Source organism: Streptomyces sp. NPDC057682, assembly GCF_042799575.1.
In the GTDB taxonomy this organism is placed as follows: domain Bacteria; phylum Actinomycetota; class Actinomycetes; order Streptomycetales; family Streptomycetaceae; genus Streptomyces.
The window spans coordinates 510,184-566,854 of sequence record NZ_JBHVIN010000001.1 but is presented as its reverse complement, the minus strand read 5'-3'; the positions used below and the strand labels follow the sequence as shown (position 1 = coordinate 566,854).

The window sequence follows — 56,671 nt, the reverse complement described above, 5'->3', positions numbered from 1 at the left end:
GAGATGCGGATCAGCAGGCTGGCCGAACTGCTCGACGTCGACATGTCGGTGACCAGCCGGCACGTCGCCCATGTCGCGGAACGCGGCTGGATCGAGCGGTCCCCGGACCCCGCGGACAAGCGCTCCCGGATACTGCGGCTGACCCCCGCGGGCCTGGGCGTGCTCGCCGACCTGAACGCGCGGACCACCGAGATGTTCGCCCACCACCTCCAGGACTGGTCCGACGAAGAGGTCGGACAGCTCAACACGCTGCTGGCCCGGCTGCGCGACAGCTTCTCCTGTCGCGGCTCCGGCGGGTGCGCCCCCGGACGGCACAGCGGCGACTGCCGCCACCGGCAGACGGACAGCGACGGCTCGTACACCCGTACACCCGTGTAACAGAAGCAAAGACAAGGAACTCAATGGCTACGACCACACCAAGCGGTGTGCGGGGCGGCCACGCCAAGCACGGAGGACACGCGTCCTCCGACGGCGCGCCGATGACACACCGGCAGATCATGGAAGCGCTCGCCGGGCTCATGCTCGGCATGTTCGTCGCGATCCTGTCGTCGACCGTCGTCTCCAACGCCCTTCCGGAGATCATCTCCGACCTGGGCGGCGGACAGAGCGCGTACACCTGGGTCGTCACGGCCTCGCTGCTGGCCATGACGGCGACCACCCCGCTGTGGGGCAAGCTCGCCGACCTGTTCAGCAAGAAGCTGCTGGTCCAGATATCCCTGGTCATCTACGTCGCCGGCTCGGTCGTCGCCGGTATGTCGACCAGCAGCGGCATGCTGATCACCTGCCGGGTGATCCAGGGCATCGGCGTCGGCGGTCTCTCCGCCCTCGCCCAGATCGTGATGGCCGCGATGATCGCCCCGCGCGAGCGCGGCCGCTACAGCGGCTACATCGGCGCGGTCTTCGCCGTCGCCACCGTCGGCGGCCCGCTGCTCGGCGGTGTCATCACCGACACCAGCTGGCTCGGCTGGCGCTGGTGCTTCTACGTCGGCGTGCCCTTCGCGGTCATCGCCCTGATCGTGCTGCAGAAGACCCTGAAGCTCCCCGTCGTCAAGCGGGACGTCAAGGTCGACTGGACCGGTGCCTTCTTCATCAGCGCCGCCGTCTCCCTGCTGCTCCTCTGGGTCACCTTCGCCGGTGACAAGTACGACTGGCTGTCCTGGCAGACCGGCGCGATGCTGGTCGGTTCGCTGGTCCTCGCGCTGCTGTTCGTCTTCACCGAGTCCCGCGCCAGCGAGCCGATCATCCCGCTGCGGCTCTTCCGCAACCGGACGATCACCCTCGCCTCGCTCGCCTCGCTGTTCGTCGGCATCGCGATGTTCGCCGGCACCGTCTTCTTCAGCCAGTACTTCCAGCTGGCGCGCGGCAAGTCGCCGACGATGTCCGGTGTGATGACGATCCCGATGATCGCCGGTCTGTTCCTCTCCTCGACCATCTCGGGCCAGATCATCACCAAGACCGGCCGCTGGAAGGCCTGGCTGGTCAGCGGCGGCTTCCTCGTCACGGCCGGACTCGGGCTGCTCGGCACGATCCGCTACGACACGACGTACTGGCACATCGCCGTCTTCATGTTCGTGATGGGTCTCGGCATCGGCATGATGATGCAGAACCTGGTGCTCGCCACGCAGAACCAGGTGGACCCCTCGGACCTCGGCTCCGCCAGCTCCGTCGTCACCTTCTTCCGTTCGCTCGGTGGTGCCATCGGGGTCTCGGCCCTGGGCGCCGTCATGGCGAACCGCGTCACCCACTACGTCAAGGAAGGGCTCGCCGACCTCGGCCCGCAGGGCGCGGCCCTCGGCCACGGCGGCACCGGCGGCGGGGGCATCCCCGACCTGGACAAGCTGCCCGCCCCCTTCCGTACGGTCATGGAGGCCGCGTACGGCCACGGCGTCGGCGACGTCTTCCTGTACGCCGCCCCGGCCGCCCTGGTCGCCTTCCTGATCACGCTCTTCATCAAGGAGGTCGCGCTCAAGACGAACGCGGTCAGCGAGGTCCCGGCCGAGACCAAGGCCGAGGTCACCGCCCCCGTCGAGGCCGCGGTCCTGGCCGAGGTCCCGTCCGGTGCGGCCGCCACGGTCGCCGAGGGCGCCGCGGGCGTCACCGCCGTCGACACCCTGGAGGAGACCGCCGCGGCGGCCACCACCACGGGCACCGCGGTCCGCGGTGTGGTGCGCGGAGCCGAGGGGGCGCCCGTCGCCCAGGCCGCCGTCACCCTGATCTCGCTGGGCGGCCGACAGCTGGGCATCTCGGTCGCGCAGGCCGACGGCTCGTACGCGGTCGACGCCCCCGGCGCCGGCAGCTACGTCCTGATCGCCTCCGCCGACGGCTTCCAGCCGCAGGCCTCCACCGTGGTCGTCGCGGACGAGCCGCTCGCGTTCGACATCCTGCTGGCCGGCACCAGTGGCCTGGCCGGGACCGTGCGGTCCGCCGACGGCGACACCCCGGTCGAGGACGCCATGGTCGTCGTGACCGATGTGCGCGGCGACGTCCTGGCCACCGGCAAGTCCGGCGAGAGCGGCGAGTTCGCCTTCGGCGAGCTGGTCCCGGGCACGGTGACCGTCGCGGTCAACGCGCCCGGATTCCGCCCGCTGGCCCTGCCGGTCGAGGTCGGCGGCCAGGGGATCACCCGGGTCGACGCCTCGCTCCAGGCCGGTGCGCTGGTCCAGGGCGTGGTGCGGGCCGGTACGGACCACCGCCCGCTCCCCGACGCCCGGGTCACGCTGGTCGACGCGGCCGGCAACGTGATCGCCACCTCGACGACCGGGGAGGACGGGGCATACGCCTTCACCGACCTGGACGCGGGCGAGTACTCGGTCGTCGCGACCGGCTACCCGCCGGTGGCCGGCTCCCTGACCGTGGCCGGCGAGGGAGTCGACGACCACGACATCGAGCTCGCCCACCCGGGCGAGTGACCCGTCCGGGCAGCGGCCCGGACACGCAGGACCTCTGGCGGGACGGCGCTTCGAGCGGAGAGGCCGTCCCGGCCGGCGGAGAAAAGGGCCCCGGCGGTGGGGACGGCAGGCAGGGGACGGCCTGCCGTCCCCGCCCCGGGGCCCGACTCATGGAGTGCCCCTGCGGTGAACCGGCGGGCGACTCATGGAGTGCTCCCTCCGGGGAACCGATGAGGGGGTGACTCGTGGAGTGCTCCTCCGGGGATCCGGTGGGGGCGACTCGTGGAGTGCTCCCTCTGGAGAACCGGTGGGCGACTCGTGGAGTGCTTCCCCCGGGATCCGGTGGGGCGTTACTCGTGGAGTGCTTCTTCCGGGGATCCGGTGGGGCGACTCGTGGAGTGCCTCCCCCGGTCGACGGGTGGGGCACGAGCAAGGAGAGAGAGAACGGCATGGGACTTCGCGCACAGGTACGCACCCGGGACGGCTGGGCGGTCCAGCACGCCGTCGTGACGGTCACCGACATGACCGGGACGCAGGTGCTGCGGGCCGCGGCGGACGAGGACGGGGCGGTGCGCGCCGACACCCCGCTGCCGGCCGGCGCGTACACGGTGATCGTCACCGCGGTCGGGTACGCGCCCGCCGCCTCCACGGCCCTCGTCACGGCGAGCGGCACCGTGGAGACCGGCACGGTCGTGCTGGCCCGGCAGGGCGGCGTGGAGCTGCCGCCGCCGGGCGCCTGGTCGCTGGATCCCGCGCACTGCACGGTGGGCGCGGTCGCGCAGCACCTGGGGATCTCCAGCGTGCGCGGCCGGTTCACCGACTTCGGCGGCCGGATCGAGATCACCGAGGACATCCAGCACTCCCGGGTGGAGGCCGTCATCGACGCGGCCAGCATCGACACCGGCAACGGCATGCGCGACAAGCACCTGCGCTCGCCGGACTTCCTCGACACCGAGCGGTTCCCGCAGATCACCTACCGTTCGTCCGGGCTCACCCCGGCGGGCCCGGACCGCTGGACCGTGCACGGAACGCTGTCGCTGCACGGCGTGGAGCGCCCCGTCGACCTGGACCTCAGCTACCTCGGCACCGGCCCCGACCCGTGGGGCGGGGTCCGCGCGGCGTTCGGCGCGACGGCGGAACTGCGCCGCGAGGACTTCGCGATGAACTACAACCAGGTGGTCCAGGCGGGCATTTCGGCGATCGGCACCACGCTGCGGGTCGAGCTGGACATCCAGGCCGTGCAGGGGGAGTCCCTGCCGGCCGCCTGAGCGGACGGCGCGGGGCCGGGTGCCGGGACCGGGTGCCGGAGGGCGCCGGGGCGGGTGCCGGAGGGCGCCGGGGCGGGTGCCGGGCGCCGGGGCGGGGTGGCACCGCTGCGCGGCCCGAGGGAGCGGTGCGGGGCCGGGCGCCGGGGGCGCGGGGCCGCCACCGCCGTTCCGGCCCGCCCCGGACGTAGGGTCGGTTCCATGGCATCCAACATCGCGACCAACACCGCCGTGGGACTCGACGAGTTGCTGGCCTTCGTACGGCCCCGGCACCGGGCGATCCTGCTGACCACCCGGTCCGACGGCCGCCCCCAGGGCTCCCCGCTCACCTGCGGCGTCGACGACTCCGGCCGCATCGTCGTCTCCACGTACCCGGAGCGGGCCAAGACCCGCAACGCCAAGCGGGACGAACGGGTCAGCGTGATCGTCCTGTCGGACGAGTGGAACGGGCCCTGGGTCCAGATCGACGGCACGGCCGAGGTGATCGACTCCCCCGATTCCGTCGAACCCCTCGTGGAGTACTTCCGGAACATCTCGGGCGAGCACCCGGACTGGGACGAGTACCGGGCGGCGATGCTCAAGCAGGGCAAGTCGATCATCCGGATCACCCCGGAGCGCTGGGGCCCCGTCGCCACCGGCGGCTTCCCCGCCCATCTGGCCCCGGGCAGCTGACGCCGTGCCCGACCCGCTCCCCCGGCCCGCCCTGTCCGTACCCCTCCCCGGCCCCGATGCGCTGGACCGCGCCCGGCTGCTGGCCGGTCCCGAGGTCGGCCCCGGGGCCGCCGCCGCCCTGGAGCACGCCGCCGGACGCCCGGTGGAACGCGGCGGCGCGCCGGACGGCGGTCCGTACGTGTACGTGGGGGCGACGCTCCCCGAGGCGCTGCGCGGGGACGGGCTGGTCTGGTTCCACAGCGTCAACGCCGGTACGGACGCGCTGCTGGGCGCCGGTCCGTGGCCGCCGGGCGCGCTGCTGACCCGGACGGTGGGGCTGATGGGCGAGCGGATCGCCCAGTACGTGCTGGCCTGGGTGCTGGCCGAGTGCCAGTCCGTCCCGGAGTTCGCCGCGCAGCACGCGCGGGCCGAATGGCGCCGCATCCCCTCCGAACTCGCCCTCGGGCGGACCGCCGTCGTCCACGGCACCGGCCGCATCGGCTCGGCCGTCGCCGCGCTGCTGCGCGCCTGCGGCATCCGCACGGTGGGCGTGGTCCGCACCCCCCGCCCGGTGCCGCCCGGCTTCGACGCCACCGCCGCACCGGACGAACCGGTCGACGCCCGCTGGGTGGTGGCCGCGCTGCCGCTGACGGCGGGGACTGACGGGTACTTCGGGGCGGACCGGTTCGCGGCGATGGGCGGGGCGACCTTCGTCAACGTGGGGCGCGGCGCCACCGTGGACCTGAAGGCGCTGGCGGCTGCGCTGGACGCGGGCACGGTGGGGCGCGCGGTGCTCGACGTCCTGCCGGACGAGCCCGCGCCGCCGGACCACCTCTGCTGGCGGCTGCCCCGTACGGTCGTCACCTCGCACTCGGCGGGCATCACGGCCGACGAGGACGTGATCACGGACTTCACGGCCTGCCTGCGGGAGCTGCGCGCGGGACGGGTCCCTGCACTGGCGGTGGAGCCGGGGCGGGGGTACTGACCCGGGCGGGGACGCCGATCTCGGGCAAGAGCGCCGATGCGGGACGAGTGCGCCGAACCGGTACGAGAGCCCTGATACTGAATGCGATCACCGATCTGAGATGAGAGCACTGATCTGTTTGGTGAGCGCTGGTCTACCCCGTGAGCACTGCCCCGGGACGTGAGCGTTCACCTGCGGCAAGGGCACTGATCCGGCGCCGTGCGGCGGCCGCTACGCGTACCGGGCGCGCATCGCGTCGATGCCGGCGATCAGCAGGTCGAGGGCGAAGGAGAAGTCGCGTTCGTACATCTCCTCCACGGTGTCGCCGCCGCGGGCGGCGATGAGGTCCCGGACGCCCTCGACGGCCGGGCCGAGCTGCGGCTGGTCCTGGACGGCGGCCATCGCCCGCCGGAACCAGGCGTCCTTGCTGAGTCCGGCCTCGGCGCTGCGCTGCCCGAACCGGCCCTCGACCGTGCCGAATCCGTACACGAACTGGAAGACGGCCGAGAGCGCCCCGGCCTGCCGCTCCCGGGGCAGGCCGGTGGCGCCGATGGCGTCCTGGACGGCGTGGGACATACGGGTGGCGTGCGGACCGCAGTTGAGGAAGGTGCCGGCCAGCGGGGAGACCCAGACGTGCCGGACGAGGAGCTCCCGGTAGGCCCGTGCCAGGGCGCGCAGCCGAGGCTCCCAGGGGGCGTCCGGGGGCGGGGCGGCGATCTCGCCGTAGACCCGGTCGAGGGCCAGTTCCAGCAGGTCGTCCTTGGTGTCCACGTACCAGTAGAGGGACATCGCCGTGACGTCCAGCCGGGCGGCGAGCCGGCGCATGGAGAGCTTCGCCAGGCCCTCGGCGTCCAGCAGCCGGACCGTGGCCTCGGTGATCCTTTCCCGGTCGAGCCCGGCGGGGCGGTCGGTCCTGCGGGTGCGCGGGGGCGGCCGGTGGGTCAGCCACACGCTGGTACGGGCGGGGTCCTTCGCGCGGTCGGCCGCGGACACCATGGCGCACTCCTCGTCTCACCGGCGGAACGCACCGGCGACACGCCTCCGCCACAACAAGCGGAGCAGTATGGTCCGGTACGTCCCCGATGCTATGCCGCTGCCGGTGCCGTGACCGGGCCTGTGCCGATTCTCCTGTACACCACACGGTCATGTCGCGGCGATGTCCGGCGCGGCCGTGCGCGGTACGGTGCGGCGATCGCTGTTCCGACAAGGACTGGAGTGGTATGTCACTGCGTCGTCGTACGGTGGAAGTCCTGGTGGCCGCAGGTCTGTTGGGGGCCGCGCTCGCACCGCCCGCGAGCGCCGCCGGGCACGGCCCGGGGCAGTCGGTGCCGCTGCGCGTGGCCACGTACAACATCCATGCCGGGGCCGGCATGGACAACGTCTTCGATCTGGACCGGCAGGTGGCCGCGCTCCGCGCGCTCGACGCGGATGTGATCGGGCTCCAGGAGGTCGACGTCCACTGGGGCGACCGCAGCCAGAACCGCGATCTGGCGGCGGAGCTGGCCGAACGGCTGGGCATGCACGTCTCGTTCGCCCCCATCTACAGCTTCGATCCGGTGGCGGAGGGCGGGCCGCGGCGCGAGTTCGGCGTCGCGGTGCTGTCCCGGTACCGGATCGTGAGCGCCGAGAACCACGATCTGACCCGGCTCTCCACGCAGGACCCGAACCCGGTCCCGGCGCCCGCGCCCGGCTTCGGCGAGGTCGTGCTCCGGGTGCGCGGGCTGCCCGTCCACGTCTACGCGACGCATCTCGACTACCGGGGCGACCCCTCGGTCCGCACCGCCCAGGTCGCCGACACCCGCCGGATCATGGCCGAGGACCGGGCGGGGGCTCGGGGGCCGGTGCGGCAGATCCTGCTCGGCGACTTCAACGCCGCGCCCGCCGCGCCGGAACTGGCCCCGCTCTGGCAGGAGCTGACCGACGTCGAGCCGGGCGCGCCCACGTTCCCGGCGCAGAACCCGGTGCAGCGCATCGACTACGTGGCGGTGTCCACGGACACGGTACGGGCGCGCGACGCGGCGGTGCCCGAGACACTCGCCTCGGACCACCGCCCCGTCGTCGCGGACCTGGAACTGCGGCGCTGAGCCCGGCCGGCTGACTCCTGTTCTCAGCCGCTCTCGGGCTGGGTCAGGTCGTAGAACGTGGCGCTGCCGACCGTCACCTCGGTGAAGTTCTCCTCGACCCAGGAGGAGATCTCCGAGGAGCTGCCACTGCCGCCCATGCCTCCGCCGCCGCCCATGCCGCCGGAGACGAAGTAGTGGATGCGGCCGTCCTCGACGTACTTCTTGAACTGGGAGAGCGTCGGGGACGGGTCGCTGCCGTTGAAGCCGCCGATCGCCATCACGGGGTCGCCGGTGGCGAGCTGGTAACTCGCCGCGTTCTGCGAGCCGATGGCGGCGGCGACCCAGGTGAAGTCGTCCGCGTTCTTCTCCAGCAGCTTCTTGGCCTCGGAGTCGACGGACGCGCCGTTGAGCAGGCCGCCCATGCCGCCTCCGCCACCCATGCCTCCGCCGCCGAACCCTTCGCCGCCGCCACCCGTGCCGGGCTGACGGCCGGTCTGGCCCTGGCCTTGGTTCTGGCCTTGGCCTTGGTTCTGGCCGGGCGGGGTGCCGGTCGGGGGCTGGGCCGTGCCGCCGCCCTGCTGGTTGTTGCCTTGCTGGTTGGAGCCGGGAGGCATGCCCATGCCTCCGCCCTGCTGGGTGCCCTGGCCGCCCGGGGGGCGCATGCCGCCCCGGCCACCGCCGCCGCCGGGCCCGCCCATGCCGCCACCGGAGGGGCCGGCGGTGACGATGGAGCCCTGGTGGCCCGTGTTCAGGGTGCTCAGGCTGTACGCCGTCGGGGCGGCGAGCGCGGCGGCGAGGCCGACGCCGACGGTGAGGAGCGCGAGCCGGCGCCCGAGGTGGGACACGAAGAGCAGGCCCAGCGCGGCGAGGAGTCCGGCCGCGAGGACGGTGGGCCGCAGCCAGGTCAGGTAGTCGGGGGTGCGGCCGAGGAGCACGTACGCCCAGCAGGCCGTGACGACCGAGGTCACGGCGAGGGTCGCCCCGGCCCACCAGCGGGCGCGTTCCTCCCAGAGGACGGTGGTGCCCATGCCGATGAGCGCGGCCAGGTACGGGGCCAGGGCAACCGTGTAGTACTGGTGGAAGATGCCCGCCATGAAGCTGAAGACGAGGGCCGTCATCAGCAGCGAGCCGCCCCAGGCGAGGAACGCCGCCCGCGCGGTGTCCGTCCGCCGGGCCCGCCAGGTCAGCCAGACGCCCACGACGAGCAGGATCAGCGCGGCGGGCAGCAGCCACGAGATCTGGCCGCCGATCTCGGAGTTGAACATCCGGGTGAGACCGGTCTCGCCCCACTGGCCGCCGGAGCCGCCGCCCGGACCGCCGCCGCCTCCGACGCTGCCGGTCTCGTCGCCGTTGATGCGGCCGAGCCCGTTGTAGCCGAAGGTCAGCTCCAGGAACGAGTTGTTCTGCGAACCGCCGATGTACGGGCGGGAGGAGGCGGGCCACAGTTCGACGATCGCCACCCACCAGCCGCCCGCGACGACCATGGCGAGCGCGTACAGCCCGAGCTGCCCGAACCTCTTGCGTACGGGAACCGGCGCGAACACCGCGTACAGCACGGCCAGCGGCGGCAGGATCAGGAACGCCTGGAGGGTCTTGGACAAGAAGGCCAGACCGACCGCGACGCCCGCCCAGACCAGCCACTTCGTGCGGCCGTGCTCCATCGCGCGCAGCACGCAGTAGACCGTGACGGTCATCAGCAGCGCGAGGAGCGCGTCGGGGTTGTTGAAGCGGAACATCAGCGCGGCGACGGGCGTCAGCGCGAAGACCACCATCGTGATCAGCCCGGCGGCGGCGCTGAACCGGCGGCGCACCGACGCGTACAGCACCCCGGCCGTGGCCGTGGCCATGAGCACCTGCGGGGCCAGGATCGCCCAGGAGCTGAGCCCGAACACCCGCACCGACAGGGCCATCGGCCAGAGCGTGGCCGGGGGCTTGTCGACGGTGATGGCGTTCGCCGCGTCCAGCGAGCCGAAGAAGAACGCCTTCCAACTGCGGCTGCCCGCCTGCACGGCGGCGGAGTAGAAGGAGTTCGCGTAGCCGGACGCGCTGAGGTTCCAGAAGTACGCCAGCGTGATGGCCAGCAGCAGGACGAGGAAGGCCGGGCGCACCCAGCGGGCATCCTCCTCCCTGCCGCGCCAAACGCGGCGGGGCAGGGGGCTTCCGGCCCGTGCGTGCCCCGGGGGCGTGTCCGGCCGGGCCGGCGCGTAGGCGGGGTCGAGCGTGGTCATCGGGCGTTCCTCGGGTCGGGTGCGGTTTCGGTGGCCGGGGGTGCGGGAAGGGCGGCCGGGGGCGTCGTGGGGTGCTCGGGGTTTCTTCGGCCGCGGTCCGGGAAGACCGTTGCGGGGCTTGTGGATTGCGGCGGGTTTACCCGGTCGCGGTCCGGGAAGACCCAGGCGCGGAAGAGCAGGAAGCGCAGGACCGTCGCGGCGAGGTTGGCCGCGATGAGCACGGCGAGCTCGGTGGAGTGCGACGGGGAGGCGGAGGCCGCCCCCAGGGCCGCCAGGGAACCGGCGGTGAGGGCCAGGCCGATGGCGAAGACCACGAGACCCTGCGCCTGGTGACGGACGGCGCCGCCCCGGCCGCGTACGCCGAAGGTGAGCCTCCGGTTGGCGGCGGTGTTGGCGACGGCGGAGACGAGGAGCGCGCCGCCGTTGGCGAGTTGGGGGCCGACGCCGAGCCGGAAGAGGGAGTACAGGGCGAGGTAGAACAGGGTCGACAGGGCGCCGACGACGCAGAAGCCGACCAGTTGCCGGGCCAGTCCGCCGGGGACGCCCCCGATCGCACGGTCGCGCGGATCGTCGCCGAAGGGCCGGGCGAGCCGGTCCAGCGGGAGCGCGCCGACGGCGAGCGCCCGCCCCACCCGCCACACGCCCTTCAGATCGTCGGTGGCGGTCCGCACGATGTGGACGGTGGATTCGGGGTCGTCGACCCAGTCGACGGGCACCTCGTGGATGCGCAGCCCGGCCCGTTCGGCCAGCACCAGCATCTCCGTGTCGAAGAACCACCCGGTGTCCTCGACCATCGGCAGCAGCCGCTGCGCGACGTCCCGCCGGATGGCCTTGAACCCGCACTGCGCGTCACTGAACCGGGCGGCCAGTGACGACCGCAGGATCATGTTGTACGCCCGCGAGATGAACTCCCGCTTCGGCCCGCGCACCACACGCGAACTGCGCGCCAGCCGGGAGCCGATCGCCAGGTCCGAGTGGCCGGAGATCAGCGGGGCGACGAGCGGGAGAAGGGCGTTGAGGTCGGTGGACAGATCCACGTCCATGTACGCGAGGACCGGGGCGTCCGACTGCGACCACACCGTGCGCAGCGCCCGGCCCCGCCCCTTCTCCTCCAGCCGCCACGACCGCACCCCGGGCAGCGACCGCGCCAGCCGCCGCGCCACCTCGGGCGTCCGGTCCGTACTGGCGTTGTCCGCGACCGTGATCCGGAAGGCGTACGGGAAGGTGCGCGCCAGATGGTCGTGGAGCCGCAGCACGCAGGGTTCGAGGTCCTTCTCCTCGTTGTAGACGGGTACCACCACATCGAGCACGGGTGCACCCGCGGCACCACCTGCCCCGGCCAGGAGGTGGTCCCGGGCCGGCAAGGTGCTCCAAGGACTTTCGGTTCGCATGCCATCGACCGTCGCCAACCGCGCTGTCACGGGTGTGTGGCGTGGCTGTGGTGCGGCTGTGAGTGGTCCCGCGCCCGCCGAAGCGTGTGTGACGAGCGCCACACGTACCGATGGCTCCCGGGGAGCAGCTTTCCGTGGCGCGGGGGCCGTCTGGGGGGTGGACAGGACGCAAGGGCCTGTCTGCTCCGGCCCCGAGGGGCCGGACGCCGGTGCTGTTCGACCCACAGGAGTTCATCGATGACATCCCTCGACTCGCGCCGCCGGAAGCGCGGTTGGCTGGCCGGTGCCGTGTGCGCGGCGGTCCTCGCGACGGGTGCGGGCGTGGCGGTCGCCTCGTCCGTGAGCGCGGCGCCGCTCGCGTCCACTCCCGCCGTCGTCTCCCACCCGGCCGCCGCCCCCACCGGTTCCGTGCGGGTGGTGACGCCGGGCGAGCGGATCTCCGTCGCCGACCGCACGCTGTGGCTCACGCCGAAGGGCCTGAACGTCGCCGCGCCGTCCTCGGCCACGCCGAGCGGCCTGAACGTCGCGGAGGTGCTGCCCGGGAAGGTGGCCACGCTGAGCGAGGGCGACGCCTCCGGTGCTCTCTGGGCCGGGATCTACCGGGGTCCGGTGACGTCGACGACCAAGGTCGCCCTCACGTTCGGGACCCGCACGCTCCAGGCCGAGGTGGTCACGCTTGCCGGAAAGCCCGGCTGGGGGGCGTACTACGTCTTCGACGCGAAGGGCGCGGCGGGCGCGAAGCCGTCGATCAGCGTCCGCAGCCGGTGAGCGTTGTCGCCGCCGCCCCGGGGGGAGCGGCGGCGTCAGCCACCGCTCCCCTTCCCGCCGTCCGACTTCTTCCCCGCCGAGGTTCACCGTGACAGACACCGAGGGCACACCGCAGGCCGCCCGGACGCCGGACCTCGGCGCGGCCGGATGAGCCGGAGCCGCGCCCAGGACGACGACTTCCAGCGCTTCATGACGGCCCGGTGGCCCAGTCTGCTGCGTACGGCGTATCTGCTGACGGGCAGCCACCACGATGCCGAGGACCTGGCGCAGAACGCGTTCGCGCGCGCGTACGTGAAGTGGGACCGCGTCCGGCACAGCGACGACATGGCCGCGTACGTTCGCCGGATCATGGTCCACGCCCATGCCGACCGGTTCCGCAGGCGGGCGGTGCGCGAGTGGTTCACCGCCCGCCTGCCGGAGACCCCGGTGGCCGACCAGACCGCCCGTGTCGACAGCCGCGACGCGATCGTCGACGCGCTGGGCCGGCTGCCGGTCCGGCAGCGGTCCGCGGTGGTGCTCTGCTACTTCGAGGACATGAGCCATGCCCAGGTCGCCGCGGCCCTGGGCGTCCGGACCAGCACCGTCCGCAGCCAGATCACCCGGGCCCTGGCCAGACTCCGGGAGGACGGCGTGCTGACCTCCCTGGCCCGGCACCCCGCGCCGCCCCCGCCCACGCTCCGCCGCCCCGTCCCGCAGAAGGGAGCCGTCCGATGACCCACGACGACGACCTCGCCACCGCGCTCAAGCGGGCGGCCGCCGGCCTCCCGGTGGGCCCCGCCCCCGTGGACACGGCCGTCCACCTGGGCCGGACCCTCCGCCGACGCCGCCGGGCCGCCCTCTCCACGGCCCTGGCCACCGCCGTACTCGTCCCCGCGACCGCCCTCGCCGCCCTGTCCCTCCACGCCTCCGGCACCGACGCCCCCGCGCCCCCCGCAACCTCCGCTCCGGTGTCCTCGCCCGTACGGGTGGTGGGTCCGGGCGAAACAATCGCAACGGGCCGGACCGGCACCCTGTGGCTGACGGACCGGGGCCTGTTCCTGAGGGCACCGAGGTCCCCGGCCTCCCCCGCGAAACCGACCCTGGCCGTCGCCGACGTCCCCGAGGGGGACATCAGCTGCGTCGCGCGCACGGACCCCACGGGCGCCCTCCACTCCTGCGTCTACCGGGGCTCCGCCGAAGGCGCCACATTCACCGTGACCGTCGCCGGCCGAACCCTGGACACCCGGACCGTCACGCTGGCCGGCCGGCCCGGCTGGGCCGCCTTCTACGCCGAGAGCCCCGGGCCCGAATCCCAGAGCCCGCCCGACCTCGTCATCACCGCCCGCGCCGCCGACGGCACGGTCCTGGCGTCGCTGACCAAGGCGGCGGAGAGCTGAACCGTACGCCGTCATCCGTACGCCGTCATCCGTACGCCGTCATCCGTCTGCCGGGCCCACGATCACCAGAGGGTGTTGGGCACTCAGTGCCCGCCACGCGGCTCGAAGCAGCCCGATTCGATGAATCGGCCGTTGACGCTGACCTGGTAGTTCGTCGACTGCACGAAGGCGGTCACACAGGCGTCACGACCGACGTAGAGGGCGACGCCGGCACCGGGGTTGCTGCTGGACCCGTTGGCCCGCACATCCAGCCTTCCAGGCCCCTCACCGCTGCCTGCCTCTCCGCTGCCTGCCTCTCCACCGTCCGATCTCCTCTCCCGGTATCCGAGCTTCAGGAGTTCCACGCGAACGCTCTCGGCATCCCACTTCCCGGCCTTCCAGAGCCGCTTGAGGACGGGCTCGATACGGGCGGCCTCCGCGCGGGCGGCCTTCTCGGAGGCGGGGGTCATCTCCTTGGGGATCTTGAAGCCGTTGTTCTCCCGGTAGTGCGGGGCCCCACCGTGTGCGTCGGGCTCCACGTTCCCCCGCGCGGGGCCGGAGGGTGCGGGAGACAGGCCGCCGCGGCTCGGACCGGCGTCGGACACCGGCGTGCCTGCGGCATGCTCCTGACCACATGCGGTCAGCAGCAGGGCGGCACCCAGGAAGAGGCCGGTGGCAACGCTGCGGAGTCTGGATATGCGCATGGAAGGAGCCTGCCCCAATGTCCGTGCGAACGGCACCCGCTCTACGCAACGCGGAGCGGAACAGAACCCCGTGGACAACGGACTGGAATCCCCCCGCGAGCGCCTACGCGGACGCCCACCCCGCCGTATTCGCGTGGGACTCGTAGCTGTAGCGGGTGTCCCGGTCCCATTCCTCGCCCGTGAGGGCCCGGTACGCCTCGTCCGGCACATAGAGCAGGGCCTCGGCCCAGACGAACTCCTCGGCATACGGACCGAACCGCTCCGGATCCCCGAGCACGCGCTCGAACTCCTCCTGGCCGGCCGCCACCACCGCCGCCCGGGTGTAGAGGAACTGGTCGTCCGACAGCCCCTCACCGAACTCCCTCCGGTCCAGCCTGTACAGGGCCCAGGAGAGCTGCTCGGCAAAGCCGACGACATCGGCCACCGGCCCCTTCCCCAGGCGAGCCGTCAGCACGGCCGCGAGCTCGTCGCCGTCGGGGTCGGGGGTGGCGGGACGGCATGCCTCGATGAGCTGCCAGAAGTCGCGTTCGTTCATACGGGAAGCATGGCGGACGGGTCTGACAAACCGGGGCCCCGAACTGTCAGAGATAGAGCTGCCGTCCGCAGTCCCCGCAGTACGTCATGCCGCCACGCGCCTCGGTCCGGCGGTGTTCGCACAACCCCGTCGCCACCATGCCGCTGTGGCCCTTGCTCGCCACCAGCCCCTCCGGGGGCCGCATCACCGCGTAGTCGCCGAAGTTCCTGCGGAACCGCCTGTGGCCCGTCTCCTGCGCGTGCCGGCGCTGCCACTCCTCCACAGGCTGGGGACAGTTGTACGTGGCCGAGTCCGCCCCGCACTCCGACTCGGCGCCGGACACGCACCGCGCCGCGTACTCCGGCTCGGCCAGCGGGTCCTGCTCGACCGTGAACGGCACGTACCGGAAGGTGCGGCTGCTCACCGTGGCGCCTCCTGCCCCGAACGCACGGCGGCGGCCAGCGCGCGGGCGGTCTCCACGTTGCAGCGGCCGAGGTCGACCAGTGGGACCGGAACGGGACCGGCGCAGGACGCGATGTCGAGCCCGAGGGAGGGAAGCTTCACGCCTGCGGCGGTGAGCGCGTCACGGAGTTCGTCGCGGACGCGCTCCGCGTTCCTGAGCGTGTTGTCTGCCGTCTGCGGTGTGCGTGCCGTATCCATGCCAGCTCCGAACCTTGATGTTCCACGAGTACGTGTGTCCCGGTGTCACCACCATGTCCAAATGAACGACTCAGGTACACGGAACGTGCGTAACCAAATACCCTTAGTGGACAGACTCGTGAGAGGCGGCCATGGCAATGGAGTTGGAGCCGGAAGGGGATGCCATGCCCGCTTCACCTGCGGGAATGCTGGCCGCGCGCGCACGGGCGCGACGGGGGCTCTCCCTGCGCGCACTCGCCGAGAAGCTGGGCTATCCGCACACCTACCTGAGCAGGGTTGAGCGCGGGGAGCAGCTCCCGTCCGAGGCGCTGGCAGAGGCCCTCGACGTCTTCTACGACGCCGAGGGGTTATTCACCGAACTACTCGTTGTCGCCGTCGCCGCCGAGGTCCCCGTCTATGGGCGGAAGGTACTTGAAGAGGAGAAGCGCGCCGCCCGCATCCAAACGTTCAACAGCAGTGTGGTACCAGGGCTGTTGCAGACGGAGAGTTATGCTTCCGCACTCTTCACTGAGTCCATGCCGGGCAAGGATGCCGAGCAGGTTGCGCTCCAGGTGGCCACCCGCTCCCATCGGCGCGCAGTACTCGACTCAGCTACGCCTCCGCTGTATTGGGCCATCATGGACGAAGCGGCACTGAGGCGGCCGGTGGGTGGTGCGGCCGTCATGGCTGAGCAGATCCGTCACATCCTCGGCGTAATCGAGGGGAACAGCGCGGTCCGAGTGCAGGTACTTCCCCTCTCCCGTGGAGTACATCCGCTGATGGGCGGTAGCTTGAGCCTGCTCACCCTTCGCGATGGCGTGACCTTCGCTTATGTCGAGTCGTTCGCGTCAGGAACATCAGTGGACACCCCCGCCCGGGTCCTTGAGCTGACCACACGCATGGACATTGCCCGGTCGAAGGCCCTCGACAGCGGGGACAGCGTGTCTCTGCTCCACAAGCGCCTGAAAGAGTATGAGGATGACATTGAATCCTGATGGGAACACGCAGTCCCTGGTCTGGGTGAAGAGCAGCTACAGCAACGGCGAGGGTGCCGAGTGCGTGGAATGGGCACCGGCACACGCAGCAGCCACCGGTGAGTTCCTGGTACGGGACAGCAAGACCCCCGATGCGCCGTTCCTACTCCTCTCCCGGCAGGGGTTCGCAGGGCTCGTGGAGTACGCCAAGTACCGCGGGTGACACACACCCCGATCAACCCGAGTGACCGGCCCCCGCCACACGGCGGGGGCCGTCCGTCTTCCTGTGGCGGCTAGCTGCTCCGCCGAAACCCACCAACAAGCAAGGAGAGCCGCCGAAATGATCGAACGAGTCCGTGCCGTCCTCGTCACCCCCGACCAGACGATGCTGGTCATCCGCCGTACCCGGCCGAGCATCCCCGTGTACTGGGTCCTGCCCGGCGGGGGCGTCGAACCCAGCGACGAGTCACGCGAGGCCGCCCTCCACCGGGAGATCCACGAGGAGATCGCGGGGAAGGCCGACATCATCCGGCTGCTGCACACGATGGAGTCCGACGACGAGCGTCAGCTCTTCTACCTCGCCCGCATTGCGACGTGGTCCTTCGATGACCGCACCGGTCCCGAGTTCAGCGCCGAAGGCCGTGGTGAGTACGCGCTGGAGGAGATTCCGCTGACCATGGACGGGCTGGACGGCATCGACCTCAAGCCCGAGGAGATCGCGCATGTCCTACGGGGAGCGGTCAGGGCCGGAAACCTGGGAGCCGCCGTATCACCCTGAGCCGCCGCCGCTCGGCCTGGTCCGGGGTGCGCCGGCCGGTCCGGTGCTCCCGTCATGCGGTGGTACGGGCGAGCACACCCGTATGACCGACCGCGCCCCTGTCTCCGCCCTCCGCAGGCAGATGCACCGAGAACACCGTCTCCCCCGGCACCGACCGCACCTCCGCCACACCGCCGTGGGCCGTGGTGACGGCCTGGACGATGGCGAGGCCGAGGCCGGTGGAGCCGGCGTGGCGGGAGCGGGAGGCGTCGCCCCGGGCGAAGCGCTCGAAGACGTGCGGGAGGAGGGCGGGCGGGATGCCGGGGCCGTCGTCCTGGATCTCCAGGGTGACCCAGGGGTGACCGGGTTCCGCGCGGACGCGGGCGGTGACGGTGGTGCCGGGCGGGGTGTGGGTGCGGGCGTTGGCCAGGAGGTTGACGAGGACCTGTTGGATGCGGGGCGGGTCGGCGAGGACGGTGGCGGGGGCCTCGGGGAGTTCGAGGCGCCAGTGGTGGCCGGGGTCCGGACCGTGGTCGAGGGCCGGAGCGGGGCCGGGGGCCTGGTCGGGGGCCGTGTCGTGGCCGTCCGGCGAGGTCGGGCCACCTGCCGTGCCCCGGTCCGGGGCCTGACCGTTCGCCGGAGCCCGACCGCCCACCGGAACCCCACCGCGTTCCGCCACGCGGGCGTCGCTCACCGCGTCGACGAGGAGCGGGGCGAGATCGGTGCTCTCGTAGGAGAGCGGGCGGCCCGCGTCCAGGCGGGCGAGGAGGAGGAGGTCTTCGACCATGCCGGACATGCGCTGGGCCTCGGACTCGATGCGGCCGAGGGCGTGGCGGGTGTCGGGGCCGGGCTTCTCGCGGCCGCGGCGGGTGAGTTCGGCGTAGCCGCGGATGGAGGCGAGGGGGGTGCGGAGTTCGTGGCTGGCGTCGGCGACGAACTGGCGGACGCGCATCTCGCTCTTCTGGCGGGCGTCGAGGGCCGAACCGACGTGGCCCAGCATCCGGTTGAGGGCGGCGCCGACCTGGCCGACCTCGGTGCGGGGGTCGGCCTCGGCCTCGGGGACGCGTTCGAGGGGGGCGACCTCGCCGCTGTGCAGGGGGAGTTCGGAGACGCGGGTCGCGGTGGCGGCGACCCGGCGCAGCGGGCGCAGGGCGACGCCGACGATGGCGGCGCCCGCGAGACCGGCGGCGATCAGACCGGCGGCGGTGACGCAGACCTCGACGAGGATGAGGGTGGTGATGGCGCCGTCCACCTCGGCGGTCGGGATGCCGACGAGGACGGTCGTGCCGTCGCTCCCGGGGGCTGCCGTCTGCACCCGGTAGCCGCCCAGACCGGGCAGGTCGACGTCGTGCGCCTTGCCGTCGGCGGGGACGTCCGCCGCCTCCAGCGCCTCCGCCTGGGCGGCCGTCAGCGGCTCGGTGTTCTCGGAGGCGTCGAAACCGCCGTCCTTGGCGACCTGCGAGGAGGTGACCCGGCCGTCCACCGTGAGCGCGCCGAAGGTCTTGAGGGGCTGGCCGCCCATCCCGATGAACCCCAGCGGATCCGGGTTCTTGTCCTTCGGCCCGCCGCCGGGGACGGGCCCGCCCGGCATCCGGTCGGCCCGTACGGCGATGTCCCGCAACTGGCCGTCCAGCTTCCCGTACATGTACGTGTGGAACGCGATCGCGGTGACCGTGCCGATCACCGCCGCGACGACCGCGATCAGCGACACGGCGGAGACGACCAGCCGGGTCCGCAGCGTCCACGGGCCCCTGCCCAGCCGTTTCACGCCGTTACTCCCCGGGTTTGATGAGGTAGCCGGCGCCCCGCCGAGTGTGGATCATCGGGGAGCGGCCGGCGTCGATCTTCTTGCGCAGGTACGAGATGTACAGCTCGACCACGTTGGCCTGGCCGCCGAAGTCGTAGTTCCACACCCGGTCCAGGATCTGCGCCTTGCTGAGCACCCGGCGCGGGTTGCGCATGAGGAAGCGCAGCAGCTCGAACTCGGTGGCCGTCAGATGGATGTTCACCCCGCCCCGGCTCACCTCGTGGCTGTCCTCGTCGAGCATCAGGTCCCCGACGACGAGGGTCGACTCGCTGCGTACGGCGGCCGTTCCCGAGCGCCGGATCAGGCCGCGCAGCCGTGCCACGACCTCCTCCAGGCTGAACGGCTTGGTGACGTAGTCGTCGCCCCCGGCGGTGAGCCCGGCGATGCGGTCCTCCACGGAGTCCCGTGCGGTCAGGAACAGCACCGGGACGTCGGCCAGCTCGCGGCGCAGCCGCCCCAGGACGGCCAGGCCGTCCATGTCGGGCAGCATGACGTCCAGGATCACCGCGTCCGGCCGGAACTCCCGGGCCGTCCGCACCGCCCCGGCGCCGTCCCCCGCGCTGCGCACCTCCCATCCCTCGTAACGCAGCGCCATCGACAGCAGCTCCGCCAGCGGGGCCTCGTCGTCCACGACCAGGACCCGGACGGGGGTCCGGTCCGGCCTGAGCAGTTCGGTACGCCCCTGGGGCGAGGTCGTCGTCGTCATGTCCGCAACCCTGTGAGACGCCCCTGAGAGAGTTCTTTTCCGTTTCTGTGAATTGCCTGAGAAAGCCGGAGCGACGCCGCAGGGCCGGGCCCCGTGCGGGAGCCCGGCCCGGCGGCCGCTGACGCCGGTCAGACGGCCGGGTGACCGCTGGCCGTGGTGGCGGGGATGTCCTGGTGGACGTCCCAGTGCTCCGCTATGAGCCCGTTCTCCATGCGGTAGATGTCGACGACGGCCTGACCGTCGGCGCCGGGGGCGGGGGTGAAGAGGCTGTGCACGAAGACGAGGTCGCCCTCGGCCGCGGTGCGCCTGATCTCGAAGCGCATCCCGGGCATCCGGCCGCGCAGCATGCCGATCAGGCCGGTCAGCGCGTCGAGTCCGTCGGGCAGGTCGGGGTTGTGCTGGATGAGGTCGGCGGCGACGTAGGCGGCGGCCTCGTCGGTGCGGCCCTCGTTCCAGACGGTCTCCATGAAGTCGCGGACGAGGGTGGTGTTCTTGCCGGTCATGGGCGTGGTCCTGTTCTTCGTCGCTGTGGCGTCGGTGGGTGGTGCGTGGGGGGTGGTGGTCCGTGAGTGGTGCGCGGGTGGTGCGCGGGTGGTGCGTGGGTGCCGTCAGGGGCGGGGGGCCGCTGCCGGTACCGATGGGGCGGTCGCGGTGGCGGGGGTACGGGGGCTGCGGTGGCCGGAGGCGCGGTGGGCGGCGGCGGCCGCGGCGAGCGGGAGGAGTCCCGCCGCGGGCAGCCAGAGGGCGCCGAGCGCGGGCAGCAGGGTGGAGCCGAGCAGGCTGCCCAGGCTCATGCCCAGATAGAGGGAGGAGGCGTTGAGGGCGAGGCCGAGGGCGCGCTGCTCGGGGACGAGGGCGACGAGGCGGGCCTGCTGGGGCGCCTGGAACAGCTGGCTGAACGCGGCCCAGACGGTGAAGGCGGCCACGGCGGCGGCGAATCGGCCCGGGACCAGCAGCAGCGCGGCGAAGGCGGCGCCGAACCCGGTCAGGGCGATCGTGATCGTCAGGGGTCCGCCGCACCGTTCGAAGACGCGCCCCGCGGCCGCGTTGCCCGCCACTCCGGCGACACCGAACACCAGCAGCAGCGCGGCGACCTGGCCCGTGGTGGCGTGGAAACGGTCGGAGAGGTAGGCGCCGGCCACCCCGTAGACGGTGAACTGGGCGGCCATGAACGCCAGCGTCGTCGCGATCGCCGGAAGCACTCCGGCGGTCCGCAGCACCGGGGAGAACGCGGAGACGGTGGCCGGGGTGCCGCGCTCCGTCCCCGGGACGAGGACGGCGACCAGCACGAGGGCGAGCAGGGAGAGGGCGGCGACGCCGACGGTGGTCCAGCGCCAGCCGGCGCTCTGGCCCAGGCCGGTGCTGAGCGGGACGCCGAGCACGGTCGCGGCGGTCATCCCGGCGAAGACCGTGGCCAGCGCGCGGGCCCGGCGCTCGGCGGGGACGAGCAGGGATCCGGCGACCGAGGCCGCGGGTCCGAAGGCGGCCCCGCCCAGGGCGGTGAGCACCCGCGCCGCGCACAGCACCCCGTAGCCGGGGGCGAGGGCGGCGGCGACGCCCCCGGCGGCCATGACCGCCAGACCGGACAGCAGCACGCTTCTGCGGCCCAGCCGCGACAGTAAGACCGGGGCGAGCGGTGCGGCGACGGCGAACGTGAGCGCGAACACCGTGACCAGGAGGCCCACTTGGGCCTGCGTGACCTGTAGGTCCCTGCTGATGGGGGCGCTGAGGCCGACCACCGCGAGCGAGGAGGTGCCGAAGGAGAAGTAACCCAGGGCCAGTGCCCACAGGGCCGGTCCGGAACGGTGCGGGGCCATCACGCCCTCACTTTCAATACGGTGCGGTGCGGTTCGTAATGGAATTACATTACGGTGCGGTCCGTATGTCAATCCCTTAAGGTGGCTTCATGAGCGGACGACCCAGAGACCCCGGCGTGGACGGCGCCATCCTGCGCGCGACCATGGACCTGGTGACCGAGAACGGCTACCGGGCCGTGAGCATCGAAGGCATCGCGTCCCGGGCGGGCGTCTCCAAGCAGACCGTGTACCGGCGCTACCGGAGCAAGGGGGAGGTGATCCTCGACGCCCTCGCCGCCTTCGCGGCCGGCAAGCTGCCCACCCCCGACACCGGCAGCCTGCACGGCGACCTCACCGAACTGCTGACCGCGACCTTCCACGCGCAGCAGGGCATCAGCGGCACCCTCAACCGCGCGCTGGCCGCCGAGGCCATCGGCGACGAGGAGTTCGCCGACACCGTGTGGAGGCGGCTCATCCTGCCCCGCCGGGACGCGGTCCGCGCCCTGCTCGAACGCGCGCGTGAGCGCGGCGAGTTCACCCGCCACGATGTCGATCTCGACTTCGTCGTCGACCTCGTCTACGGCCCCATGTGGTACCGGCTGCTCTTCGATCCCACCGCCCTGGACGCGGACTACGCCCGCCGCACGGCCGACGCGGTCGAGGCGCTGACCTGACCTCCGCCGGCTGAGGGCGGGCCTCTCCCCGGACCGCTCCTCAGGCCGCTCCCCGGACCGCCCCGCTCACACCCCGAACAGCGCCGCCGCGTTGTCGTGGCAGACCGCGCGCAGCCAGGCGTCGCCCAGGCCGAGGCGTTCCAGGGCGTGGAGCTGGTGGGCGTACGGATACGGGATGTTCGGGAAGTCCGTGCCGAGGAGGATGCGGTCGCCCAGATCCGCGAGGCGGCCGTGCTCGGCTCCGGGGAACGGGGTGAAGGCCTCCGTGAAGTCGGTGAAGGCCATGGTGGTGTCGAGGCGGACCTCGGGGTACGTCTCGGCGAGCGTCAGGAACTCCCCGTACTCCGGCATGCCCATGTGGGCCACGATCAGCGGCAGCCGGGGGTGACGGGCCAGGACGCGGGCGACGGGGTCCGGGCCGGTGTGCTTGCCGGGGGCGGGGCCCGAGCCGCAGTGCGTCACGACCGGGATGCCCGCCTCCGCGAGCAGCCCCCAGACCGGGTCGAGCAGCGGGTCGTTCGGGTCGTACGCGCCGACCTGGAAGTGCGCCTTGAAGACCCGGGCCCCGGCCTCCACGGCGTCCCGGACGTACCGCCCCGCCTCCGGTTCGGGGAAGAACGTCGCCGTGTGCAGGCAGTCCGGGGTGCGGGCGGCGAAGTCGGCCGCCCAGCCGTTCAGCCAGGCGGCCATGGACGGCTTGTGCGGGTAGAGCATCGAGGTGAAGCGGCGCACGCCGAACGAGCGGAGCAGGGCGAGGCGTTCGTCCTCCTCGTGCCGGTAGGTGATCGGCCACTCCATGCCGGTCAGCGGACCGGCCGCGTCGAAGTACGCCCAGACCTTGCGCAGCACCCGCTCCGGCATGAAGTGCGTGTGGACGTCGATGAGACCGGGCAGCCCGAGCTCCTGCCAGAACCGCACCACGTCGTCGTGCTCGTCACCCATGCCGCCCGCCCCTTCCTCGATCGTCCTCCGACGATCTCAGAACAGGCCGTCCTGCGCGGCGCCGCCCCCCACCGGGGCCGTCGGGACCGCCACCCCCGCGTCCGGGCCGGCCGCCGTCAGCGCCCAGCCGGTCATCAGCCGGGTGTCGACGACGAGGCCCCGCCCGCCCGTGTCCAGATGCAGGTCGGGACCGGCCGCCGCGACCAGCCGCCCCGCGACCGTGCCGCCGTCGGTGAGCCCGGTCACCGTGCGGACCGGCCCGGGTCCGGACACCGCCGCCAGCCGGAAGATCCCCGCGTGGTCCACCGCCGCGAACGGCAGCCGCTCCAGCCCCGCCGGCCCGCCGCCGTCCTCCAGGACCGCCGCCCTCCCGTACAGCTCCGCCAGCTCGGCGGCCCGCTCCGCCGGCTCCGGGAGATCCGCCCGCACCGCCCGCTTGCGCGCGTACGCGATGCGGTCCGGGACCCCGAGCGCCGCCCGCAGCACCTCCTCGGTCCGGCGGGCCGCCATCAGGGGGCCGCGCCCCAGCCAGCTGAAGACCACCGCCCCCTGCTCCCGCAGCCGCGCCGCGCCCCGCTCCTCCGCGGTGATCCCGACCTTCACCATGCCGGGCCCGAACCACGCCAGGTACACCCGGTACGTGCGCGGGTCGTCCGGGATGGTGTCGGCGGCCACCGAGTGCGCCCGGTCGAGCCGCCCGCACTCGGCGCAGCGTCCGCCCGTGCTCGACGCGGGGACCGCGGCCGCCACCGGGCAGGCGTGGCCCCGGGCCCCGGAACAGCGCCGCTCACCGGCCGCCCGGAAGCCGAACTCCGTCCCGTACGCCAGGGCGCTCACCCGGGTCCGCCGCCCCTTGCGCCAGCCGAGCGCGGGGCCGCCGGAGTCCTCGGGCCAGCGGAGGCCGGTGCACTGCCAGTCCATGCGGGCACCCTACGGGCGCGCACTGACACCGGGCCCGGGAGGCGGGGCACGGTCACGGGGACCGGGGCACGGACGCGGCGGTGCGGGGTGCGGACCCGTACGAAGCCACCGCGCGGTGGTTACGTGTCCGGGCAGCCGGGGGCGTACGGCAGATCGGGAAGGTACGTGCGCCAGTCCGCCTCGGAGAGGGCGCCGTGCGCCCGGCGGCAGACCGTGGCCGCCGCCGTCCCGGGGTCGAGCCGGTACGTCGCGAGGTCCACATGGCGTCCCGCGACGCGCAGCGTCGTCCCGTCCGCACCGAACGCGAGGGCCATGGCCGGCTCGCCCCCCGTGGCCAGGGGCGGCCCCACCGGCGTACGGGAGGCCACGTCCCACACCTCCACGGACACGTCACCCCCGACGGCCAGCAGCCGGGAGTCCGGGGAGAAGGCCAGCGAGAAGACCGTCCCGGGGGCTTCGGGGCTCATGTCCTTCAGCTCGCCCAGCCGGCGTCCCGCCCGCCCGTCCCACAGCACGACGCGGCCGGCTCCGTCCCCGGCGGCCAGCAGCTTCCCGTCGGGGCTGAAGGACACGGACTGCGCCCGGTCGACGCGCCGGACCGTCCGGCTCCCCGACAGCTCACCGACCTGCCCTTCGGAGGTGGCGAACCGGCTGCCGTCCGGGGCCACGGCCACCGTGCTGCCCTGGGCGCCCGGCCACGAGCCGACCGTCTCACGGCGGCGCGGATCCCAGAGGTACGTCGTGCCCAGGGTGGCGGGCTGGACCAGGAGCAGCGACCGGCCGTCGGGGGTGTAGGCGAGGGCGTTCAGTCCCAGCTCGCCCGCCTTCCCGGGCAGGGCGAGGTCCTGTCTCCCGGTGACACGGTGCCGGTCGATGTCCCAGAAGACCACGCGGGGCGGTGGTGAGGAGCGGCCGTCGGCCCCGAACGTTCCCATGCCGTACACCAGCGTGCGGCTGTCGGGGCCGAACGCCAGGAACGCCCGGCAGGCGGGATCCCGTTGCGTCGCCGCCGGGCACGGCAGCAGACCCGGCAGATCGCTCCAGCCGCCGCCCGGCCGCAGATCCCGTAACCGGAAGGCGACCCGGTCACCCTGCCAGTGCGCGACGGCCAGGAAATTGCCGGACGGACTGAACTCGGCGTTCATCGCCGGGTCACGCCGCCGACCGGGAGTCAGCACACGGCTCACGTCCAAGGTGCGCACGGTCCTCGGCCACCCGATGGTGCTCCGGGTCGCGGCCAGATAGCCGAGGCTGCCCGTCGCGAGGTCGAAGCGCAGGTCCGCCGCCTCCTCACCGCCGAGCCCGTAATGGAACACCGGATCACCGCCCGGATCGTCCACCCGCCAGACGAACAGCTCCTCGTGGTCCACGGCCGCCAGGAACCTCCCGTCGGGGCTGAGGCGGACCTCCACGAGCCCCGGATGCTCGACGAGGCGCCGCTCCCGTCCCGTGGCGACGTCCCACGTACGCACCCCGTCCTCGTCGGTCAGCACGAGAGTCCCGGAGTCGGGGGTGAAGCGCACCGCCTCGTTCGCACACCGGTCGAGCGGCAGGGTCGGCGCCCACGGTGTGACGAGCCTGCGCCGGTGCCGCACGTTCCACAGTTCCAGCGGCTCGCCCGGCAGGCACCGGGCGAGCAGGCCGCCGTCGGGGCTGAGGAACACCTCCTGGACGAGGGGCCGTCCGTGCGCCTCGGCGCTGCGCCGAGGGCGGAGCGCCACCGACTCGGGCTCGATGAAGCTCTCTCCGATTCGCGACGCGCGCCAGGGGCGCGGCGGAAGGGCCAGCCGTACCGCACCGGTCACCGCGTCACGGACCGTCGCGCGCTCCTTCCTCCCCCCGCCCGGGGAGGCGACCGGCTCGTACGTGAGGAGGAGGCGTCCGCCCTGCCCGGTCGCGGCCCCTCCGATGACATCCGTCGGCGGAGGGCCGACCGTGCGGCCGGTGACGAGGTCCCGCACGGTGACCCGCAGCGTGCGCGGCTTGCCCAGGGAGAACTCCAGGACGCGCGTCCCGTCGCCCCGCACCGGGGCGAGGCGGATCAGCGCCTCGCCCACGCCCGGCAGACGGCGCAGCCGCCGGCCCGTGCGGACGTCCCACTCGACGACGTCGCGCCGGCCGATGCTCAGCAACGTACGTCCGTCGTCGCTGAGTTGGCGGAGCGTGTCGCCGCCCGTGTCGGGGTCGGTGAACGTCCCCTGCTCCGGCTGCTCCGACGCCGCCAGGAGCGCGGCGCGCGTCTCGGGGAGGTCGGCCACCCGCCACGCCGCGAGGCCGAGGCGCATGGCGGTGACCGGGTCGGACAGCCGCAGGCTCTCGGCCACTCCCGCGATGCGCCGGGCCTCGTCCTCCACGCGCCGCCGCTCGCCCTGCCGGTTCTGCTCCCACGCCACCAGGCTCGCCAGCAGGGCGAGCACGAGCAGGGTCGACAGCGCGCCGCCGCGCAGCCGCCGGGTGCGCCGTTCACGCGTCGCGGCGCGGGTGCTCGCGGCCAGGAACCGGCGCTCCGGCGAGGAGAGTTCACCGGACTCGGCAGGCCCCGTGCCGAAGGCCTCCGTGGCGGCCGACAGCCGCGCGCCCCGGTAGAGCGCGCCGGGATCGCCGCCGAGCTCCTGCCAGCCGGTGGCGGCCTCGGTGAGCCGGCGGTGCAGGCGCAGCCGCTCCCGGTCCTCGTCGATCCACCCCCGCAGTCGCGGCCAGGCCGTCAGGAGCGCCTCGTGCGCGAGGTCCACGGTGTCGTGGCCGAGGGTGACGAGCCGGGCCCGGCCGAGGCGTTCGAGGACGACGGCCATATCGTCGGCCGTGGTTTCCCCGGTGTCCTCGTCGCCCACGGGCAGGCCGAGTTCGGCCCGGGTGACGGGGCGGCGGGTGTCCTGGGTGCCGAGGCCCGGGGCGACCAGGCGGAGCAGCACATGGCGGGCCGTCTCGCGCTGGGCGGGGGTGAGCCCTTCGTAGCAGTCATCGGCGGTACGCGCGATGGCCCCGGCGAGTCCGCCCGTCGCCAGGTACGCCGCTTCGGTGAGGGTACGGCCGTGGCGCCGGCGCCAGGTCTCCAGGAGGGCGTGCGACATCAGGGGCAGGCTGCCGGGCTGCTCCGCGAGCTCGTCGGTGATCCGGGCGGTCAGGGTCTTCTCCACGAGCAGCCCCCGGGCGGCCGCGGGCCCGGTGATCGCCTCGCGCAGCTCGTCCTGGTTCATCGGCCCCAGGAGCAGCGCGCCGTCACCGGCCGCGTCGGCGAGCCGGCGGTCCTGGGCGAGATGGCCGTAGAAATCGGCGCGGATCGCGAGGAGCACGCGGTCCCCGTGCCCGGACCCCGCCGCGTCCAGGAGCCCGTCGACGAACCGGGCCCGCTCGCCGAGGTCCGTGCACAGGGTGAACAGTTCCTCGAACTGGTCCACGACGATCAGGGCCGGGCCGCCCGCCGCCCCGGTGGACAGGGCCGCCGCGTGCGTGGTCGCCGGGCGCGGACCGGGGGTGAGCACCCGGATCACCGTGGGCCCGGCCCCGGCGCCCGCCGTCGGCCTGCGCAGCCGGGGGATCAGGCCGGCCCGCAGCAGCGACGACTTCCCGCTTCCGGAGGGGCCGCACAGCACGGCGAACCGCTTCTCGGCCACGAGGGCGGCGAGTTGGGCGATCACACGGTCGCGGCCGAAGAACAGTCCGCTGTCGCCCGTCTCGAACCGGGCCAGCCCCCGGTACGGGGCGGAGGCGTCGTCCGCGTCGGTGGCGAGGCGTTCCGCCGTCACCTCTTCCTCCGCCTCGGCCCACCGGCGCTCCCAGTACTCCTCGTCGCCCCCGCAGGCCCGTACGTAGGCGAGGGTCACCGGCAGCGAGGGGAGCCGCTCCCCGGCGGCGGCCTGCGCGAGCGTGGTGGTCGAGTAGTGGGCGCGTAAGGCCATCTGCCGGTACGTCAACGGCCCGGCCTCCTCGCGCAGCTTGCGCAGTTCCAGACCGAACCGGGCCACCGGCCCGTCGGCCGGATCCAGCGCGCGTTCACGGCGTCCCACAGCGGCTCCCCCTTGACCGTCGTCGACCCGACCAGCATGCCGGGCTTTGTACGGAGTGATGAAAGGGGCTGGCCGGACAACTCCGTCGCGCCGAAGGATCGGAATCGGGACGAACGACACGAGTCCGTCCGTGACCAGCAGAGGAGAACCCGAACCCATGCGAATGAAGCGCGCCCTCGGCGCGGCGGCCGTGATGGCCTCGGCCGTCGCCGCCCTGGCCGTCACCCAGGCCGAGGCCCAGCAGCCGGCCCCGGCCCCGTCCTCCCTGCAGGCGACGTCACCGGGCGTCTCCCCGAGCACGGGATACGACCCCATCTACAACGACGAGGGCCTCATCTCGTGCCAGAAGGGCTCCCTGTGCACCTCCGTCTGGGATCCGGTCAGGAAGAAGTGGCGGATCGACCGCTTCGAGACGTGCGGCACCTACGACCTGAGCTTCTGGGCGGGTTGGGGGGCGTTCATCAACAACCAGACCGGCGGCGCCGAGGGGCGGTTCATCGAGGGGAACGGGTCGGCGCGCGTGGTGTCGGCCGACAACAAGTCGCACCCCATCAACTGGGACCCGTACTGGAAGATCAAGCCCTGCTGATCCCCGTCACAGCAGCCGCTCCGGCAGCGGTCCCGCGCTCGGTGTCCGGGTGCGGGCCCCGTCCGGGGTGACGTACTCGACGTCGCCCCGGCGGTCGGCCGTCACCTCGCCCACGACGGCGGCGTGGCGGCCCCGGGGGTGGGCGCGCAGCGCGGTGAGCACGGTGCCTGTGCGGTCCGGGGGGACGAACAGGCACAGGCTCCCCGCGCACGCGGCGTCCAGGGGGGCGAGGCCCCGGGTGGCGAGGGCCACCCGGGTGCCGGGGCGGACCGGGGGCGCCGACTCGTCGACGCGCAGGGTCAGGCCCCGGGCCGCGGCGGTCAGGCGCAGGGTCTCGGCGAGGCCGCCGCCGGCCGCGGGGAGGGCGTGGTGGAGGTCGGCGCGGACCTCGCGCAGGAGGTCGTTGAGGGGGGCGCAGTCGCTGGGCACGTGGTACTCGTAGCCCAGACCGTCGCGCAGGGAGACCAGATGGGCGGCGTGGTCGCCGAGGGGGCCCGTCACCAGGACCCGGTCGCCCGGCCGGACGCGGTCCGGGCCGAGCGCGGGCCCGGCGCGCTCACCGAAGGCGGTCGCGGTGACGTAGACCCGGTCCGCCTCCCCCGCCCGGACGACCTGGGTGTCGACGGCGGTCACCGCGACCCCGGCCTCGGCGGCGGCCTCCCGGACCGATGCGGTGAGCCGGTGGACCAGGTCGAGGGGGAGCCCGGCCTCCAGCACGATGCCGAGGGCCAGATGGCGGGGGTCGGCGCCGGTGGCGGCCAGGTCGTTGACGGCTCCGCACACCGCCAGGCGCCCGATGTCCCCGTTGCCGAAGAACGGCGGATCGACGACGTAGGTCCCGGCCCGGACGACTAAGGAGGGCTCCCGGGGCGTGAGGGCCGTAGCGATCAGTTCACGCACCTCGGGGCCGAACCCGACCTGGGCCGTGTCCCAGTCCCGCGTGTACGTCACTCCAGCCACCCCCCGATGCCCGCACGTCCGGATCGTGCTCATCATCCAGCGGGGTCGCGGCCCCGGATACCCGTGTCCGTGTCCGGGCCACCGATCAGGGGTCGGTAGGGGCGGTCGTACGCCCGGAGCAGCAGCGCGGCCCCGACGGCGGCCAGCGCGGGCAGCGCGCCGAAGCCCGCCAGGATGCCGGCGCGGGCGGTCGCCGACTGCGCGGCGGCGTCGCCGGTGCCGGAGGAGACATAGCCGGTGAGCTGGAGGACCAGTCCGTAGAGGAAGGGTCCGGCCGCCACTCCCAGGCCTTCGACGGTCGTGAACACCCCGGACAGCACGCCGCCTTCGCGGCGCCCGGTGCGGCCCGTCCCTCGGGCGATGCAGTCCGGCAGCATCGCGTACAGGAAGAGCAGCTGGCCCGCGTGGCCGGTGCCGGCCAGGGCCATCGTCACCAGGACCGCGCCCTCGGGCAGGACCGGCGAGGCCAGGAAGAGCAGGCAGCCGGTCGTGAACAGCGCGGTGGCCAGGGTGTATCCGCGCGGGCCGCGCAGCCGGGACCACAGCGGCACGGTCAGCAGGTTCGGTGCGACGAACGCCGCCACGAGCGCCCCGACCCCCGAGGAGTCGTGCAGCACGTGGTCGGCGAAGTAGGGGGCGCCCGCCAGCAGCACCCCGGTGGCGACCGACTGAAGCACCAGACAGCGCAGCAGTGCCATGAACGGCGGGTCGGCCCGCGCCGCCTCGAACTGCGCCCGCAGGGACGGCTGGGCCGCGACGGCCCTCGTCGTACGGGGCGTGCCGGACGCACCGGCCCCCGGCTTCCCCACTCCCGGAGTCCCGACCCCTGACGTCCCCGCTCCCGAAACCGCCGTCCCGGCGAACACCCACAGCGCGCCCAGCGCCACCACCGCCGCGCCGAACAGGCCCGCCCAGCGGTGGCCGGGCAGTCCGCCGCCGCCCGCGTCGACCAGTGCGGGGGCGACCGCCCCGGTGACCAGGGCGGCGATCCCGATGACGGCGACCCGGCCCGCCACCAGCCGCATCCGGTCCGCCTCGTCGTCGGCGAGTTCGGCGGGCATCGCCACGTACGGCACCTGGAAGAACGCGAACGCGGTCGCCGTCAGCAGATAGCCGGCGGCCGCGCACCAGGCACCGGCGGAGCCGGGCGCCGGGCCCGCGAAGGTCAGCGCGAAACCGAGCGCCGTGAGGAGCCCGCCCCACAGGACGTACGGGCGGCGCGCGCCCCAGCGGCTCCGGGTCCGGTCGCTGGCCCGGCCCACGAAGGGGTTGAGGACCGCGTCCCACGCCTTGGGCAGGAACGCGACCGTGCCCGCCAGCGCCGCGCCGACGCCGAGCGTGTCGGTGAGGTACGGGAGCAGCAGCAGACCCGGGAGCGTGGTGAACGTGCCGGAGACGAGCGAGCCGGACGCGTAGCCGAACCGGGTCCGGCGGGTCGGCGCGCCGGCGCGTGCGGGGGTCCCGGCGCGCGGCGGAAGGGGCGCGGCCGGCCGGCCGCCTGCGGTTCCGGTGACGGTCATCGGGTGCCTCCCTGCGGAAAGCCCCGCCGAGGACGCGGGGGATGTCCCTCGGCGGGGCTGTCGGGAACAGCTTCGGTGCCCCACCATGGACGCGGCTTAAGCCCGCCCGGCGCACCGGGCCCCGGTCGGAGCCCTCGTCGCGCCGGTCCCGGCCCGGGACGCTGCGGCCATGGTCCGTCAGGTCCGGAGCCCGGGGGGCCGCGCTGCGCCGACACCTTCCTGCCATGCACCTTGTGGCCAGCGGCGGCGGGTGGCTGGCGCTCCGGCGGGCGCCCCACCATGGGCCGGGAGAAGGGGAGGGACATGACCGTCGACAACCGTACGAGCTCGGCTCCCGCCATCCACGGACGCGCGACCGCGGCCCCGGGGCCCGGCAGCGGTGCCCAGCACCTGATCCACCGCCCGGCCGCGCGGTCGCACCACGGCCTGGACGCGCCGAGCCCCGGTCCCGAGCACTTCACGCTCGTCGGCGAGACGCCCGTCGCCCACCCGCTCCTCAACGACGGCCCCGGCCGGTTCCACGACCTCCAGATCGCCACCGGCAGCGTCCGGGAGGTCGGCGAACTCGTCGGCCACCGCTACTTCGGCGTGCCCGACGACCGCCCCGGCCTCTTCTACCGCTTCGACCTCGACCTCACCGACCTCTCCGCCTGGCGCACCCGCCCCGGCGCGGACCGGGGTGCCGTCATGGAGACGCAGATCAGGGCCCGGCCCGCCAATGTGGTCGCCGAGGTGCCGCGCGGGCTCGACTTCCATCTCGACGTGGCGATCGACGGGCGGCCGTGCGCCACCGGTTCGGCCGGCCTGGTCTTCCTGATGCCGAAGCTGTACCGCAAGCACGTGGCGCACGCCCGGCAGGCGATGCGCGCGGTGCCGGAGCTGGGCGACGCCCCGGACGCGCCGCCGCGCCCGGCCGGCCGGGCCGAGGTGGGCCGGACCCGCGAGGACAACGTGGTGATCAGCGAACCGGTCGACGCGGCCCGCGGCCGGATCAGCACCTGGGTGCTGTCCGAGCGGATCGGGCCCGTCTTCGACGACACCGACCCCCGGCAGGCCGGTCAGTTCTCCGGACTGCATCTGCTGGAGGCACTGCGCCAGAGCTCCCTGCTGACGGCGGGACGCGCCCACGGGCTGGAGGCGGAGCGCTCCGTGCTGGCCGCCTGCCAGGTGCACTTCCGGGGCCAGGCGGAACGCGAACTGCCGCTGCGCTGCGTGGCGGTGGCCGGCCCGCTCGGCCGGGACACCGAGGGCCGGCCCAGCGTGCCGGTCACCCTGACCCTGACCCAGCAGCGCTGGGCGGTCGCCGAGGCCCGCACCTGTGTCGTCCAGGACCTCTGAGGCGGTGGACACCATGCGCTTCGGCATCCTGGGCCCGCTGGAGGCCGGCCCGTGTGCTCCCCGCGCCGCCAAACTGCGGGTGGTCCTCGGCACGCTCCTGGTCCGCGCGAACGAGGTCGTGTCCGTGGACGGCCTCATCGACGAACTGTGGCCCGACGCCCCGCCGCGCACCGCCCCGACGACCCTCCAGGTGTACGTCTCCCATCTGCGCAAGGCGCTCGGTGCCGCCGACCCGGACCACGGCCGGGAGCTGCTGGTGACCCGCCGCCCCGGCTACCTGGTGCGGCTCGCCCCCGGCGAACTCGACAGCACCGCCTTCCTCGACCTGTCGCGGCGCGGCCGTCTCGCCCTGCACGAAGGGGACTTCGCCGCCGCGGCCGACCTCCAGCGGCGGGCCCTCGCCCTGTGGCGCGGCCCGGTGCTCTCGGACGTTCCGCACGGTCCGCTGCTGGACGCCGCCGCCGTCCGCCTCGACGAGGCGCGCACCACCGCGCTCGACGAGCGGGTGCGGGCCGAACTCCGTCTCGGCATGCACCGCGAACTCGTTCCGGAACTGCACGAACTGGCCGCCGCGTACCCGTTGCGCGAGGAGTTCCACGCCCATCTGATGGTGGCGCTGTACCGGTGCGGACGGCAGGCCGAGGCCCTCTACACCTTCACCCGGCTGCGGCGGACCCTCGTCGAGGAGCTGGGCATAGAGCCGGGTCCGCGCTCCCGCAGGCTGCAACAGCTCATCCTGGAGGGCGATCCGGACCTGGCCCGCCCCGAACCGGCGCCCGCCCGCGACCGCGCGCCGGACGGGGTCCGCGAGCTGCCCGCCGCCGATCCGGCGTTCCTCGGCCGCGCCGACGAACTCGTCGCCGTGGAACGCCTGCTGCGCGCCTCGGCCGGGGCGGGCGGCGGCGTGGTCGCGGTGACCGGGATGCCGGGCGCCGGGAAGACGGCCCTGGCGGTCGAGGCCGCGCACCGGGCCGCCGACGCCTTCCCCGGCGGGCTGCGCCTGTACGTCCCGGACGGCGGCGGACGCCCGCCGCGCCCCGCCCCGGCCGGGGGCGGCCGGGCGCTGCTGCTGGTGGACGGGGTGACCTCCCAGGCCCAGGTACGGCCCCTGCTGGAGCTCGGCCACACCCTGCTGCTCACCGCCCGCCGGGTCCCCGCCGGGCTGCCCGGACTGCGCACGGTGCTCCTCGGCCCGTGGCGCCCGGAGGAGGCCTGGCAGCTGGCCCGGCTGTTCGACGCGAACGGCGGCCGGGTGACCCCCGAGGACGCGCGGGACGTCGGCGTGCTCTGCGGACTGCTGCCGCACGCCGTACGGGCCGCCGCCGCCCAGCTCGCGGCCCGGCCGCACTGGACGTCCGCCACCCTGCTCTCCCGGCTGCGCGCCGAGGACGGCCGGCTCGACGCGCTGTGCACCGGTGACATCGACGTACGGGCCGGGCTCCTCGCCGCGTACGAGGGCTGCGCGGCCGAGCGGCGCCGGGAGTTCCGGCTGCTGTCGCTGCTGCCGCCCGGCCCCTTCGACTCCGTACGGGCCGCCGCCGCCCTCGGTCTCACCCCCCGGCGGGCGCTCGCCTCCCTCGAAGCACTGGCCGACGAACGGCTCGTCGCCGTCGACCGGGACGCCTGGCACCTCCCGGAGCTGCTGCGGCTGCTCGCCGCCGAACGGCTGGCAGAGGAGGAGGACCCGGACACGGTCGCCCAGGCCGTCCGGCGGGTCTGTCTGGCCTACGCGGACGGCGCGGCGGACCCCCGGCACGGCGGCACACCGGACGCGGCCGGGCTCGTCCGACTGGTCCGCACCGCCCACGCGGCCGGGCTCTGGGCCCCGGCGGTCCGGCTCACGGACCGGCTGGCCGAGGGCGTCCCGCCGGGCGCGGGGGACGAGGAGGACTGCTACGCCCTGGCCCTGGACGCGGCACGGCGCCACGCCGACCGGTCGGCCGAGGCCCGGATGCTGCGGCTCTCCGCCGAACTCGACGCCCGCTACCGGCGTTCGGACCGGGCCCGTGAACGGTTCGTCCGCGCCCTGGAGCGGGCCCGGTCCGTCGGCGACCGCGAGGAGACCGGGCGGGCCCTGACCGGTCTGGCCGAACTCCTGCTGGACGCCGGGGCGCCCGACGAGGCCGCCGCGCTGCTCGACTCCGCCCTCGCCGCACTCGGAACGACGCGTTCCGGCCCTCCGCGGGGCCGCTACGAGGCGTCCAGGGCACGCGCCCTGGTGGCCCTCGCCCAGCACGAACCGGCCACCGCCCGGCACTTCTTCGAGGAGTGCCTGGCCCTCGCGGACGCCCTCGACGACCCCCGGCTGCGGCTCTACGCACGACGCTCGCTGCGCACCCTCGACCACCCGGACCCGGCCACCGCGTCCGGCTCCGGCGCGGTCGAGATACGCCCCGGCCTCTGGCGCATCCCGCGCGGCGGCCCGGCACCCGTGCCGTCCCCGGTGTGAGGCGGGGCCGGTGCGACGGCGGACGCGAAGTCCGGCCCCGGGCCGGAGGCAAGGCCTCGTACGAGGCCGGACGTAAGGAGAACCATGTCGGTGGCGCTCGGTCCGCACACGGACCTGATCGGCAGGGAGCGGGAGGCCGCCGCGCTGCGCGAACGGCTGCTCACCCCCTCGGTGCGGCTGGTGACGCTCACCGGGCGGGCCGGGGTGGGCAAAACCCGGCTGGCCCGCGCGACGGTGGACGCCCTCGGCGGGGCGTTCGCGCGCGTGGTGACACTCGACGCGGCGGCCCCGGACGACGCCGGACCCGGCGGGCTGACCGCGCTGGTGCGCGCCCGGACGGAGGCCCGGGGCCCGGAGGCCCTGGGCCCGGAAGACCTGAGCGGGAAAGGCCGTGGGCCGCAGACCCCCGGCCCGGAGGGCCGGACCGTGGAAGACCGGGGCGCGGAAGGCCGTGGGCCGCAGCCCCCGGGCCCGGAGGCCCCCGAGGCCGGCGGTCGTGTCCTGCTGCTGCTCGACGGCTGCGACCACGAGGCCCGGGGGCCGGCCGCCGAGGCCGTCGTCGCGCTGGCCGGTGATCCGGGCGTGGTGGTGCTGGCCACGGCCGTCGAACCGCTCGGCGTCTACGGGGAGCAGCTGCTGCCCCTGGACGCGCTGGCCGTACCGTCCGACACCGACGCGGACGCGGAGGACCTGCACGAGGTGCCCGCCGTGGCGCTGTTCGTCCGCCGCGCCCGGGACGCCGACCCCTCGTTCGCGCTGACGCTGGAGAACGGCGCGGCCGTCGCGGAGATCTGCGTACTGCTCGGCGGGCTGCCGCTGGCCCTCGAACTCGCCGCGCTGCGGCTGCGGCTGCTGCCCGCGCATCTTCTTGCGGCCCGGCTGCGCGGCCGGACGACCGTGCTGTCCGGCGGACCGGTCAACGCCCCCGCCCGGCACCGCTCGCTGGCCGCGCTCGCCGAATGGAGCTGCCGGGGCCTGGACCCGGCCGCCGAGGCGCTGCTGGGGCGGCTCTCGGCGTACGAACCGGGCTTCGGGACGTCCGCCGCCGGGCTGGAGGACGACGAGGGGCTCGAAGTCCTGCTGGACCGGGGGCTGCTGGCGGTCGTCGGGGAGGAGGCGGGCGGACTGCGGCTCGCGGTCACCGAACCCGTGCGCTCGTACGCCCGCGCCCGCACCCCGGAGGCGGACGGCGCCGACGCCCACGCCGAGCGCTACCGCCTGCTGGTCGCCGCCGCCCTGCCGGGGCTCTCCGGCACCGGCCAGGACCGGCTGCTGCGGGAGGCCGCCGCCGAGAGCGCCAATGTGCGGGCGGCGCTGCGGCGGCTGCACGAGCGGGGCGACTGCGAGGCGGCCGCGGCGATGGTGCTCGGCTGCCGGCTGCCCTGGCTGGTGCAGGGGCGGCTGCGCGAGGGCCTGGAATGGTGCGACACCGTCGCCGAGGGGCGCGGACAGCAGCTCACCGAGGCGTTGCGGGCCCGGCTCGCCGATCTCTCCGGGGTCTTCGCGCTGGAGCTGGGCGACCCGCAGGAGGCCGTGGCCCGCCACCGGCGGGCGCTGGCGATCGGCAAGGGCGTGGGCGACCGCCGGCAGAACGCCCTCGCCTCGCTGCACCTGGGCACCGCCCTGCTGCGCTCCGGCGACCCCGCCGCCGCACGCGGCGTGCTGGTCACCGCGCACAGCGCCCTGTCCACGATGGGGGTCACCGGCCCCACCGCCGAGGCGTCCGTCGCCCTCGCCGCCGCCCTGCACGCCGAGGGCGACCGGCGCCGCGCCCAGGGCATGCTGGAGCGCGCCGAGGAGACCTTCCGGAGGATCCGCGACGGCCGGGGGCTCGCCGCCGCGCTGCGCGCCGCGGCCGCGCTGGCCCTGGAGGGCGACGAGCCGGAACCGGCCGAGGCCGCGCTGCGGGAAGCGCTGCACCTCTACGAGGCCATCGGGGAACGCACCGAACTCCCTGGCCTTCTGGAGGAGTTCGCTCTGCTGCTGCTCCGCACGCAGCCCGCGCAGCGGCCCCGTGCGGTGCGGCTGCTCGCGGCGGCGGACGCGCTGCGCCAGCGGACCGGCGCACAGGTCCCGCAGGAGTGGCGGAGCCGGGCGGAGCGGGCCCGTACGGATCTGGGCGCCCGGCTGGACTGGCCGGACTTCGCCACCGCGTGGGCGGAGGGCGTACGGATGCCCGCGCCGACGGCGGTGGCCGAGGCACTGTCCTCGCCCGCGCCGTCCCGGGCCCCGGTGGCCGGGGCCGCGGCCGAGGCGCAGTCGCTCACCCCGCGCCAGGCGCAGGTCGCCCTGCTGGTCGCCGAGGGGCTGACCAACCGGCACATCGCGGCCCGGCTGGACATCTCCGAATGGACCGTCGTCAACCATGTCCGCCAGGTGATGCGGCGGCTCGGCTGCACCTCACGGGTGCAGGTGGCCGGGGCGGTGGGACGATGGGCCTGACCCGGGGTACGGGGACGGCGGAGCGCCGTCTGAAGGAACTGGCCGCGCCCGAGGAGACCGTCCGGCGGTTCCGGGCGGCCGGCTGGTGGCGGGAAACCACCTTCCTCGACGATCTGCACCGTACGGCCGCCGCCGCCCCGCACCGGCCCGCGATCGTCGCCGAGCGGGTGCTGAGCCCGGCCGGACGGGGCCGGATCACCGTGACGTACGCCCAACTGGCGCTCCATGTGGAACGGTTCGCCGCCGCCCTGGCCTCGCTCGGGGTGGCGCCGGGCGATCCGGTCGCCTTCCAGCTGCCCGACCGCTGGGAGACGGCCGCGCTCACCCTGGCGTGCTGGCGGGCCGGGGCGGTCGCCGTGCCCGTCCTGCCGACGGTGCGTGCGCACGGACTGCGCAGGATCCTGGACGGCACCCGGGCCCGGGTCTGTGTGGTCCCGGACGTCTGGGAGGGCTTCCCGCACGCCGAGGCGCTGGCGGACCTCGCCCCGGGACTGCCGTGGCTGCGCCACCGGGTGGTGCTCGGGGACGCGGCGCCCACCGGGGCCGTGGACTTCGCGGCGTACTTCCTGCGCACCGCCCACGAGCGGTCGCCCGACTGGCGCGGCGGTCGCGTCCGCCCGGTCGGGGCGGACCGGCCCGCCCTGCTGATCAGCGTGATGGGGCTGCGCGACGCGTACACCTCGGTGCTGCACACCCCCGACACCCTCTACGCCAACGTCGCCGCCCAGAACCATCCGCGCGGCCCGGGACGGCGTCCCGGCGAGGTCTTCCTCAGCACCCTGCCGCTGACCTCGCTCGCCTCCCTGATCTACACCGTCTGCTGGCCGCTGGCCGTCGGCGGTACGGGGGTGTGGCAGGACGTCTGGGACCCCGCCCGCTGCCTCGGTCTGATGGCCGACGCCGGGGTCGCCCAGGTCTACGCCGAACCCGCCTACTTCGCCGAACTGCTCACCACCCGGCGCCGGCAGCCCCGGACGACGGACCGGCTGCGGCTGGTGCTCTCCGGCGGACGCACCAGCACCCCGCGCCCGCTCGCCGACGAACTGCGGGAGGCCTTCGGCGTCCCGGTGCTCTCCGCCTGGGGGGCTCCCGAACTGGGCATGGGCGCCCTGGCCGGGGCCGACGGGCCGGCCCGGCCGCTCAGCGGGCTGGAGATGGCGGCCGGACCGGGCACCGGGCCCGCGCCGCTGCGGGTGCGCGGCCCCTCCGTCGCCCTGGCCACCTGGCGGCACGGTGCCGCCGCCCCCGTATCGACCTGGGAGGACGGCGACGGCTGGCTGGACACCGGGGACCTCGCCACGACCGACCCGGGCGGCGGGGTCCGGGTCCTGGCGCGGGCCGGGACCCGGACCGGGGCGATCTTCATGGTGCCGGTCGCCGAGGTGGAGGAGGGGCTGCTGGCCCACCCCCGGGTCGGCGAGGCCGCGGTGGTCGCCTACACCGATCCGGAACACGGCGAACTGCCCTGCGCGGTGGTCGTCCCGACCGCCTGGGACCGGCCGCCCGGCCCCGCCGAACTGCGCGAGCACCTCACCGCGCGGGGGGTGGCCGAGGCGTTCCTGCCGACCCGGCTGGAGATCGTCGGCGCGCTCCCCCGCGACGAGGACGGCCGGCTCCGCCGGGACGCGCTGCGCACCTGGCTGCTCCGCTCCCGGCCGGGCAGCCCCCGCCGGTCCCCCGGCTGATCCGGCCGGGGCTCATTCGCAGCCGGCCACCCGGCGGGCGAAGGCCCGGAGTTCGTCGCGCCAGTGCGGGGCGACCGGGGCCCCGGCCACCGCCGCGTCGGCGCGCGCCAGCAGTTCCGCGACGGTGTCCTCGGCCCGCTCGCGGGCCGAGGCGTCGAAGAAGATGTCCCGGAGGAACTGGGCGTCCCCGTCGAAGCCCGGCCCGCCGCGCAGGAAACCCCGGATCCGCCAGGCCCCGTGCAGCGCGCGGGCGTACTCCTCGTACGGCTCGCGCAGATCGTCCCGGTCCGCGAGCGCCGCGCCGATCAGCAGCGCGTGGCGCAGCCCGTACCAGCCGGCGCCGCAGCCCGCCCCGCAGTCCTCCAGGCACTGGCCGGGCCAGGCGTCGTCCAGGTACTCGGTCGCCGCCGCCGCCTCGGCGTGCGCGCCCAGGGCCCGTTCGACGCGCAGGTTCTCCCACAGCTCCCGGGCCCGGGGCGGGAGTCCGGCGGCGAAGCGGTCCCCGTACGCCGCCGCGAGGTCCCCGGCGAGGACGGCGGTGCCCTCGCCGAACCGGCGGGACTCGCCCCGCCAGCCGTTGCGTTCGTGCTCGGCGGCGTGGCTGATGTGGAGGGTGGGGATGCCCCGGCGCAGGGTGGCGTTCTGCCGGACGTCCTCGCGGATCATCAGGCAGGTGTCGAGGAGTTCCAGCGCGGCGCAGGCGTCCACCACGTCCTCGCCGTCCGGGTCGCCGCCGGCCGCGAGATAGCCGGTGAGGCAGATGACCGGATGGGCGCGTTCGGCACCGGCCTGGACGAGTTCGGCGACGCCCGCCACCAGCACCACACTGCGCGGATCGGCCGTGCGGCGGATCCGGGACTCGTCGGCGAGGAGCCGGGCGAGCCGTTCCTCGACCCGGTCGAGCACGGTGTCGCGCAGCTGTCCGGTGCGCGCGGTGCGGCCCGGCCGGTCGTGCCTGGGTGCGGTGGTCATGGGTGCCCTCCCTGGTGGGCTGCGTCCTCATGACCGACCTTCCGGGGCACCCGGCCCGCCGGGCCACCCCGGACCGCCGCCGGGCGGAGGTCCGGCGGCGGACGGGGCGGTGGAGCACCAGGTGCCTGCCATACGGGGCGGGTGCCCGCGGGGGCTTGCCATCACCTTGCTACGGGGTGTCCCACGGTCAGATGAACTCCGCGACGCCGAGGTGGAAGTCGACGGGCAGCGCCTGCCGGCCCGGGATCTCCAGCTTGCGGTAGACGCGGGTGAGGTGCTGCTCCACCGTGCTCACCGTGATGTACAGCTTCTGCGCGATCTCCCGGTTGGTGTGGCCGTGCACGGCGAGCAGCGCGACCCGCTTCTCCGACTCGCTGAGGCTCGCCACCCGGTCGGCGTGCGGGGCGTCGTCGGCCGCCGCCGAGCGCTGCGCCTCGCCGGTGTGCCCGGGGAGGATCCGTACGCACAGGGCCTCGGCACCGCACTCCTTCGCCACGTGCCAGGCCCGGCGGTTGACCATGGCGGCGCGGGCCGGTTCGCCCAGCGTCTGGAGGACCTGGCCGAAGTCGCTCATGGCACGGGCCAGTTCGTACTGGTCGCCGGAGCGGTGCAGGTCGTCCACGGCCTTGGTGAGCATCGCCTGGCGTTCCTTCGGTTCGCGCAGCAGGGCGCGCAGCCGCAGGGAGATGCCGCGCACCCAGGGGTCGTTGGCGTCCCGGGTGGTGAGCTGGTCGGCGAGGAAGCGGTCGGCCTGGTGGGTCTCGCCGAGCCGGAGCAGCGCCTCCGCCGCGTCGGACCGCCAGGGCAGCACTCTCGGCCGGTCCAGGCCCCAGCGCTTCATGTGCCGGCCGATGTCCAGGAAGTCGCCGAGCGCCGCGTGGAAACGGCTGGTCGCCAGGGCGTAGTGGCCCCGGGCCCGCAGATAGGCGAGCCCCTGCACACTGCCCGTCAGCCGCTCGGGCACCGGCCGGCTGAGCACGGCGGCCGCCGCGTCCGGGCGCCCCATGGCCGTGCGGGCCCGGACCAGGGTGGCCGTGAGCGCGCACAGCTGCACCCCGCCGCCCCGGGCGGGCACCGCGCGCAGCCCGTCCTCGGCGGTCTCGGCCGCCCCGTTCAGATCGCCCAGCCGCAGCCGGGCCTCCGCGTGGAGTCCGGCGAAGACCGCCTGCCAGCCGGTGGCGCCACGGGCGGCGGCCTGCTCGGCGAAGGTCTCGCACCAGGGCAGGGCGCGCTCGGCGCCCTCCAGGTACAGCAGGGTGCGCAGGGCCTGCACGGCCGGTTCCACCATGCCCTCGGCGAGGCTCGCCCCGCGCAGGAAGAGTTCGGCGGCGTGGGTGGCGGCCCCCTCGTCGGCCTCGGCGGGCAGGGCCCACAGGGCGGCCGGGTGCACGGGGCCGCGCCCGGTGCGGACCGCCGGGTGCGCCCCGGGCCCGCCGGCGGCGCGGCGTCCGGCGGCGCCCCATTGGGGGAAGGCGGAGAGCCCGTCGAGCGGGTCCTCGCCCGGGATGTCCCCGGGCCGGCGTTCGGCGCCCGGGTGGCGGCCCTCCCGGGACGCGAGGCGCTCCAGCACCTCGGTCGACTCGTCGATCCGGCCCTGCGCGGCCAGGGTCCGGGCCAGCGGGCCGAGGGCCCGCGCGTCGAGCCGGCCCTCGGCGAGCGCGGTCAGCGGTTCGGCGAGATGGCGTTCGGCGGCGGCCGGGTCGGTGCGGGCGGTGACGACGCCGAGCCGGACGCTCAGCTCGGCGCGGCGGGCCTCGTCCGGGCACGCCTCGCGGGCCAGGCCCAGCAGCGCGGTCGCCTCGTCGAGCGCCCCGTCGGCCGCGTGCTGGTCGGCGGCGGCGCGCAGCACGGGCAGCGCCCAGTCCTCCCCGGTGTGGCGGGCGGCGAGGAGCTGTGCGGCGACGGCGGTGTCGGGGGCGCCCGCGCCCCGGGCCAGCAGGGCCGCCTCCCGGTGGAGCGCGCGCCGGGTGTCCGGGTCCGTGCCCTCCAGGACGGCGGCGCGCGCGGCCGGATGGCAGAGGCCTCGCCCACGGGTCAGCAGCCCGGCGTCCTCCAGGGCGGCGAGCGCGCGGGCGGCGGCGGGTTCGGTGGCCCCGGCCAGCCGGGCGACGTGCGCGGCGGTGGCCAGGGGGTCGAGTACGGCGACGGCCTCGGTGAGCGCGGGGGTGGCGGGCCCGCAGCGGTGCAGACAGGCGAGCACGGCCTGGGCGTAGGCCTCGCCGGGCCGGGTGCCGGGGTCCTGGAGCAGGGCGCGCAGCAGCAGCGGGTTCCCGCCGCTGGCGCGGTGGAGGCGGGCGGCCTCGGCCTCCGCGTGTCCGGGCAGCATCGCCCGGACGTCGTCCGGGGTGAAGCGTTCCAGGCGCAGCCGGGAGAAGTGCGGCAGCCGCAGCAGTTCGGTGCGCAGCAGCGGGTCGTCGCCGTGTTCGTGCACGGACTCGGTGAGCGCGAGGAGCACCTTGGCGCCCCGGGTGCCGCGCGCGAGGTGGAGGAGCTGGCGCCCGGAGACCTCGTCGACGTGGTGGAGGTCGTCCACGCAGACGACCACGGGCGCGGTGGTGCTCAGCTCGCACACGGCGGCGGCGAACCGGCGCATGGTGCCGACCCGGCCGGCCTCGTCGGGTGACGAGGGGGGCGGCAGTGCGCCGGGCGGGGCCTCGGCGGTGAGCTGGCGCAGCACACCGAGCGGATGGCGGCGTTCCTCCGCCGTCCCCATCGCCCGCAGCACTATTCCGCCGTGTTTCTCGGCGTGTACCGCGACGGTCTCCAGGAATTCACTTTTCCCGCAGCCGACGGCCCCCTCGATGAGAAGGAGTCCTGAATTTCCTTCCCCGCATCCTTCGATCAGTTTTTCCAGAAGAGAAAGTTCTTCGGCGCGACGGAACAACACCATGAGATCCCCCAGTGCCCACGTTCCGCGCGCTCGACGAAAAAGGAACGCGAACCGGATACAGGACCGATCGAGCAGTGCTTGAGAATCCATACTGCTCCGCTCGAACCGGGGGCGGGACGGATCCCCGGTGGCCGGAACCTGCCAGTCAGCAATCCCCCGGTACGGGGAAGAGCCGGCGAGGCGCGACCCGGGTCTGCCCCCGGTGGCGCCGCTCCCGGGGGTAGCCGACCGAGACCTCCTCGAAGCGCACGCCGTCGTACCAGGTGGTGCGCGGGATGTGGAGGTGCCCGTAGACGACCGCGGCGGCCCGGAAGCGGGTGTGCCAGTCGGCCGTCAGCTCGGTGCCGCACCACTGGGCGAACTCGGGGTGGCGCAGGATCCGGGTGGGCGTGCGGACCAGCGGGAAATGGTTGACCAGAACGGTGCGCAGCTCCGGATCGCAGGCGGCGAGCCGCTGTTCGGTGGCGGCGACCCGGGCCCGGCACCAGGCCTCGCGGGTCGGGTAGGGGTCGGGGTGCAGCATGAACTCGTCGCTGCACACCACCCCTGCCTCGTAGGCCTGTTCGAGCGCCTGCTCCCGGGTGGCGGCCCCGGGGGTCCGGAAGCTGTAGTCGTACAGCAGGAAGAGGGGGGCCACGAGCAGCGGTCCGCCCGGTCCGGACCAGACCGGATACGGATCCTCGGGGGTGTGCACTCCGTAGGAGCGGCAGATTTCGACCAATCTCCGATACCGAGCGTCTCCACGCAGCGACACAGGATCATCGCGAAGTGTCCACAGATCGTGGTTTCCGGGGGCCCATATCACGGTGGCATAGCGCCGGGTGAGCAAATCGAGGACCCATCCCAGATCGTCGGGGGACTCCCCCACGTCCCCCGCGATGACCAGCCAGTCGGCGGGAGAGTCGGGATACAGCTCCTCGACGATCCGGCGGTTCTCCGGGAATGCGACATGGAGGTCGCTGATGCCCATGAGGTATCCGTGCGCCATTCCCCCAGGCTGGACGGGCCGCCGTGCGGCTAACACCCCTCCCGGACCCCAGAGTTGACGGAGTGTGACCGGATCGGTCCGGACCATAGCAGGGGCATGGCAAGGGGGCCGGCGGGCACCGGCAGGCCGTACGCAGCCGGGGCTCGGCCGGGGGCGCCGATGGCAGTGCCCTGGCAGGAAGGGCCCCCGGGGCAGCCCGTTCCCCCGCGCCGGGGCCCTTCCCGCTGGCCGGGCGGGCGGCGCCGGCGGGAGCGTGGGAGACGTCCACCCGACGCTCCGACCTGAAGGATCTGCCGTGCTCACCAAGCTCCTGCCTTCGACCGTCGCCACCGCGGAGGCCACCGCCGATCCGGCGGAGGTCTTCCTCTTCCCCGAGGAGGAGCACCTGATCCGCAACGCCGTTCCCAAGCGGAGGCTGGAGTTCGGCACCGTGCGGTGGTGCGCCCGGCGGGCGATGGGGTCGCTCGGGGTGGCGCCGGCGGCGGTTCTTCCGGGCCGGCGCGGGGTCCCGCAGTGGGCGCCCTCGGTGGTGGGGTCGATGACCCACTGCGCGGGGTTCCGGGGCGCGGCGCTCGCCCGCGGCCGGGACTTTCTCTCGGTGGGCATCGACGCGGAGCCCAACGCCCCGCTGCGGGCGGGGGTGCTGGAGTCGATCGCGCTTCCGCAGGAGGTGCGCAGAATCCGTGAACTCGCGTGGGCGGTCCCGGACATCGCCTGGGACCGGCTGCTGTTCTCCATCAAGGAGGCGGTCTACAAGACCTGGTTCCCGCTGACCGGCCAGGAACTGGACTTCACCGACGCGCTGGTGAGCGTGGACGCGGTGCAGGAGACCTTCCACGCACGGCTGGTGGCGGATCCGGACACGCTCTCCCCCGCGGGTCCCACCTCGTTCAGCGGGCGGTGGGCGGCCCGGGACGGGGTGCTGGTCAGCGCCATCGCCGTACCGGCACGGGTGCCGGCCGGGGCCGCACATGACGATGCTCCCCGCGCCTGCGTGGCGGGGAGCATGGTCTGAGTCGTCGTCGCGGCCGTCCGGGAGGGTCAGCCCCAGCGGTCGTCACCCGGCAGCACTCCGTCGGTCGTCTGGGGTCCGCTCGATACCGCGGCCGTCGTGTGCGTCATCGCTCCGGCCGGAGTCCCCTGCGACACGCCCGACATCAACTGTCCCCCCAGAACGGCCAGAAGTGCACCCACAAGCAAAGTCAAGACCACCAAAGATTCTTTACCATAAGTTGCCATTGCGACTCCCCTCGGTCGACGAATGAGACTTACGTACGTCTGGTTCACCACCCGAAATCTCCGGCTTTGGAGGCCCGGGGCGACGAGAAAAGAGTCTCGGATACTGATCATTCACGCCAAGGGCTTCCCGTTGGCGTAAAGTTACGTGGCAGCAATTACACCGACCAGTGGGGGCTGGCGTGTTCCAAGGGGAGTACGCAGATTCGGGCTTCGCCGAACTGGATGACGTGAGCGCTGCGGCCTACGGGCTCGCCGTCGAGTGCGGTCGCTTCGATCGGGAACGGATTGCCAACGACCTGTCGCTGTCGCACGACGAGGTCGCCCGGGTCGAGAGCGTCCTGTCAGGGGTCCGGCTGCTCCAGTCGGTGCCCGGCCACTCCCATCAGCTGACGCCCGTCACCCCCGACGCCGCCGCCGCCTCCCTCGTCGGCCCCGCCGAACGGCAGATCCGCGACCTCCAGCAGGCCGTCACCGAGGTCCGGGCCAAACTGATGTCGCTGACCCCCCTGTATTTCGAGGGCCGCCGGGTGCGCAATCACCTGGAGGCGTTCGACGTCATCAGCGACCCCGCCCGCATCCAGGCCCTGCTGGACCATCTCGGGCAGACCTGCAAGAGCGAACTGATCACCGTGCAACCCGGCGGCGCGCGCCCGGCCGATCTGCTCGACGACGCCCGCGCCAGCGCCCTGTCGATCCTGTCGCGCGGGGTCTGCATCCGGACCATCTACCAGCACACCGCGCGCAACGACCTGCCCACGCGTTCCTACGTCCGCGACGTCACCGCGCACGGCGCCGAGGTCAGAACCGCCGACGAAGTGATCGACCGGCTGATCATCTACGACAGGGAAGTCGCCTTCCTGCCGGAACGTTCCATCGACGAGAGCAGACCCCCCGGCGCGGCCGTGGTCCGCGAACCCACCCTCGTCGCCTTCCTCTGCTCGGTCTTCGAATACCTCTGGGAGGGCTCCTCGCCCTACGTCGTGGAGAACCAGCGCTCGCCCGCCTCCACCGACGAGCTGAAGTGGTCGATCATCCGGCTGATGACCAAGGGCTACAAGGACGAAATGGTCGCCCGCCGGCTCGGCATGTCCGTCCGCACCTGCCGGCGCCACATCGCCGAGATCACCGAGCAATTGGAGGCCACCAGCCGCTTCCAGGCCGGCTACAACGCGGCCCGCCAGGAACTGCTCAGCGGCGACGCGCCCCCGCCGCCCTACTGACGAGGGCGCCGCCGCACCCCTCATGCGCCGGTGCCCGCCTCGTCGTCCAGCGCCTCCGTGATCGCGTCCACACAATCCTGGTCGAGCATCGTCGTCACCTGGGCGTCCTGGAGCTTGCCGAAGCCCGCGTCGTACACCGCCGCGCTCACCACGTACCCGTCCTCCAGCGGGAAGGTGCGGAAGGTCCACTCCTCACCGGTGCCCGCCGTGCCGTCGGGCCGCTGCACCCGCACCGGCCGCCCGTCCGGACCGAAGCCGAACTCGGTGAACCGGAACTGCATGCCCTGCCCGATCGCCTTGCTGTACGCCTCCTTCAGCGTCCACAGCCGCACCAGCGCCCCGTTGCGCTCCGCCTCCGGCATCCCGGACAGCAGGACCGCCTCGTACGGGGTGCAGATGTGCCGGGCCAGCCCCCCGCCGTACATGTCGCGGTCGGCCCGCTCCGCGTCCACCCCGATCAGCCCGCAGGTCGTCAGCCCCACCAGCAGCAGGTCCTCGGTGTGGCTGAGGCTGATGTCGATCTGGTCGCAGCCGCGCAGATACGGGCGGCCGGTCGGCCCGTACGCCAGCTCCAGACCGGCCGGCTCGCTCGCCAGGACGGCCCCCGCCGCGTGCTTGAGCAGCATCCGCGAGGCGACGTAGCGGTTGCGCACATCGGAGTGGGTGAGGTCGAGATAGCGCGTCCAGTCCCGCCCCAGCAGCTCGCGCAGTCCGTCGCCCTCGGGCACCGCGGGCTCCAGGTCCTTCAGCCACGCGTAGACCAGCGCGCTGCCGTGGGCGGCGAGGTCCTCTCTGGCTCTGTTCCACGAATCACCTCCGGGAACCACGGCGATGGGCTCACCGAGCGGTGAGCCGAGCGTGACGTCGCCCGGGGCGGTCATCCGTACTCCTTCACGAGGGTGTGAATGTCCCGGAGGCTCCGCGCCTCCAGCAGACGGTGCACCGGCACGGAATGGCCGGACTCCTCCAGGAGGGCCAGCAGCCGGAGCAGATTGAGCGAGTCCCAGCCGGGCACGTCGGTCAGCGCGACGTCGGCCCCGGCCGGGCCCTCGACGTCCAGCCCCAGGTCCTCGCCCACCATCAGCAGGAACGCGTCGAGGCCCACCGTTTCAGCGGCGCTCATCGGGGTGCCTTTCCGGACTCGGTGACACGGATGTGGCCGGGGACCTCCGGCAGCACCGTCAGGTCGTGGCGGTACTCCGAGGCCCCCTCCCCGCGCTCCCCCGACTCGGGAAGGCCGCGGGCGACGAACCCACAGGACGGATAGAAGTCCCGGGCCCGGTGATTGCGGACGGTGGGTACGTAGCGGGCGCCCACCGAGGTCAGTCCCAGGCGCCGGGCTCTCCCCAACACTACGGCGAGGAAGGCGTGCTCGACGCCACGCCCGAGCACCCGGCAGCTCAGCCACAGGTTGTCCACGAGCCACCGCCCGCCGGACTCCGTGATCAGTGCCGCGCCGACCAGCCCGTTGTCCCCGAACCGGTCCGCGCCGCGCACCACCAGCAGCAGCCGGCCGTCCGTCGCGGTGCCGTCCACCAGCCCGGCCAGCGCCGCCTCGGCGTGGCCGCCGCCGGTCAGATTGAACTGATTGGTCCGCAGGGTGAGCTGCGAGATCCGGGCCAGCTCGTGCGGGCGCGGCGGGCCCACCTCCAGCCGGACGCCCAGCGCCGCCAGGAACCCCTCGTGCGAGGCCGCGCCCTCGCGCAGCTCCTGCCGGCGGCGGCGTGCCCGGTACTCCCCGGTCCTCGCCCGGTCCTCCTCGGTCAGGCTCAGCGTGTCGAACCAGCCGTCCGCGAGCAGCCGCGCCACATGACCGGCGGGCTCCGCGCCGTCGAGCGGCACCACGGCGACCCCGGGCAGCCCGTGGCGGACCTGCGCCCGCTCGGCCGCCGAGTCGTCCGCGAACACCAGGGCGTCGGTGCCCAGGTCCAGCTGCCGGGCGATGCCGGCGAGGTTGCCGTCCTTGGGCCGCCAGTTCGCGTTCACCGCCACGAAGTCCTTCTCCCGCAGCACCAGATCGGGATGGTCCGCCAGCACCCGCGCCACCTCCGCCTCGTCGTTCTTGCTGCTCACGGCGAGCAGCACGCCCTGCGAGGCCAGCTGGGCGACGCAGGTCTGGAAGGCCCCGAACGCCTCGCCGCGCAGGGTGCCCGCGGCGGCGATGCCGTCGGGCCCCTCCTCGGCGAGGACCCCGTCCCACAGGGTCTGGTCGAGGTCCAGCACCAGGCATTTACGGGTCCGCCCGCGCAGCACACGGGCCAGATGCGCGACCTCCCGGGCATATCCGGCGAGCAGCTCGGCCCCCAGGTGCACCTTGGCGTAGCGGGCCAGAGCGGCACTTGTGACCGGCCCGCCCGCGACGATCAGCGGGTCGAGGTCGACGACCACGGTCGAGGGCGCGCTCTCGCCGATCCGCAGCAGCCGGGCGTTGAACTCCCGCCACAGCGCCCCGAGCCGGGCCCGGGAGCGGTGGTCGACGAGCTGCCTGCTGTACGTGAGGGGCAGCGGCAGCGTGTTGAGGACCAGGGTGCCGGGCGCGGCGGCGGCCAGGGCGGCGCACCGCTCCAGGACCTCCTCGGCGGCCCCGGCCACGTCCTCGGGGCGCCAGACCCCGGGCACCTGGGAGAACACCGTCTCGGCGTCCAGGAGGCACAGGGTCAGCTCGCATCCGGCCCGGTGCAGCTCGCTCTCCGGGTCGGTCAGATCGCGCAGATACGTGCCGTGCTCGCCGACGACCGCGCGCAGGAGCATGCCGTGGCGGGCCAGTTCGCCGCGGAGCGGGTCGAGCACCTGGCCGACGGTGGACTGGCCGGTGACGCCGACCGTGACGACCGGGGTCGCCGGGTGGTGGCGCAGCACGGCCTCCGGGTCGACGCCCCCGAGCAGCCGGCCGGCCGCGGCGGCGTCCGCCCGCGCCCCGTCCGGCCCCTCGTCGGCGAGCGCGGGTGCGACCAGGTCGTACGCCTCTTCCAGGAGGCCTTGCCCGCGGAGGTCCCGGAGGCCCTGGAGGCCCTGGAGGCCCCGAGGATCCCCGAGGTCCCCGAGGTCCCGGAGGTCCCGGGGGTCCCGCGGTCCGCTCAGCCGGTCCGGTCCCGTGGTCATCGCCACCTCACACCTTCTCCAGGGCGAAACCGGCCCGGATCCACCGGCTGGACTCCACGCAGAGGGCCACCGCCCGGTCGCCCTCCTTCAGTTCGGGCAGCAGCCGGTCGAGCTGGAGGAACGGCAGCGCGTTGCCCGTGTTGCCGGTGTCCGCGACACAGTGGATCTGCCGGGCGGTGGTCGTCGGCAGCCGGTCCACGATGCGCGCGGTCATCCGCTCGGAGAGCTGGGGCGGCAGCAGGAAGGCGAGGTCGTCCAGCTCCCAGCCGAGCCCGCTCAGCAGCTCCCAGAGGATCTCCGAGGCGATCGGCGGCACATGCTCCTCGATCGCCTTGTAGTCCTCGGCCAGCATCGGCCGGTCCGAGGTGCGGTCGGTGGTGCCGTACCAGTCGAGCAGCTGGCCGGGCTTTCGGCCGCGCCCGGTCCAGGAGTTGAGGACCGAACGGACGGCGATCCGCTCGCCCTCCGGTTCGCCGGTGAGGACGGCCGCCCCGGCCCCGTCGCCGAACAGGACGTAGTTGACGAGCTCCCCGGTGGGGATCTTCGCCGTGTCCCGGTGCGGTGACAGGAAGCGGTGGGTGACGTCTCCGCCGACGACGATGCCTGCGTGCCGCCCGCCCGCGATCAGGCTGCGGCCCAGATCGAGGGCCTGCACGGCTCCGGAGCAGCCGGCCTGGATCTGGTAGACGGGCAGATGGTCCAGGCCCAGCCGGTCGGCGACCTCGGTCGCGGTGGTCGGCAGCAGCGTGTCCGGCGTCGCGGTCGCGAGCACCAGGAACTCGATGTCGGCGAGGCCGAGTCCGGAGGCCTGCACGGCCTGGGCGGCGGCCTCCGCGCAGAGATCGGCGAGCGAGCCCCGCACCTCACCGGTGACCGGGTCCCAGCCGAAGTGGCGGGTGCGGGTGCCGACGAAGAGGTCGATCCACTCCCGGCTGACGCCCAGCATCGCGCCGAGCACGGTGTTGTCCACCGGCTCACCGGGCAGGGCCGTGCCGGTCGCGGCGACATGGACGGCCGTCATGCCGACCTCGCCATGATCACGCCGTCCAGGAACTCGGCGAGCGAGCCGACCGAGCGCAGTGCGGGCAGCAGTTGCTGGACGGAGACCTCCCCGACCCTCGGCAGCCGCGCCTCCACCCGGTTCTTCAACTGCATGATCATCACCGAGTCGAAGCCCAGGTCCTCGTGGAAGCGTGCCTCGCGCACCACCCGTTCCACCGGGTAGCCGCCGACCTCGGTCACCGCCTCGACCACGGCGTCCAGTACGGCATCGTCGCCCGTTTCACGTGAAACAACGGGGTGGGGTGCCGCCTCGGGAGCGCGGGGGGCCGGGGCGCTCCGCACCGGTTCGGGCGCGACCGCCGACGGAGGCCGGTCCCAGTAGCGGTGCGCGGAGGAGAACACATAGGGGGCCAGCGCTTCGTCGGTGCCGGTGCCGGGCGCGTACAGCTCCTCCCAGACCGGGTCGAGTCCGCAGCGGTACAAGGCGGCGACCGTCTCGGCCAGCTCCCGGCCGGTGGCCTCGGGGCCCGGGACCGGGTGCAGCAGCTCCGCGCCGCGCAGCCGGCCGGCGCGCGCGGCGATCCGGCTGAGCTGCGGCTGCGGGCCGATCTCGATCAGATGGGTCGGGGCGACCGCGTCCACCAGCGCGCCGAGCGCGGCGTCGAAGAGCACGGGCTCCTCGGTCTGCCCGGCCCAGTAGGCGGCGTCCATCGGCTCCTCGTGGAGCATCCGGCCGTAGCGGGTCGAGGCCACCGGCAGCGCGGCGGGCGCGCAGCGCACCGGTTCCTTCCGCAGCCCGGCGGCGACCGGTGCCATCCCCGGGGTGTGGAAGGCGTATGGGGCGGACAGCTCCTTCGTCCGGATGCCGAGCGAGGCCAGCTCCCCGGCGATCCTCGCCAGTGCCCCGCTCGGGCCCGAAAGGACCGTGTCGGCGGGCCCGTTGAGCGCGGCGGCCACCACGTCCGGTTCGGCGGCCAGGGCCGGGGCCAGCACCTCGGGCCCGGCGGTGGCGGAGATCATGGTGCCGCCCGGGGGCAGCGCGGCCGTCAGCCGGGCCCGCCGGACCACCAGCCGGGCCCCCTCGTCCAGGTCCAGCACCCCGGCCGTCACGGCGGCGGCGTACTCGCCCAGACTGTGCCCGAGCACGGCGGCCGGGACGACACCCAGCGCGGTCAGGGTGGCGGCGAGCGCGCACTCCACGGCGAACAGGGCGGGCTGCACCAGCTCCGGCCGGTCCGTCCACTCCCCCGCGTCCGCGTACTCCGCCTCGCCCAGCAGCGCGTCGCGCACCGAGGCACCCAGATGCGCGGCCACCGCCGCGTCGGCCTCGTCGAGCCGGCGGCGGAAGGCCGGCGACTCGCGGTACAGCGCCGCCGTCATCTCCGGGTACTCACTGCCCTGCCCGGTGAAGAGGAACGCCACCACGGGCCGGCCCCACGGACGGTCCCCGGCCGCGCCCGGCACGCCCGGCGCGGGGGTCCGCCGCTCCACGGCCCGGCGCAGCCCGGCCACGAGTTCGCCGGTGTCGCGCGCGGTGAGCGCGAAACGGTGCGGCAGCCCGGTCTTGACCCGGTTGCTGGTCCGGCACAGGGCCGCCGTCCCGCCCGGGGCACGGGCCGCCACGGCGTCGGCCTGGGCCGCGAGGTTGCGGCACAGCGCCTCGGCGGTGTCGGCGGTGACGGTGAACACCCCGGCGGCCCCGGCGTCCGCGCGGGACCGGGCCGGGACGGGACGCGGCGCGCGCGGGGCGGTGGCGAGCACGGCGTGGGCGTTCGTGCCGCCCATGCCGAAGCTGCTGACCCCGGCGATGTTCTCGCCGCGCGGCAGCCGCGAGGGCGACTTCAGCAGCCGCAGTCCGCGCTCGGCGAGCCGCAGCCGGGAGTTCTCCCGCTCCGCGAAGAGGCTGGCGGGGACGATCCGGTGGTGCAGGGCCAGCGCGGTCTTGATGAACCCCGCGATCCCGGCGGCGCCCTCGGTGTGGCCCAGGTTGCCCTTGACCGAGCCGAGCGCGCAGGGCCGCTCGCGCGGAACCCCGTGCACCGAGCCGAGGGCCGCGCACTCGATGGCGTCCCCGAGCACGGTCCCGGTCCCGTGCGCCTCCACGAAGGCGACCTCGGCCGGGTCGACGCCGGCCCGCCGGTAGGCGGCGTTCAGCACGCGCTCCTGGGACCAGCGGTTGGGGGCGATCATGCCGTTGCTGCGGCCGTCCTGGTTGACGGCGCTGCCGCGCAGCACCGCGTAGATCCGGTCGCCGTCGGCGAGCGCGTCGTCCAGCCGGCGCAGCACCACGAGGCCCACGCCGTCGCTGCGGCCGATCCCGTCCGCCTCCGCGCTGAACGGCTTGCACCGCCCGTCGGCCGCGGCCAGCCCCAGCTGCCCGTAGACCAGCCCGAGCGACGGCGACAGCACCACGTTCACGCCCCCGGCCAGCGCGGTGTCGCACTCCCCGGACAGCAGCGAGTTCGCGGCCAGGTGCACGGCCACCAGCGAGGACGAGCAGGCCGTGTCGACGGCGAGGCTCGGACCGGTGAAGTCGAAGTGGTACGAGATGCGGTTGGCGGCCATCCCGGCGCTGCTGCCCGAACCGAGCAGCGGGGTGACCTGCGCCAGATCGCTCATCGTCAGCCGGCCCCACTCACCGCCCATCACCCCGACGAAGACCCCGGTGCCGCTGCCCGCGAGCCCGCCCGGCGCCCGCCCGGAGTCCTCCAGCGCGCGCCAGGCGCACGGCAGCAGCAGCCGCTGGTGCGGGTCCATGGCGGCGGCCTCGCGCGGGGTGATGGAGAAGAAGTCGCTGTCGAAGACATCGGCGTCGTCCAGAAAGCCGCCACTGTCACCGACCGCGGGGAAGTCCCGCGCATCCCAGCGCTGTCCGGGCACCGGGCCGGTGCCGGCCCGGCCGCCCATCAGCAGATCCCAGTACGCCCGCACGCCCGCCGCCCCGGGGAACGCGCAGTCGATACCGACGACGGCGATGTCCCCCATCAGCGCGGGTCCCGCGCGCTCACCGTGTCCGCCGGGGCGTCCGGCAGCACGGCCGTCAGATGGCGCACCAGCGCCGAGACGGTCGGGAAGTCCCACAGCAGGGTCGGCTCCACCTCCAGGCCGAACTCCTCCTCCAGATCGCCGCAGAGGCTGAGCGCGGCCACCGAGTCCATGCCGTACTCGGCGAGCGGCACAACCGGGTCGATGGACTCGGCCGCGCGCCGCAGGTACAGCGAGAGGCGCGCCGACAGCCACTCGTACACGCCGTCGGCCTTCGCGGTGTCGGCAGGCGCGGTGGACCGGCCGGTGGGGATGGTCATGGCGGGACTCCTTCGGTCAGCCCGGGATCGGGGTCGAGTAGAGGTCGTAGCTGGTCCGGGTGGAGAAGCGGAGCTGGACCTCGTGCCGGATGCGCGTCTCGCACTCCGGGGGGAGATCGGGGACGCGGGTGCCGAGCCGCCCGCAGATGCGGTGCAGCGCGGCGGCCGCCCAGCACGGATCGGCCAGGAACGGATCGCTGCCGTAGCGCGCCTGGTCCCAGACGCCGAGCACGGCGGCGGCGGCCAGCAGCAGCGTGTACCGGTCCATCAGGGCGAACCGGGCCGGCTGCGCGCTGCTCCCGCTCGCCGCCTCAAGACCGAGCACCCGGCCCCGTACGTCCCGGAACTCCTCGACGAGCAGCCCCGCCAGGGTGCGCAGGGCGCGCTCCACCGGGCCGTGCCCCTCGATGCGCGCGGCGACGGCGAGCAGCGAGGCGCTCAGCGAGTCACGGCCGCAGGCCAGGGCGAGCCGGTCGCTGCGCAGCGGCGGCAGGTCCCCGTCCAGCCGGAAGAGCCCGGCCGGCGCCTCCTCCTCGACGAACCAGGAGCGGCGGGCGAGCCGGGGCATCTGCGGGATGACGGTGGCCTGGCAGGCAACGGTGCCGGCATGGCCCAGGGTGAGCAGCGGCAGGTCCCTCACGTGCTTCTGGAAGATGCCGAGGGTGCCTTCGCGGGTGTAGAAGTCCGAACCCAGCACGATCGACAGGTCGTACATGGACTCGGTGAGGATGCGGGGCATCAGGTACTTGAGCGCCGCCGAGCTGACGCTGGTCTCGGCGGGCAGCAGATGCAGGGCGCGCGAGGCGACCACGGCGAGGGCGTCGTACAGCAGCAGGCTGACGAAGGCGTTGGTGACGGCCGCGCCGGTCCGGCTGCCGTCGGTGGCCCGGCCGTGCCAGCCGCCGGTCTGCTCCCGGCCGATGCGCACGGCGGTGCGCAGACTGGTGTCCAGGGCGGCCACGGCGGTCGCGGCGAACACGGTGCGGCTGATCTGGAAGGAGCGCAGCGCCGTCTCGATGCCGCTGCCCTCGGGGCCCAGCAGCGCGGACTCGGGCACGGCGCAGTCGTCGAACTCCACGGCGCCGAACCGGCAGCCGCGCAGCCCGACGGGCATCCGGCGGCCGGTGACGACCGCACGGGCGTCGGACAGCTCGTCGGGGCCCAGGAGCAGCACGGAGTGGCTGCGGCTGCCGGGCGCGGGGTCGGTCCGGCAGAACAGCACGAGCGCCCCGGCCCGCTCCAGGTTGTTGATCATCGGCTTGCCGCCGCTGATGACATAGCCGCCGGGCCCCCGGCGCGCGGTCACCTGGCTGCGGACGAAGTCGTTGCTGTGCGCGGTCTCGTGCTGGGCGATCGCCGCCCGGCCGCCGGCGCGCAGCAGCCCGGCCAGCCACTCCCGCTGCCGGTCGCTGCCCACCGTCCAGACGTCGGACGCGGCCATGAACGTCGTCATGCCGTGCCCGATGGCCAGGCCCACGTCACGGCGCATCACCGGACGCAGCACCCGGACCAGGGTGTCCATCGCGTCGAGCCGGCCGCCCAGCGACCGCGGCACGTACTCGTCGACGATCCCGAACGCGTCGAGCAGCGCCTCCCCCTGGGCGAAGGGCACCTCGGCCCGGTCCGCCTCCAGAAGCGCGCCGTAGCCGGCCGGGTTGGCCGGGTCCGACGGGTCCCCGAGCAGATCCTCCAGCGCGGCGACCCGGGCCCGTACGGCGCTCTCGCGCCAGGGCGCGGCACCGCCGGACGCCGTCGGCACGCCGGTGGCGCGCGGGGGCCCGGTGGTCGGGGACGTCACCACCGCCGTCCTCCGTCGGCTCCCTCCGGCCGCAGCAGGTCCCCTCCGAACAGCACGTCCTCGGCCCGCGCCAGCGCCCATACGTCCGGGCTCAGCACCTCGTACTCGCCGCGGATCACCCCGTCGAGGAAGAGCGTCCGCATCAGGGTGCGCTGGACCTTGCCGCTGCTGGTGCGGCGGACCGTGCCGGGGCGGACCAGCAGCACGTTCCCGGCCGGGATCTCGAATTCCCGGCCGATCAGGGCCTGGATCTTCTGCGCCACGGCCCGCAGTTCGGTCGCGCCGACCCCGCGCACCTCCTGGACCAGGACCAGGTGCTCACGGCCCGCGTCCACGGAGAACGCGGCCCCGGCGCCGAAGGTCAGGGCGGGGCTCACGGTCCGCGCCGCCCACTCCACGTCCTGCGGGTAGACGTTGCGGCCGTTGATGATGATGACTTCCTTGAGCCGCCCGGTGACGAACAGTTCGCCGTCCTCCAGGACGCCGAGGTCGCCGGTGCGCAGGAAGTTGCTCTCCTCGTCGTTGAGGCTGGCCCGGAAGGTCCGCACGGTCTCGGTGGGCCGCCGCCAGTAGCCGCGCGCCACGCTGTAGCCGCGGATCCAGATCTCGCCGACGGCACCCGGCGGCAGCTCGTGGTGGGTCAGCGGGTCGACGATGCGCACCTCCATGTCCACCGGGGCGCCGCTGCCGACGAGCGTCTGCCGGCGCGCCTCGGGCGCCTGCGTGGAGACGGCCTGGTCGCGCTCCAGCGCGGTGCGGTCGAACTCCATGCGCGTGTACGGGGTGCCGGGCACGCCGCCGGAGACGACGAGGGTGGCCTCGGCCAGTCCGTAGCAGGGGCGCAGCGCCTCGCGGCGGAAGCCGGCGGGCGCGAAGCGCTCGGCGAAGGCGTCCAGGCTCTCGGCGCGGACCGGTTCGGCACCGTTGAGGGCGAGGCGCCAGCGGGACAGGTCGAGCGCGGCGATCTGCTCGTCCTTGATCCGCTGGACGCACAGGTCGTAGCAGAAGTTGGGGCCGCCGCCGACGGTGACGCCGTACTGGTCGATGGCCTGGAGCCAGCGCAGCGGGCGCCGCACGAAGGAGAGCGGGGTGACCTGCACGCTGTGGCTGCCGAGGTAGACCGGGTGCAGCAGATGCGCGACCAGGCCCATGTCGTGG

The 56,671-nt window shown here is 74.2% G+C and carries 47 protein-coding genes (2 of these 47 running past the window's edge); 20 read left to right on the top strand and 27 right to left on the bottom strand.

Features of this window, described 5'->3' with window-relative positions:
- From ACFVDM_RS02385 to ACFVDM_RS02365, 5 genes are all read left to right on the top strand, one after another.
- Nucleotides 1-378 carry the 3' portion of a MarR family winged helix-turn-helix transcriptional regulator gene (locus ACFVDM_RS02385; protein ID WP_383631879.1) on the top strand. It extends 141 nt beyond the left edge of the window, so only the last 378 of its 519 coding nucleotides appear in the window; its start codon lies off the left edge, out of view; the stop codon is at nt 376-378.
- Between the two features lie 23 nt (nt 379-401).
- A complete protein-coding gene (locus ACFVDM_RS02380; RefSeq protein WP_383631876.1) occupies nt 402-2,909 on the top strand; it encodes a DHA2 family efflux MFS transporter permease subunit in 2,508 nt (835 codons plus the stop codon).
- Nucleotides 2,910-3,337: 428 nt separating this feature from the next.
- Nucleotides 3,338-4,156: a YceI family protein gene (locus ACFVDM_RS02375; protein WP_383631873.1), complete on the top strand. Its 819-nt coding sequence runs from the start codon at nt 3,338-3,340 to the stop codon at nt 4,154-4,156.
- A gap of 198 nt (nt 4,157-4,354) precedes the next feature.
- Nucleotides 4,355-4,825 carry a PPOX class F420-dependent oxidoreductase gene (locus ACFVDM_RS02370; protein ID WP_383631870.1) on the top strand — a complete coding sequence of 157 codons (471 nt, stop codon included), beginning with the start codon at nt 4,355-4,357 and terminating at the stop codon, nt 4,823-4,825.
- Between the two features lie 4 nt (nt 4,826-4,829).
- Nucleotides 4,830-5,789: an NAD(P)-dependent oxidoreductase gene (locus ACFVDM_RS02365; protein ID WP_383631867.1), complete on the top strand. Its 960-nt coding sequence runs from the start codon at nt 4,830-4,832 to the stop codon at nt 5,787-5,789.
- A gap of 210 nt (nt 5,790-5,999) precedes the next feature.
- Here the strand turns inward: ACFVDM_RS02365 and ACFVDM_RS02360 are convergent, their stop codons facing one another.
- A complete protein-coding gene (locus tag ACFVDM_RS02360; RefSeq protein ID WP_383631864.1) occupies nt 6,000-6,764 on the bottom strand; it encodes a TetR/AcrR family transcriptional regulator in 765 nt (254 codons plus the stop codon).
- Between the two features lie 224 nt (nt 6,765-6,988).
- Between ACFVDM_RS02360 and ACFVDM_RS02355 the strand changes: the two genes are divergently transcribed.
- Complete coding sequence (locus tag ACFVDM_RS02355) at nt 6,989-7,852, top strand: endonuclease/exonuclease/phosphatase family protein (protein ID WP_383631861.1); 864 nt, start codon at nt 6,989-6,991, stop codon at nt 7,850-7,852.
- Nucleotides 7,853-7,875: 23 nt separating this feature from the next.
- On the opposite strand, the gene ACFVDM_RS02350 is transcribed toward ACFVDM_RS02355, so the two are convergent.
- On the bottom strand, nt 7,876-10,059 hold the full coding sequence (locus tag ACFVDM_RS02350) for an ArnT family glycosyltransferase (protein WP_383631858.1): 2,184 nt from the start codon (nt 10,057-10,059) through the stop codon (nt 7,876-7,878).
- Nucleotides 10,056-11,450 carry a glycosyltransferase gene (locus ACFVDM_RS02345; RefSeq protein WP_383631855.1) on the bottom strand — a complete coding sequence of 465 codons (1,395 nt, stop codon included), beginning with the start codon at nt 11,448-11,450 and terminating at the stop codon, nt 10,056-10,058. The genes ACFVDM_RS02350 and ACFVDM_RS02345 overlap by 4 nt, the downstream gene beginning before the upstream one ends.
- A 237-nt stretch (nt 11,451-11,687) precedes the next feature.
- Here ACFVDM_RS02345 and ACFVDM_RS02340 point away from each other — a divergent pair, with 237 nt between their 5' ends.
- The 3 genes from ACFVDM_RS02340 (at nt 11,688) to ACFVDM_RS02330 (ending at nt 13,594) form a co-directional block, all read left to right on the top strand.
- Nucleotides 11,688-12,218, top strand: coding sequence for a hypothetical protein (locus ACFVDM_RS02340; RefSeq protein WP_383631852.1), 531 nt, complete (start codon nt 11,688-11,690; stop codon nt 12,216-12,218).
- 147 nt (nt 12,219-12,365) lie between these two features.
- The gene (locus tag ACFVDM_RS02335) at nt 12,366-12,932 is read left to right on the top strand and encodes a SigE family RNA polymerase sigma factor (RefSeq protein ID WP_383631849.1); all 567 of its coding nucleotides are present in this window, start codon (nt 12,366-12,368) and stop codon (nt 12,930-12,932) included.
- Entirely contained in the window at nt 12,929-13,594 is a 666-nt protein-coding gene (locus ACFVDM_RS02330; protein WP_383631846.1) for a hypothetical protein, read from the top strand. The genes ACFVDM_RS02335 and ACFVDM_RS02330 overlap by 4 nt, the downstream gene beginning before the upstream one ends.
- An 83-nt stretch (nt 13,595-13,677) precedes the next feature.
- Here ACFVDM_RS02330 and ACFVDM_RS02325 read toward each other — a convergent pair whose 3' ends face one another.
- The 4 genes from ACFVDM_RS02325 to ACFVDM_RS02310 form a co-directional block, all read right to left on the bottom strand.
- Nucleotides 13,678-14,277, bottom strand: a complete 600-nt coding sequence (locus ACFVDM_RS02325) for a hypothetical protein (RefSeq protein ID WP_383631843.1) — start codon at nt 14,275-14,277, stop codon at nt 13,678-13,680.
- A 103-nt stretch (nt 14,278-14,380) separates the two neighbouring features.
- Nucleotides 14,381-14,812 (bottom strand): DUF4240 domain-containing protein, encoded by a 432-nt coding sequence (locus tag ACFVDM_RS02320; RefSeq protein WP_383631840.1) that lies wholly within the window; start codon nt 14,810-14,812, stop codon nt 14,381-14,383.
- A 46-nt stretch (nt 14,813-14,858) separates the two neighbouring features.
- Entirely contained in the window at nt 14,859-15,215 is a 357-nt protein-coding gene (locus ACFVDM_RS02315) for a hypothetical protein (RefSeq protein WP_383631837.1), read from the bottom strand.
- Nucleotides 15,212-15,451 carry a hypothetical protein gene (locus ACFVDM_RS02310; RefSeq protein WP_383631834.1) on the bottom strand — a complete coding sequence of 80 codons (240 nt, stop codon included), beginning with the start codon at nt 15,449-15,451 and terminating at the stop codon, nt 15,212-15,214. Before ACFVDM_RS02310 ends, ACFVDM_RS02315 begins: the two co-directional genes overlap by 4 nt.
- A gap of 131 nt (nt 15,452-15,582) precedes the next feature.
- Here ACFVDM_RS02310 and ACFVDM_RS02305 point away from each other — a divergent pair, with 131 nt between their 5' ends.
- The 3 genes from ACFVDM_RS02305 to ACFVDM_RS02295 all read left to right on the top strand — a co-directional run bounded on the left by ACFVDM_RS02305 (nt 15,583) and on the right by ACFVDM_RS02295 (nt 17,182).
- A complete protein-coding gene (locus ACFVDM_RS02305; RefSeq protein ID WP_383631831.1) occupies nt 15,583-16,425 on the top strand; it encodes a helix-turn-helix domain-containing protein in 843 nt (280 codons plus the stop codon).
- Entirely contained in the window at nt 16,409-16,627 is a 219-nt protein-coding gene (locus ACFVDM_RS02300; protein WP_383631828.1) for a DUF397 domain-containing protein, read from the top strand. Before ACFVDM_RS02305 ends, ACFVDM_RS02300 begins: the two co-directional genes overlap by 17 nt.
- 117 nt (nt 16,628-16,744) lie before the next feature.
- Entirely contained in the window at nt 16,745-17,182 is a 438-nt protein-coding gene (locus ACFVDM_RS02295; RefSeq protein WP_383631825.1) for an NUDIX domain-containing protein, read from the top strand.
- 52 nt (nt 17,183-17,234) lie between these two features.
- On the opposite strand, the gene ACFVDM_RS02290 is transcribed toward ACFVDM_RS02295, so the two are convergent.
- From ACFVDM_RS02290 to ACFVDM_RS02275, 4 genes are all read right to left on the bottom strand, one after another.
- Nucleotides 17,235-18,920 (bottom strand): ATP-binding protein, encoded by a 1,686-nt coding sequence (locus tag ACFVDM_RS02290; protein ID WP_383632144.1) that lies wholly within the window; start codon nt 18,918-18,920, stop codon nt 17,235-17,237.
- Between the two features lie 13 nt (nt 18,921-18,933).
- Nucleotides 18,934-19,674, bottom strand: a complete 741-nt coding sequence (locus ACFVDM_RS02285) for a response regulator transcription factor (protein ID WP_383631822.1) — start codon at nt 19,672-19,674, stop codon at nt 18,934-18,936.
- A 128-nt stretch (nt 19,675-19,802) separates the two neighbouring features.
- A complete protein-coding gene (locus ACFVDM_RS02280) occupies nt 19,803-20,177 on the bottom strand; it encodes a nuclear transport factor 2 family protein (protein WP_383631819.1) in 375 nt (124 codons plus the stop codon).
- A gap of 105 nt (nt 20,178-20,282) precedes the next feature.
- Nucleotides 20,283-21,491: an MFS transporter gene (locus ACFVDM_RS02275; protein ID WP_383631816.1), complete on the bottom strand. Its 1,209-nt coding sequence runs from the start codon at nt 21,489-21,491 to the stop codon at nt 20,283-20,285.
- Between the two features lie 89 nt (nt 21,492-21,580).
- Between ACFVDM_RS02275 and ACFVDM_RS02270 the strand changes: the two genes are divergently transcribed.
- Nucleotides 21,581-22,144 (top strand): TetR/AcrR family transcriptional regulator, encoded by a 564-nt coding sequence (locus tag ACFVDM_RS02270; RefSeq protein WP_383631813.1) that lies wholly within the window; start codon nt 21,581-21,583, stop codon nt 22,142-22,144.
- A gap of 66 nt (nt 22,145-22,210) precedes the next feature.
- On the opposite strand, the gene ACFVDM_RS02265 is transcribed toward ACFVDM_RS02270, so the two are convergent.
- The 3 genes from ACFVDM_RS02265 to ACFVDM_RS02255 form a co-directional block, all read right to left on the bottom strand.
- Entirely contained in the window at nt 22,211-23,086 is an 876-nt protein-coding gene (locus ACFVDM_RS02265; RefSeq protein WP_383631810.1) for an amidohydrolase family protein, read from the bottom strand.
- A 36-nt stretch (nt 23,087-23,122) separates the two neighbouring features.
- On the bottom strand, nt 23,123-24,007 hold the full coding sequence (locus ACFVDM_RS02260) for a DUF2797 domain-containing protein (protein ID WP_383631807.1): 885 nt from the start codon (nt 24,005-24,007) through the stop codon (nt 23,123-23,125).
- Nucleotides 24,008-24,126: 119 nt separating this feature from the next.
- Nucleotides 24,127-28,014 carry a hypothetical protein gene (locus ACFVDM_RS02255; protein WP_383631804.1) on the bottom strand — a complete coding sequence of 1,296 codons (3,888 nt, stop codon included), beginning with the start codon at nt 28,012-28,014 and terminating at the stop codon, nt 24,127-24,129.
- Nucleotides 28,015-28,171: 157 nt separating this feature from the next.
- Here ACFVDM_RS02255 and ACFVDM_RS02250 point away from each other — a divergent pair, with 157 nt between their 5' ends.
- Nucleotides 28,172-28,603: a hypothetical protein gene (locus tag ACFVDM_RS02250; protein ID WP_383631801.1), complete on the top strand. Its 432-nt coding sequence runs from the start codon at nt 28,172-28,174 to the stop codon at nt 28,601-28,603.
- Between the two features lie 6 nt (nt 28,604-28,609).
- On the opposite strand, the gene ACFVDM_RS02245 is transcribed toward ACFVDM_RS02250, so the two are convergent.
- Both ACFVDM_RS02245 and ACFVDM_RS02240 read right to left on the bottom strand, forming a co-directional pair.
- Complete coding sequence (locus ACFVDM_RS02245) at nt 28,610-29,554, bottom strand: AIR synthase-related protein (protein ID WP_383631798.1); 945 nt, start codon at nt 29,552-29,554, stop codon at nt 28,610-28,612.
- A 41-nt stretch (nt 29,555-29,595) separates the two neighbouring features.
- Nucleotides 29,596-31,083, bottom strand: coding sequence for an MFS transporter (locus tag ACFVDM_RS02240; protein WP_383631795.1), 1,488 nt, complete (start codon nt 31,081-31,083; stop codon nt 29,596-29,598).
- A gap of 303 nt (nt 31,084-31,386) precedes the next feature.
- Here ACFVDM_RS02240 and ACFVDM_RS02235 point away from each other — a divergent pair, with 303 nt between their 5' ends.
- The 4 genes from ACFVDM_RS02235 (at nt 31,387) to ACFVDM_RS02220 (ending at nt 38,997) form a co-directional block, all read left to right on the top strand.
- Nucleotides 31,387-32,421, top strand: a complete 1,035-nt coding sequence (locus ACFVDM_RS02235; RefSeq protein WP_383631792.1) for an AfsA-related hotdog domain-containing protein — start codon at nt 31,387-31,389, stop codon at nt 32,419-32,421.
- 13 nt (nt 32,422-32,434) lie between these two features.
- Nucleotides 32,435-34,870 carry a BTAD domain-containing putative transcriptional regulator gene (locus ACFVDM_RS02230; RefSeq protein WP_383632141.1) on the top strand — a complete coding sequence of 812 codons (2,436 nt, stop codon included), beginning with the start codon at nt 32,435-32,437 and terminating at the stop codon, nt 34,868-34,870.
- Between the two features lie 84 nt (nt 34,871-34,954).
- On the top strand, nt 34,955-37,312 hold the full coding sequence (locus ACFVDM_RS02225; protein WP_383631789.1) for an ATP-binding protein: 2,358 nt from the start codon (nt 34,955-34,957) through the stop codon (nt 37,310-37,312).
- Nucleotides 37,303-38,997 (top strand): AMP-binding protein, encoded by a 1,695-nt coding sequence (locus ACFVDM_RS02220; RefSeq protein WP_383631786.1) that lies wholly within the window; start codon nt 37,303-37,305, stop codon nt 38,995-38,997. The genes ACFVDM_RS02225 and ACFVDM_RS02220 overlap by 10 nt, the downstream gene beginning before the upstream one ends.
- 12 nt (nt 38,998-39,009) lie before the next feature.
- Here the strand turns inward: ACFVDM_RS02220 and ACFVDM_RS02215 are convergent, their stop codons facing one another.
- The 3 genes from ACFVDM_RS02215 to ACFVDM_RS02205 form a co-directional block, all read right to left on the bottom strand.
- Complete coding sequence (locus ACFVDM_RS02215) at nt 39,010-39,969, bottom strand: polyprenyl synthetase family protein (RefSeq protein WP_383631784.1); 960 nt, start codon at nt 39,967-39,969, stop codon at nt 39,010-39,012.
- Nucleotides 39,970-40,156: 187 nt separating this feature from the next.
- Nucleotides 40,157-42,859, bottom strand: a complete 2,703-nt coding sequence (locus tag ACFVDM_RS02210) for an AAA family ATPase (protein WP_383631781.1) — start codon at nt 42,857-42,859, stop codon at nt 40,157-40,159.
- Nucleotides 42,860-43,004: 145 nt separating this feature from the next.
- Entirely contained in the window at nt 43,005-43,847 is an 843-nt protein-coding gene (locus ACFVDM_RS02205) for a metallophosphoesterase family protein (protein ID WP_383631778.1), read from the bottom strand.
- A gap of 295 nt (nt 43,848-44,142) precedes the next feature.
- Between ACFVDM_RS02205 and ACFVDM_RS02200 the strand changes: the two genes are divergently transcribed.
- Both ACFVDM_RS02200 and ACFVDM_RS02195 read left to right on the top strand, forming a co-directional pair.
- Nucleotides 44,143-44,862 (top strand): 4'-phosphopantetheinyl transferase, encoded by a 720-nt coding sequence (locus tag ACFVDM_RS02200; RefSeq protein ID WP_383631775.1) that lies wholly within the window; start codon nt 44,143-44,145, stop codon nt 44,860-44,862.
- Nucleotides 44,863-45,313: 451 nt separating this feature from the next.
- Nucleotides 45,314-46,306 carry a LuxR C-terminal-related transcriptional regulator gene (locus ACFVDM_RS02195; protein ID WP_383631772.1) on the top strand — a complete coding sequence of 331 codons (993 nt, stop codon included), beginning with the start codon at nt 45,314-45,316 and terminating at the stop codon, nt 46,304-46,306.
- Nucleotides 46,307-46,326: 20 nt separating this feature from the next.
- On the opposite strand, the gene ACFVDM_RS02190 is transcribed toward ACFVDM_RS02195, so the two are convergent.
- The 8 genes in view from ACFVDM_RS02190 to ACFVDM_RS02155 are tightly spaced (at most 16 nt apart) and all read right to left on the bottom strand, a layout consistent with a single transcriptional unit that may run on beyond the window.
- Nucleotides 46,327-47,187 carry a 4'-phosphopantetheinyl transferase family protein gene (locus ACFVDM_RS02190; RefSeq protein ID WP_383631769.1) on the bottom strand — a complete coding sequence of 287 codons (861 nt, stop codon included), beginning with the start codon at nt 47,185-47,187 and terminating at the stop codon, nt 46,327-46,329.
- A complete protein-coding gene (locus ACFVDM_RS02185) occupies nt 47,184-47,429 on the bottom strand; it encodes a phosphopantetheine-binding protein (protein WP_383631766.1) in 246 nt (81 codons plus the stop codon). Before ACFVDM_RS02185 ends, ACFVDM_RS02190 begins: the two co-directional genes overlap by 4 nt.
- On the bottom strand, nt 47,426-49,408 hold the full coding sequence (locus ACFVDM_RS02180) for an HAD-IIIC family phosphatase (protein ID WP_383631763.1): 1,983 nt from the start codon (nt 49,406-49,408) through the stop codon (nt 47,426-47,428). The genes ACFVDM_RS02185 and ACFVDM_RS02180 overlap by 4 nt, the downstream gene beginning before the upstream one ends.
- A gap of 7 nt (nt 49,409-49,415) precedes the next feature.
- On the bottom strand, nt 49,416-50,429 hold the full coding sequence (locus ACFVDM_RS02175) for a 3-oxoacyl-ACP synthase III family protein (RefSeq protein ID WP_383631760.1): 1,014 nt from the start codon (nt 50,427-50,429) through the stop codon (nt 49,416-49,418).
- Nucleotides 50,426-53,395, bottom strand: a complete 2,970-nt coding sequence (locus ACFVDM_RS02170; protein ID WP_383631757.1) for a type I polyketide synthase — start codon at nt 53,393-53,395, stop codon at nt 50,426-50,428. The genes ACFVDM_RS02175 and ACFVDM_RS02170 overlap by 4 nt, the downstream gene beginning before the upstream one ends.
- Nucleotides 53,395-53,715, bottom strand: a complete 321-nt coding sequence (locus ACFVDM_RS02165) for an acyl carrier protein (protein ID WP_383631754.1) — start codon at nt 53,713-53,715, stop codon at nt 53,395-53,397. The genes ACFVDM_RS02170 and ACFVDM_RS02165 overlap by 1 nt, the downstream gene beginning before the upstream one ends.
- Nucleotides 53,716-53,731: 16 nt before the next feature.
- Complete coding sequence (locus tag ACFVDM_RS02160) at nt 53,732-55,513, bottom strand: acyl-CoA dehydrogenase (RefSeq protein ID WP_383631751.1); 1,782 nt, start codon at nt 55,511-55,513, stop codon at nt 53,732-53,734.
- Nucleotides 55,510-56,671 carry the 3' portion of a fatty acyl-AMP ligase gene (locus ACFVDM_RS02155; protein WP_383631748.1) on the bottom strand. It continues 662 nt past the right edge of the window, so only the last 1,162 of its 1,824 coding nucleotides appear in the window; its start codon lies off the right edge, out of view; its stop codon occupies nt 55,510-55,512. The genes ACFVDM_RS02160 and ACFVDM_RS02155 overlap by 4 nt, the downstream gene beginning before the upstream one ends.

Coding starts and splice junctions, on each gene's coding strand:
- ACFVDM_RS02345 (WP_383631855.1), bottom strand. CDS start 11,450: ATGCGAACCGAAAGTCCTTGGAGCACCTTGCCGGCCCGGGACCACCTC.
- ACFVDM_RS02370 (WP_383631870.1), top strand. CDS start 4,355: ATGGCATCCAACATCGCGACCAACACCGCCGTGGGACTCGACGAGTTG.
- ACFVDM_RS02280 (WP_383631819.1), bottom strand. CDS start 20,177: ATGACCGGCAAGAACACCACCCTCGTCCGCGACTTCATGGAGACCGTC.
- ACFVDM_RS02215 (WP_383631784.1), bottom strand. CDS start 39,969: ATGACCACCGCACCCAGGCACGACCGGCCGGGCCGCACCGCGCGCACC.
- ACFVDM_RS02305 (WP_383631831.1), top strand. CDS start 15,583: ATGGCAATGGAGTTGGAGCCGGAAGGGGATGCCATGCCCGCTTCACCT.
- ACFVDM_RS02265 (WP_383631810.1), bottom strand. CDS start 23,086: ATGGGTGACGAGCACGACGACGTGGTGCGGTTCTGGCAGGAGCTCGGG.
- ACFVDM_RS02165 (WP_383631754.1), bottom strand. CDS start 53,715: ATGACCATCCCCACCGGCCGGTCCACCGCGCCTGCCGACACCGCGAAG.
- ACFVDM_RS02180 (WP_383631763.1), bottom strand. CDS start 49,408: ATGACCACGGGACCGGACCGGCTGAGCGGACCGCGGGACCCCCGGGAC.
- ACFVDM_RS02295 (WP_383631825.1), top strand. CDS start 16,745: ATGATCGAACGAGTCCGTGCCGTCCTCGTCACCCCCGACCAGACGATG.
- ACFVDM_RS02360 (WP_383631864.1), bottom strand. CDS start 6,764: ATGGTGTCCGCGGCCGACCGCGCGAAGGACCCCGCCCGTACCAGCGTG.
- ACFVDM_RS02185 (WP_383631766.1), bottom strand. CDS start 47,429: ATGAGCGCCGCTGAAACGGTGGGCCTCGACGCGTTCCTGCTGATGGTG.
- ACFVDM_RS02175 (WP_383631760.1), bottom strand. CDS start 50,429: ATGACGGCCGTCCATGTCGCCGCGACCGGCACGGCCCTGCCCGGTGAG.
- ACFVDM_RS02325 (WP_383631843.1), bottom strand. CDS start 14,277: ATGCGCATATCCAGACTCCGCAGCGTTGCCACCGGCCTCTTCCTGGGT.
- ACFVDM_RS02285 (WP_383631822.1), bottom strand. CDS start 19,674: ATGACGACGACGACCTCGCCCCAGGGGCGTACCGAACTGCTCAGGCCG.
- ACFVDM_RS02235 (WP_383631792.1), top strand. CDS start 31,387: ATGACCGTCGACAACCGTACGAGCTCGGCTCCCGCCATCCACGGACGC.
- ACFVDM_RS02270 (WP_383631813.1), top strand. CDS start 21,581: ATGAGCGGACGACCCAGAGACCCCGGCGTGGACGGCGCCATCCTGCGC.
- ACFVDM_RS02220 (WP_383631786.1), top strand. CDS start 37,303: ATGGGCCTGACCCGGGGTACGGGGACGGCGGAGCGCCGTCTGAAGGAA.
- ACFVDM_RS02300 (WP_383631828.1), top strand. CDS start 16,409: ATGACATTGAATCCTGATGGGAACACGCAGTCCCTGGTCTGGGTGAAG.
- ACFVDM_RS02310 (WP_383631834.1), bottom strand. CDS start 15,451: ATGGATACGGCACGCACACCGCAGACGGCAGACAACACGCTCAGGAAC.
- ACFVDM_RS02275 (WP_383631816.1), bottom strand. CDS start 21,491: ATGGCCCCGCACCGTTCCGGACCGGCCCTGTGGGCACTGGCCCTGGGT.
- ACFVDM_RS02330 (WP_383631846.1), top strand. CDS start 12,929: ATGACCCACGACGACGACCTCGCCACCGCGCTCAAGCGGGCGGCCGCC.
- ACFVDM_RS02205 (WP_383631778.1), bottom strand. CDS start 43,847: ATGGCGCACGGATACCTCATGGGCATCAGCGACCTCCATGTCGCATTC.
- ACFVDM_RS02190 (WP_383631769.1), bottom strand. CDS start 47,187: ATGACCGCCCCGGGCGACGTCACGCTCGGCTCACCGCTCGGTGAGCCC.
- ACFVDM_RS02240 (WP_383631795.1), bottom strand. CDS start 31,083: ATGACCGTCACCGGAACCGCAGGCGGCCGGCCGGCCGCGCCCCTTCCG.
- ACFVDM_RS02380 (WP_383631876.1), top strand. CDS start 402: ATGGCTACGACCACACCAAGCGGTGTGCGGGGCGGCCACGCCAAGCAC.
- ACFVDM_RS02230 (WP_383632141.1), top strand. CDS start 32,435: ATGCGCTTCGGCATCCTGGGCCCGCTGGAGGCCGGCCCGTGTGCTCCC.
- ACFVDM_RS02350 (WP_383631858.1), bottom strand. CDS start 10,059: ATGACCACGCTCGACCCCGCCTACGCGCCGGCCCGGCCGGACACGCCC.
- ACFVDM_RS02335 (WP_383631849.1), top strand. CDS start 12,366: ATGAGCCGGAGCCGCGCCCAGGACGACGACTTCCAGCGCTTCATGACG.
- ACFVDM_RS02355 (WP_383631861.1), top strand. CDS start 6,989: ATGTCACTGCGTCGTCGTACGGTGGAAGTCCTGGTGGCCGCAGGTCTG.
- ACFVDM_RS02375 (WP_383631873.1), top strand. CDS start 3,338: ATGGGACTTCGCGCACAGGTACGCACCCGGGACGGCTGGGCGGTCCAG.
- ACFVDM_RS02340 (WP_383631852.1), top strand. CDS start 11,688: ATGACATCCCTCGACTCGCGCCGCCGGAAGCGCGGTTGGCTGGCCGGT.
- ACFVDM_RS02170 (WP_383631757.1), bottom strand. CDS start 53,395: ATGGGGGACATCGCCGTCGTCGGTATCGACTGCGCGTTCCCCGGGGCG.
- ACFVDM_RS02320 (WP_383631840.1), bottom strand. CDS start 14,812: ATGAACGAACGCGACTTCTGGCAGCTCATCGAGGCATGCCGTCCCGCC.
- ACFVDM_RS02210 (WP_383631781.1), bottom strand. CDS start 42,859: ATGGTGTTGTTCCGTCGCGCCGAAGAACTTTCTCTTCTGGAAAAACTG.
- ACFVDM_RS02225 (WP_383631789.1), top strand. CDS start 34,955: ATGTCGGTGGCGCTCGGTCCGCACACGGACCTGATCGGCAGGGAGCGG.
- ACFVDM_RS02250 (WP_383631801.1), top strand. CDS start 28,172: ATGCGAATGAAGCGCGCCCTCGGCGCGGCGGCCGTGATGGCCTCGGCC.
- ACFVDM_RS02260 (WP_383631807.1), bottom strand. CDS start 24,007: ATGGACTGGCAGTGCACCGGCCTCCGCTGGCCCGAGGACTCCGGCGGC.